Origin of the sequence: Ralstonia sp. 25C, assembly GCF_051904805.1 — a bacterium.
Taxonomy (GTDB): domain Bacteria; phylum Pseudomonadota; class Gammaproteobacteria; order Burkholderiales; family Burkholderiaceae; genus Ralstonia.
In genome coordinates this window covers 734927-791814 of sequence record NZ_CP196737.1, presented here as the reverse complement: position 1 = coordinate 791814, position 56888 = coordinate 734927, and the positions used below count along the sequence as shown (strand labels likewise).

At 64.1% G+C, this 56888-nt stretch carries 48 protein-coding genes, 1 tRNA gene and 2 pseudogenes (2 of these 51 running past the window's edge); 27 read left to right on the top strand and 24 right to left on the bottom strand.

The annotated features are described in order from the left end of the window. Both mog and yjgA read right to left on the bottom strand, forming a co-directional pair. A protein-coding gene (gene mog / locus ACS7SF_RS03660; RefSeq protein ID WP_439891725.1) for a molybdopterin adenylyltransferase crosses the window boundary here: on the bottom strand, positions 1–409 show its 5' portion. 239 nt of this gene lie to the left of the window's left edge; the window shows 409 of its 648 coding nt (coding positions 1–409); the start codon lies at positions 407–409; the stop codon falls past the left edge of the window. After that, complete coding sequence (gene yjgA, locus ACS7SF_RS03655) at positions 406–1032, bottom strand: ribosome biogenesis factor YjgA (RefSeq protein ID WP_439891724.1); 627 nt, start codon at positions 1030–1032, stop codon at positions 406–408. The genes mog and yjgA overlap by 4 nt, the downstream gene beginning before the upstream one ends. A gap of 71 nt (positions 1033–1103) precedes the next feature. Between yjgA and pmbA the strand changes: the two genes are divergently transcribed. Beyond that, the gene (gene pmbA / locus ACS7SF_RS03650; RefSeq protein WP_439891723.1) at positions 1104–2477 is read left to right on the top strand and encodes a metalloprotease PmbA; all 1374 of its coding nucleotides are present in this window, start codon (positions 1104–1106) and stop codon (positions 2475–2477) included. A gap of 63 nt (positions 2478–2540) precedes the next feature. Here pmbA and ACS7SF_RS03645 read toward each other — a convergent pair whose 3' ends face one another. Further along, positions 2541–3044 carry a dihydrofolate reductase gene (locus tag ACS7SF_RS03645; protein ID WP_426394151.1) on the bottom strand — a complete coding sequence of 168 codons (504 nt, stop codon included), beginning with the start codon at positions 3042–3044 and terminating at the stop codon, positions 2541–2543. Next, on the bottom strand, positions 3041–3835 hold the full coding sequence (locus ACS7SF_RS03640; protein WP_439891722.1) for a thymidylate synthase: 795 nt from the start codon (positions 3833–3835) through the stop codon (positions 3041–3043). The genes ACS7SF_RS03645 and ACS7SF_RS03640 overlap by 4 nt, the downstream gene beginning before the upstream one ends. A 259-nt stretch (positions 3836–4094) precedes the next feature. Here ACS7SF_RS03640 and ACS7SF_RS03635 point away from each other — a divergent pair, with 259 nt between their 5' ends. Next, entirely contained in the window at positions 4095–5093 is a 999-nt protein-coding gene (locus tag ACS7SF_RS03635) for a threonine dehydratase (RefSeq protein WP_439891721.1), read from the top strand. Here the strand turns inward: ACS7SF_RS03635 and ACS7SF_RS03630 are convergent. Then, positions 5090–5791, bottom strand: coding sequence for a TerC family protein (locus ACS7SF_RS03630; protein WP_439891720.1), 702 nt, complete (start codon positions 5789–5791; stop codon positions 5090–5092). The two genes, ACS7SF_RS03635 and ACS7SF_RS03630, sit on opposite strands and share 4 nt — an antisense overlap. A gap of 515 nt (positions 5792–6306) precedes the next feature. On the opposite strand from ACS7SF_RS03630, the gene egtD reads away from it, so the two are divergent. Together egtD and ACS7SF_RS03620 are read left to right on the top strand one after the other, a co-directional pair. Next, positions 6307–7353, top strand: a complete 1047-nt coding sequence (gene egtD, locus ACS7SF_RS03625) for an L-histidine N(alpha)-methyltransferase (protein WP_439891719.1) — start codon at positions 6307–6309, stop codon at positions 7351–7353. A gap of 75 nt (positions 7354–7428) precedes the next feature. Then, positions 7429–8736, top strand: a complete 1308-nt coding sequence (locus tag ACS7SF_RS03620) for an SUMF1/EgtB/PvdO family nonheme iron enzyme (protein ID WP_439891718.1) — start codon at positions 7429–7431, stop codon at positions 8734–8736. A gap of 73 nt (positions 8737–8809) precedes the next feature. Here ACS7SF_RS03620 and ACS7SF_RS03615 read toward each other — a convergent pair whose 3' ends face one another. Then, positions 8810–10684, bottom strand: coding sequence for a DEAD/DEAH box helicase (locus ACS7SF_RS03615; protein WP_439891717.1), 1875 nt, complete (start codon positions 10682–10684; stop codon positions 8810–8812). Between the two features lie 421 nt (positions 10685–11105). Here ACS7SF_RS03615 and ACS7SF_RS03610 point away from each other — a divergent pair, with 421 nt between their 5' ends. Further along, on the top strand, positions 11106–11294 hold the full coding sequence (locus ACS7SF_RS03610; RefSeq protein WP_009277350.1) for a hypothetical protein: 189 nt from the start codon (positions 11106–11108) through the stop codon (positions 11292–11294). Positions 11295–11414: 120 nt separating this feature from the next. On the opposite strand, the gene ACS7SF_RS03605 is transcribed toward ACS7SF_RS03610, so the two are convergent. Beyond that, positions 11415–11489: transfer RNA gene (locus tag ACS7SF_RS03605), tRNA-Arg, on the bottom strand. Positions 11490–11773: 284 nt separating this feature from the next. Here ACS7SF_RS03605 and ACS7SF_RS03600 point away from each other — a divergent pair. After that, on the top strand, positions 11774–11989 hold the full coding sequence (locus ACS7SF_RS03600; protein WP_439891716.1) for a hypothetical protein: 216 nt from the start codon (positions 11774–11776) through the stop codon (positions 11987–11989). Between the two features lie 130 nt (positions 11990–12119). Continuing rightward, positions 12120–13100, top strand: a complete 981-nt coding sequence (locus tag ACS7SF_RS03595) for a Kdo hydroxylase family protein (protein ID WP_439891715.1) — start codon at positions 12120–12122, stop codon at positions 13098–13100. Positions 13101–13158: 58 nt separating this feature from the next. Here the strand turns inward: ACS7SF_RS03595 and ACS7SF_RS03590 are convergent, their stop codons facing one another. Both ACS7SF_RS03590 and ACS7SF_RS03585 read right to left on the bottom strand, forming a co-directional pair. After that, entirely contained in the window at positions 13159–14070 is a 912-nt protein-coding gene (locus ACS7SF_RS03590) for an amino acid ABC transporter substrate-binding protein (protein ID WP_439891714.1), read from the bottom strand. A 489-nt stretch (positions 14071–14559) separates the two neighbouring features. After that, positions 14560–14766 (bottom strand): hypothetical protein, encoded by a 207-nt coding sequence (locus tag ACS7SF_RS03585; RefSeq protein WP_439891713.1) that lies wholly within the window; start codon positions 14764–14766, stop codon positions 14560–14562. Here ACS7SF_RS03585 and ACS7SF_RS03580 point away from each other — a divergent pair. From ACS7SF_RS03580 to ACS7SF_RS03545, 8 genes and pseudogenes are all read left to right on the top strand, one after another. Further along, positions 14720–15760, top strand: a pseudogene (locus ACS7SF_RS03580) (ABC-F family ATP-binding cassette domain-containing protein); the annotation flags it as partial. The gene ACS7SF_RS03585 and the pseudogene ACS7SF_RS03580 overlap by 47 nt on opposite strands. Positions 15761–15964: 204 nt before the next feature. Beyond that, positions 15965–16276, top strand: a pseudogene (locus ACS7SF_RS03575) (ATP-binding cassette domain-containing protein); the annotation flags it as partial. 33 nt (positions 16277–16309) lie between these two features. Continuing rightward, the gene (locus ACS7SF_RS03570; protein ID WP_439892685.1) at positions 16310–16840 is read left to right on the top strand and encodes a hypothetical protein; all 531 of its coding nucleotides are present in this window, start codon (positions 16310–16312) and stop codon (positions 16838–16840) included. Between the two features lie 158 nt (positions 16841–16998). After that, on the top strand, positions 16999–18984 hold the full coding sequence (locus ACS7SF_RS03565) for a DNA topoisomerase IV subunit B (RefSeq protein ID WP_439891712.1): 1986 nt from the start codon (positions 16999–17001) through the stop codon (positions 18982–18984). A gap of 14 nt (positions 18985–18998) precedes the next feature. Beyond that, the gene (locus ACS7SF_RS03560) at positions 18999–19892 is read left to right on the top strand and encodes a lytic transglycosylase domain-containing protein (RefSeq protein ID WP_439891711.1); all 894 of its coding nucleotides are present in this window, start codon (positions 18999–19001) and stop codon (positions 19890–19892) included. 49 nt (positions 19893–19941) lie between these two features. Further along, entirely contained in the window at positions 19942–22284 is a 2343-nt protein-coding gene (gene parC, locus ACS7SF_RS03555; protein ID WP_439891710.1) for a DNA topoisomerase IV subunit A, read from the top strand. A 16-nt stretch (positions 22285–22300) separates the two neighbouring features. Beyond that, the gene (locus ACS7SF_RS03550) at positions 22301–22879 is read left to right on the top strand and encodes a chromate transporter (RefSeq protein ID WP_439891709.1); all 579 of its coding nucleotides are present in this window, start codon (positions 22301–22303) and stop codon (positions 22877–22879) included. Continuing rightward, complete coding sequence (locus ACS7SF_RS03545; RefSeq protein WP_439891708.1) at positions 22879–23409, top strand: chromate transporter; 531 nt, start codon at positions 22879–22881, stop codon at positions 23407–23409. Before ACS7SF_RS03550 ends, ACS7SF_RS03545 begins: the two co-directional genes overlap by 1 nt. A 637-nt stretch (positions 23410–24046) precedes the next feature. Here ACS7SF_RS03545 and ACS7SF_RS03540 read toward each other — a convergent pair. The 3 genes from ACS7SF_RS03540 to ACS7SF_RS03530 form a co-directional block, all read right to left on the bottom strand. Continuing rightward, entirely contained in the window at positions 24047–25879 is a 1833-nt protein-coding gene (locus ACS7SF_RS03540) for an ABC transporter ATP-binding protein (protein WP_439891707.1), read from the bottom strand. A gap of 160 nt (positions 25880–26039) precedes the next feature. Beyond that, the gene (locus tag ACS7SF_RS03535; RefSeq protein WP_439891706.1) at positions 26040–27905 is read right to left on the bottom strand and encodes an HrpF/NolX family T3SS translocon protein; all 1866 of its coding nucleotides are present in this window, start codon (positions 27903–27905) and stop codon (positions 26040–26042) included. A 363-nt stretch (positions 27906–28268) separates the two neighbouring features. After that, positions 28269–29945 (bottom strand): L-lactate permease, encoded by a 1677-nt coding sequence (locus ACS7SF_RS03530; protein ID WP_439891705.1) that lies wholly within the window; start codon positions 29943–29945, stop codon positions 28269–28271. Between the two features lie 524 nt (positions 29946–30469). On the opposite strand from ACS7SF_RS03530, the gene ACS7SF_RS03525 reads away from it, so the two are divergent. The 3 genes from ACS7SF_RS03525 (at position 30470) to ACS7SF_RS03515 (ending at position 37325) form a co-directional block, all read left to right on the top strand. After that, positions 30470–32824, top strand: coding sequence for a patatin-like phospholipase family protein (locus ACS7SF_RS03525; protein WP_439891704.1), 2355 nt, complete (start codon positions 30470–30472; stop codon positions 32822–32824). Positions 32825–33003: 179 nt separating this feature from the next. Continuing rightward, positions 33004–34167: an efflux RND transporter periplasmic adaptor subunit gene (locus tag ACS7SF_RS03520; protein ID WP_439892684.1), complete on the top strand. Its 1164-nt coding sequence runs from the start codon at positions 33004–33006 to the stop codon at positions 34165–34167. A gap of 2 nt (positions 34168–34169) precedes the next feature. Then, complete coding sequence (locus ACS7SF_RS03515; RefSeq protein WP_439891703.1) at positions 34170–37325, top strand: multidrug efflux RND transporter permease subunit; 3156 nt, start codon at positions 34170–34172, stop codon at positions 37323–37325. 20 nt (positions 37326–37345) lie between these two features. Here the strand turns inward: ACS7SF_RS03515 and ACS7SF_RS03510 are convergent, their stop codons facing one another. The 8 genes from ACS7SF_RS03510 to ACS7SF_RS03475 all read right to left on the bottom strand — a co-directional run bounded on the left by ACS7SF_RS03510 (position 37346) and on the right by ACS7SF_RS03475 (position 44423). Then, positions 37346–38158, bottom strand: a complete 813-nt coding sequence (locus ACS7SF_RS03510; protein ID WP_439892683.1) for an alpha/beta hydrolase — start codon at positions 38156–38158, stop codon at positions 37346–37348. Between the two features lie 8 nt (positions 38159–38166). Then, entirely contained in the window at positions 38167–39453 is a 1287-nt protein-coding gene (locus ACS7SF_RS03505; RefSeq protein ID WP_439891702.1) for an MASE1 domain-containing protein, read from the bottom strand. A 113-nt stretch (positions 39454–39566) separates the two neighbouring features. After that, a complete protein-coding gene (locus ACS7SF_RS03500; protein ID WP_439891701.1) occupies positions 39567–40229 on the bottom strand; it encodes a phytanoyl-CoA dioxygenase family protein in 663 nt (220 codons plus the stop codon). 11 nt (positions 40230–40240) lie between these two features. Continuing rightward, on the bottom strand, positions 40241–40882 hold the full coding sequence (locus ACS7SF_RS03495; RefSeq protein ID WP_439891700.1) for a glutathione S-transferase family protein: 642 nt from the start codon (positions 40880–40882) through the stop codon (positions 40241–40243). A gap of 43 nt (positions 40883–40925) precedes the next feature. Continuing rightward, complete coding sequence (locus ACS7SF_RS03490; RefSeq protein ID WP_439891699.1) at positions 40926–42116, bottom strand: PLP-dependent aminotransferase family protein; 1191 nt, start codon at positions 42114–42116, stop codon at positions 40926–40928. A 120-nt stretch (positions 42117–42236) separates the two neighbouring features. Beyond that, a complete protein-coding gene (locus ACS7SF_RS03485; RefSeq protein WP_439891698.1) occupies positions 42237–42707 on the bottom strand; it encodes a RidA family protein in 471 nt (156 codons plus the stop codon). A 41-nt stretch (positions 42708–42748) separates the two neighbouring features. Next, entirely contained in the window at positions 42749–43690 is a 942-nt protein-coding gene (locus ACS7SF_RS03480) for a DMT family transporter (RefSeq protein ID WP_439891697.1), read from the bottom strand. 13 nt (positions 43691–43703) lie between these two features. Further along, positions 43704–44423, bottom strand: a complete 720-nt coding sequence (locus ACS7SF_RS03475) for an alanyl-tRNA editing protein (protein WP_439891696.1) — start codon at positions 44421–44423, stop codon at positions 43704–43706. Positions 44424–44477: 54 nt separating this feature from the next. On the opposite strand from ACS7SF_RS03475, the gene ACS7SF_RS03470 reads away from it, so the two are divergent. The 6 genes from ACS7SF_RS03470 (at position 44478) to ACS7SF_RS03445 (ending at position 51583) form a co-directional block, all read left to right on the top strand. Further along, the gene (locus ACS7SF_RS03470) at positions 44478–46028 is read left to right on the top strand and encodes a PLP-dependent aminotransferase family protein (protein ID WP_439891695.1); all 1551 of its coding nucleotides are present in this window, start codon (positions 44478–44480) and stop codon (positions 46026–46028) included. Positions 46029–46130: 102 nt separating this feature from the next. Beyond that, the gene (htpG, locus tag ACS7SF_RS03465) at positions 46131–48053 is read left to right on the top strand and encodes a molecular chaperone HtpG (RefSeq protein WP_439891694.1); all 1923 of its coding nucleotides are present in this window, start codon (positions 46131–46133) and stop codon (positions 48051–48053) included. A gap of 20 nt (positions 48054–48073) precedes the next feature. Next, positions 48074–48577 (top strand): DNA-deoxyinosine glycosylase, encoded by a 504-nt coding sequence (locus ACS7SF_RS03460; protein ID WP_439891693.1) that lies wholly within the window; start codon positions 48074–48076, stop codon positions 48575–48577. A gap of 748 nt (positions 48578–49325) precedes the next feature. Then, complete coding sequence (locus tag ACS7SF_RS03455; protein WP_439891692.1) at positions 49326–49835, top strand: DUF1993 domain-containing protein; 510 nt, start codon at positions 49326–49328, stop codon at positions 49833–49835. 105 nt (positions 49836–49940) lie between these two features. Continuing rightward, positions 49941–50699, top strand: coding sequence for a tetratricopeptide repeat protein (locus tag ACS7SF_RS03450; protein WP_439891691.1), 759 nt, complete (start codon positions 49941–49943; stop codon positions 50697–50699). Positions 50700–50707: 8 nt separating this feature from the next. Then, positions 50708–51583 (top strand): spermidine synthase, encoded by an 876-nt coding sequence (locus ACS7SF_RS03445; RefSeq protein ID WP_439891690.1) that lies wholly within the window; start codon positions 50708–50710, stop codon positions 51581–51583. 549 nt (positions 51584–52132) lie between these two features. On the opposite strand, the gene ACS7SF_RS03440 is transcribed toward ACS7SF_RS03445, so the two are convergent. From ACS7SF_RS03440 to ACS7SF_RS03430, 3 genes are read right to left on the bottom strand one after another with little or no spacing between them, the layout of a single operon-like run. Continuing rightward, positions 52133–53308, bottom strand: coding sequence for a vWA domain-containing protein (locus ACS7SF_RS03440; RefSeq protein ID WP_426394091.1), 1176 nt, complete (start codon positions 53306–53308; stop codon positions 52133–52135). A gap of 27 nt (positions 53309–53335) precedes the next feature. Continuing rightward, positions 53336–53944 (bottom strand): GNAT family N-acetyltransferase, encoded by a 609-nt coding sequence (locus tag ACS7SF_RS03435; RefSeq protein ID WP_439891689.1) that lies wholly within the window; start codon positions 53942–53944, stop codon positions 53336–53338. Positions 53945–53956: 12 nt separating this feature from the next. Further along, entirely contained in the window at positions 53957–54850 is an 894-nt protein-coding gene (locus ACS7SF_RS03430; protein WP_439891688.1) for an AAA family ATPase, read from the bottom strand. 321 nt (positions 54851–55171) lie between these two features. Here ACS7SF_RS03430 and ACS7SF_RS03425 point away from each other — a divergent pair, with 321 nt between their 5' ends. Beyond that, the gene (locus tag ACS7SF_RS03425) at positions 55172–55537 is read left to right on the top strand and encodes a c-type cytochrome (protein ID WP_439891687.1); all 366 of its coding nucleotides are present in this window, start codon (positions 55172–55174) and stop codon (positions 55535–55537) included. Between the two features lie 11 nt (positions 55538–55548). Beyond that, on the top strand, positions 55549–55947 hold the full coding sequence (locus ACS7SF_RS03420; protein ID WP_439891686.1) for a c-type cytochrome: 399 nt from the start codon (positions 55549–55551) through the stop codon (positions 55945–55947). 62 nt (positions 55948–56009) lie between these two features. On the opposite strand, the gene ACS7SF_RS03415 is transcribed toward ACS7SF_RS03420, so the two are convergent. Further along, positions 56010–56444, bottom strand: coding sequence for a DUF1841 family protein (locus ACS7SF_RS03415; RefSeq protein WP_439891685.1), 435 nt, complete (start codon positions 56442–56444; stop codon positions 56010–56012). A 106-nt stretch (positions 56445–56550) separates the two neighbouring features. Here ACS7SF_RS03415 and ACS7SF_RS03410 point away from each other — a divergent pair, with 106 nt between their 5' ends. Beyond that, positions 56551–56888, top strand: the beginning of a protein-coding gene (locus ACS7SF_RS03410; protein WP_439892682.1) for a DMT family transporter. Its footprint extends 598 nt past the window's final position; 338 of the gene's 936 nt are visible here — the first part of the coding sequence; it begins with the start codon at positions 56551–56553; its stop codon lies off the right edge, out of view.

Genomic DNA, 56888 nt, shown 5'->3' with positions numbered 1-56888 from the left:
TCACCGCCACCTGACGCGACAGAATCGCCGTCGGCACGAAATGCAGGCTGATCTGGCGCATTTGCTCGCCAAAGCCGGGCATTTCCTTGGTGGCGACGGCCAGCGTTGCCTCGGGCGTCACGTCACGGCGGGTTGGACCCGTGCCGCCGGTGGTCAGGACCAGGTCACACCCGGCGTGGTCGACGAGGTCGATCAGCGTTTCAGCAATCGTGGCCTGATCATCCGGAATCAGCCGTTCCACCCCCTGCCACGGGGACGACAGCGCGGCGCTAAACCAGTCCCGCAGCGCCGGAATCCCTTCATCCTGATACGTGCCGGCCGAGGCGCGGTCCGAAATGGACACGAAGCCGACGAGCAGCTCGTCGGGATGGCGGCGGGTGAGCGGGGTGGAAGTGGCGGAGGCGGTCATGCTTCGTCGCCTTCGGCTTCGGGTTGATCGGCTTCGCCGTCGTGATCGCTGTCGCGGTTGTTGCCTTCCAGGGCGTGTTTAACCATCTGGAAGATCTCGCGCGACGACTTGGGCGGCTTGGCCAGTTGTGCTTCCTTGCGCGCATTGCGCACGAGCGTGCGCAGGGCTTGCACGTCCGTATCAGGGTGCGCTGCAATGAACTCAGTGATGGCGTCGTCGCTGGCGATCAGGCGGTCGCGCCAGCGCTCCATGGCATGCAGACGCGCCGTTTCCGCCTTGGAGGCGCCAACGAAGGTAGCCAGCACGCGCCGGATAGCTTCGACTTCTTCGTCGGTCAGGGCGCGCATCAGCTTGCCGATGTACTGCATCTGGCGGCGCTTGCCCTCGTGGGCGGTGGTGCGCTTGGCCTCGCGCAGGGCGTCGACCAGCTTCTCAGGCAGCGGTACCTTGGCGAGTTTGTCCTTGGGCAGCGCTTCCAGGGCGGTGCCCAGGTCTTGCAGGGCGTTCACCTCGCGCTTGCGCTGCGATTTGCTCTTGGGCGTATCCGGATCGTCCTCGTCACCAATGTCTAGGCGCTCGACGGGTTGCAGATACGTGGGGTTGTGTCGGGATGCTCGGCTCATGGCGCGCATTGTATCTTGCTATGATGGGCGTTTCCGCCAAAAACGGCCCCAAGTTTTCCTCTTCCTTGCCTATGTCTCAAACGCTCGATTCCAAGACCGCCCCAGTGTTCGCCTACCGCCGTGAACAGCTCGAAGAGATGGCCACCGATGTGCTGCGCATTGCACGCGAACTCGGCGCCACCGATGCTGCGACGGAAATCTCCGAAGGCCAGGGCCTGTCGGTCACGGTGCGCAAGGGCGAGATCGAGACCATCGAGCAGAACCGCGACAAGATCGTCGGCGTGACTGTCATGCTGGGCAAGAAGCGCGGCAACGCCAGCACGTCGGATTTCTCGCCGGCGGCGCTGCGCTCCACGGTGGAGGCCGCGTACAACATTGCCCGCTTTACGGCCGATGACGACGCTGCCGGCCTGGCCGAAGAAGAACTGCTGGAGAAGCATCCGCGTGACATGCAGCTCTATCATCCGTGGACGATCGATGCCGAGGAGGCTGTCGAAATCGCCCGCGCTGCGGAAGCGGCCGCCTTTGCCGTGAGCCCCAAGATCCGCAACAGCGATGGCTCGAGCATTTCCGCCCAGCATTCGCACTTCGTCTTGGCGACGTCGCGCGGGTTCATGGGTGGCTATCCGTATTCGCGTCACTTCATTTCGGCCGCGCCGATTGCCGGGTCGGGCGCGCATATGCAGCGCGACGATTGGTACTCGTCCAAGCGTTCGCCCAAGGATCTGGCCGCGCCGGAAGCCATCGGCAAGTACGCTGCGGAACGCGCGCTGGCGCGTCTGTCCGCTCGCCGGCTGACCACACGCAAGTGCCCGGTGCTGTTCGAGGCGCCGCTGGCTGCGGGCCTGCTGGGTGCGTTTGTGCAGGCGGTGTCGGGTGGTGCGCTGTATCGCAAGTTGACCTTCCTGCTCGATACGCTGGGCAAGGAAGTCTTCGCGCCGCACGTGCAGATCAAGGAAGACCCGCATGTGCTCGGCGGCATGGGCAGCGCGCCGTTCGATGAAGAAGGCGTACGTACGCGGCGTCGCGATGTGGTCAAGAACGGCGTGGTCGAGGGCTATTTCCTGTCGACGTATTCCGCGCGCAAGCTTGGCATGCAGACCACCGGCAACGCTGGCGGCTCGCACAACCTGACGCTGTTCTCCGACAAGACGAAGCCTGAGGATGACTTTGCCGGCATGCTGCGCCGCATGGGCACGGGCCTGCTGGTGACCGAGCTGATGGGCCAGGGCGTGAACTACGTGACGGGCGACTACTCGCGCGGCGCCTCGGGCTACTGGGTCGAGAACGGCGTGATTCAGTACCCGGTGGAAGAGATCACGATTGCAGGCAACCTGGGCGAGATGTTCCGCCAGATCGTCGCCATCGGCGCGGACGCGCTGGTGCGCGGTACGAAGGAAACCGGCTCGATCCTGATCGAGCAGATGACGATTGCTGGCGAATAAGCTACCGCACCGAAATGAAAAACGCGCTCGAAACTGAGCGCGTTTTTTGTTGCCCTCGGAGGGTTACTGCTCGTCCGAAGGCGGGCGTTCGTACGTGACGAAGGCGTAGTCGAAATCGTTGGGCGCGGCCGCATGATGCGTCTCGCGTGCGACCTCGTGCCAGACCTTCGGGTCCAACTCCGGGAAGTGCGCATCGCCTTCGAAATCCGCATCGATCTCAGTGACGATCAAGCGATCCGCGCTGGGTAGGGCATCCGCATAGAGCTGAGCGCCACCGATCAGGAAGATCTGCTCGACGCCAACACACAGGCGCTGCGCATCTTCCAGCGAATACGCAATCTCGCAGCCCGGCAGCTCCAGCTTGGCATTGCGCGTGACGACGATGTTGCGGCGGCCCGGCAGCGGGCGACCGATCGAATCGTACGTCTTGCGGCCCATCACGATCGGCGCGCCCATGGTGGTGCGCTTGAAGTGCGCGAGGTCTTCGGGCAGGCGCCAGGGCAGCGTGTTGTCGCGGCCGATCACGCCGTTGCGGGCGCGGGCGACGATGAGCGTGAGGATGGTCATACGGCGACAGGTGCCTTAATCGCGGGATGGCTCTGATAGCCGACGATCTCGAAGTCTTCGTACTGGTAATCGAAGATGCTCTCGGGCTTGCGCTTGATGTGAAGCTTCGGGAGCGGCAGCGGTTCGCGCGCGAGTTGCGTTTCGACCTGTTCGAAGTGGTTGTTGTAGAGGTGGCAGTCGCCACCGGTCCAGACGAAGTCGCCGACGTCCAGGCCGGTCTGCTGCGCCACCATGTGCACCAGCAGCGCGTAGCTGGCAATGTTGAACGGCACGCCGAGGAAGATATCGGCGCTGCGCTGGTAGAGCTGGCACGACAGCTTGCCGTCGGCCACGTAGAACTGGAAGAACGCGTGGCAGGGCGGCAGCTTCATGCGCGGGATGTCGGCCACGTTCCAGGCCGAGACGATCAGCCGGCGCGAATCGGGGTTGCGCTTGATCTGCGCGATCAACTCGGCGATCTGGTCGATGTGCTCGCCGTTGGGCGTCGGCCACGAGCGCCATTGGGAGCCGTAGACGGGGCCCAGTTCGCCGTCGGCGTCGGCCCATTCGTCCCAGATCGTCACGCCGTTCTCTTGCAGCCAGCGCACGTTGGTCGAGCCCTGGAGGAACCACAGCAGTTCATAGACGATGGACTTGATGTGGACCTTCTTGGTGGTCACCAGCGGAAAGCCGTCCTGCAGGTTGAAGCGCATCTGGTGGCCGAACACGGAGCGCGTGCCGGTGCCGGTGCGATCGGCTTTGTCGGTGCCATGTTCGTAGACATGGCGCATCAGGTCGAGATAGGGCTGCATTGCGGCTCGGTGGACCGAAAAAATATCTAAAAAAGGATCCAAACAAGATCGAGCCGCATTGTAACGTGCCGTGTCAGAAGCAGTCGGCAGTCCGCAGAGCAGTACTTGGCGCACTCAGCTGTGCTGGTAGTGTCCGAGAACTGGCTCGGTTGAACGGGCGACACAGTTGGGCTGACAAATCGCGGAATTGTCGATGTTCCGAGGTATCGCAGGCGGGCAAGATGAGGCCATCGCTTCCCACTGTCTGCTGGAGATCGCCATGTTGTCTACCCACCCCGTTTCACTCGACCGCACTGCCGAATTGCGCCATCTGCGCGCGGCCGCTGAGGTCGTTCATGCGGTGGTGGCTCCCACACCGCAGTACTGTTGGCCACTGCTCTCGCAGGCGCTGGCCGCGTCAGTGTGGGTGAAGCACGAGAACCACACTGAAGTGGGCGCCTTCAAGGTGCGTGGCGGTCTGACCTATCTGCACGCGCTGCGTTGCCGGGAACCGCAGCTGCGCGGTGTGATTGCAGCGACACGCGGCAACCATGGTCAGTCGATTGCGTTGGCGGCACGCCGGAGCGGCATGACGGCCACGATCGTCGTGCCGCACGGCAACAGCGTGGAAAAGAACGCCGCCATGTGTGCGCTCGGCGCCGAGCTGATCGAAGCGGGCAATGATTTCCAGGCAAGCCGTGAATTGGCAGAACAGTTGGCAACCGAACGCGGCCTGCACTTCGTGCCCTCGTACCACGAGGACTTGGTTGCCGGCGTGGCGAGCTACTGGCTGGAGTTCTTTGACGCGACGCCGCTGGACGTGGTCTACGTGCCGATCGGCATGGGCTCGGGTATCAGCGCGGCCGTGCAGGTGCGCGATGCGCTGGGTCTCTCGACGCGGATTGTCGGTGTCGTTTCAGCGCACGCACGATGCTATGAATTCGCGTTTGCGAGTGGCGCCGTGGTGTCGGCGCCCGTGTCGACGCTGCTGGCCGACGGGCTGGCTTGCCGCACGCCGGATGTGAAGGCACTGGAGGTGATCCGTGCCGGCGTCGATGAGATTGTCGCGGTGACAGATGATGAGGTGGCAGAGGCCATCCGCCTGTACTTTTCGACCACGCACAACGTGGCGGAAGGCGCTGCTGCCGCAGCCCTGGCGGGTGCATGGCAGCAGCGCGGGCGGATTGCCGGCTTGCGCGTGGGTTTGCCGCTGACCGGCGGCAATATCGATCGTGCCTTGCTGGCACAAGTTCTCGCCGGTCAGCCGATTCAGGCTTAGGCCTGTTGCGCTTGCTCCTGGCGGCGGCGCTGCACGAGCCAGCCGCCGCCCAGTACGATCGCGAACACCAGGGCATACACCGCCCACCCCAGCGGGCGTTGTTCTGCAAAGAACGGCTTGAGAACGGGCTCGGCCACGATCATGTGCGCCGCCGTGTAAGCGAGCACCGCTGCACCACCGTAGATGATGACCGGGAAGCGCTCGATCAGGCGCAGCACCACGCCGCTGCCCCACACCACGACCGGTACGCTGATCAGCAGGCCCAGCACCACCAGCAGGAAGCTGCCGTGCGAGGCGCCGGCAATGGCGAGCACGTTGTCGATGCCCATGACCGCGTCGGCGATGATGATGGTTTTCATGGCGCCCATCAGCGTGGTGCTGCCGGTACCGTGTTCGCCGTCATCCTGGCCGTCGTCGGCCAGCAGCTTCCAGGCAATCCACACCAGTGCCAGGCCGCCCACCAGCATCAGGCCCGGAATCTTCAGCAGCCATACGACCGCCAGCGTCATCAGGGCACGCACGACAATCGCGCCGGCTGCGCCCCAGAGGATGGCCTTCTTCTGCAACTCGGGCGGCAGGTTGCGCGCGGCCAGCGCGATGAGGATGGCGTTATCGCCCGCCAGCACAAGGTCGATCACGATGATCGAGGCCAGCGCTGCCGCAAACTGCATGGTGAAAATGTCAGACAACCATTCCATGGTGGCTCCAGGTCAAAACAACAATAAAAACCGGTTGACCGAATTGCATGGAATGCTGGGACGAGACGCTTTGCAGACCATGAAATCCGGTTGCAAAGGTCTTGCTCGACACAAACAGGTTGGGAACCTGCTGAGCCGACACGACCGGAGGCGATTTTCTGCCTCGTCTTGACGATCGTGCCTGGGGCTGAAGAACCCCCGAGCTACTCCCCTTTGAGGAAGCCCGTATTGTAATGCAACAGATGCATGTTGCGCTGCAAAAATGCGACGTCGGCGTTGCAGGGCGATCTGCGTGCTTTTTTCACCAGCCGTGCCGATTTTTACGCTCGCCGACATGCAACGTTGCCGCGTTCTCGGGTGAAAGAACGGTGGCGCTGTCACAAGGCGGCGTCTACGCTGCAATTTTGCCGGTGCCGACCTGTGCACTGGCAGTGCGGAGCCCTTGGCACATTTCTCGCTGCCAGCGGCCTTCATGACCATGCAACACCGTGCCGTTCCACCCAAGGGGAGACACCATGCAGGCCACCAAGCCGTCCGCCGATGCCTATGCCCGCCGCGCGCTGGCCCGTCTGATCCAGCCGCAGCCGACCGTCGACGCCGTCGGCGCAGGGCTGACCTTCTACCAGCTCTTTACCGAAGATGATGCGGTGCTGCGTGCGGAGGCCGAGGCTGGCTTGCTCGCGCCCGTGGCGAGCGTGAGCCCCAAGTTTTTCTACGATGCGCTTGGCTCGCGCCTGTTTGAGGCCATCACCGATCTGCCCGAGTACTACCCGACCCGTACCGAGGCGGCCATCTTCAGCCTGCATGCCGCAGAGATTGCGCTGCGCGTCGGGCGCGGCGCCACGCTGATCGACTTGGGCGCGGGCAATTGCGAGAAGGCGGCGCGCCTGTTCCGTACGCTGGCGCCATCGCGCTATGTGGCGATCGATATCTCGGCGGATTTCCTGCGCGATACGTTGCGTGCATTGGCGCGCCAGCATCCGCAATTGCCGATGGTGGGCATTGGCGCCGACCTGTGTGCACCCCTGGTGCTGCCCGATGCGGTGGGCGATGGGCGTCGCGTTTGGTTTTACCCCGGTTCGAGCCTGGGCAATTTCACGCCGGAGGAGGCGCGCGGCTTCCTCTCGCGCCTGCACGAAGCGTCCGCGCCGGGGGATAGCGTGCTGATCGGCATTGACCTCATCAAGGACGCGCGTCGGCTCGAGGCTGCTTATGACGATCCGCTCGGCGTGACGGCGGCGTTCAACCTCAATGTGCTGCGCAACCTGAATCGCCTGCTGGGGGCGAATTTCGACGTGCGCGACTGGCGACACGTCGCGCTGTATCGCGCAGACGCCCACCGCATCGAGATGCACCTGGAAGCCCAGGGCGATGTCACGGTGCGCTGGGGCAAACAGGCTCGCGCCTTTGCCATGGGCGAGCGTCTGCACACCGAGAACTCCGTCAAATACGATCTGCCCGGTCTGCAAGCCATGTTTGCCGACGCCGGATTCGAAGACCTGCATGCCTGGACCGACGCAGGTGGCGACTTTGCCGTCTGCCACGCCAGCGTCGGCCGGTAGCGCACGAACGCAATGGCCGGAGGGCAGGGAAGCCCGGTGCGATAATGGACCGATCCCCGCCCGAGGTATGCCGCGATGGCTGAATTCTTCATGCTCCCAGATCCGACCTTCATCGGATCACTTCCTGACTGGACCGACGGCCGGCGCCTGCCACGCCAGGGCATCGCGCACAGCCTGGTCGACGCGCGCAACCGTACGTTGGCGTTGCTCGCCGCGTTTGGTGATACGCAGCGCGGTTGGCAGATCGAACGTGTGGAGCATCATGCGCCGCCGCTCTGGACGCTCGGGCAGCTTGCCTGGTTTGCGGAGTTCTGGTGCCTGCGCGAGCCGCGCCGCGTCAAGAACGAAACCATCGAAGACGGCACTGGCGCCGAGTGGGCCGTGCCGCGCTGGCAAGCGACGCTGCCCGCCGCGCTCGATGGCGCAGACAGCTTCTTCGACATGGACCGCATGCCGCCCGACGCCTGCTGGGAGCTGACGCTGCCCGGCATTGCGCTGATCAAGCAATACGCACACGACGTGCTCGACCGCGTGCTGCGCAAGCTGGCCACGCTCGGCACCGACGATGACGCTGCGCTGGAGCCGTTCCGCTGGGCCGTCTTTCACGAAGATCTGCGCGCCGAGCATCTGCACGGCTTGCTGCAGATGCTGGGTTTGCAGCCTGCGGGGCAACCGCCGCTGGCCGCTGTGGCGGTACCTGCTGCGCAGACGCTCTCGCTGCCCGGCGGCCGTTTCCAGATGGGCTGGCCGGATGCGGACGGTTTCTTCTTCGACAACGAGCGCCCGCCGTATCGCACCTACGTGCCGGCCTTCGAGATCGACGCACAGCCTGTGACGAACGGCCAATACCTCGAATTCATCGAAGACCGCGGCTACGACCACCCTCAGTGGTGGTCGCCGGCCGGCATGGAGTGGCTGATGATGCAGGAGCGCTCCGCGCCGCTGGGCTGGCAGCGCAGTCTGGATGAAGGGGCCACGCGCACCTGGCAGGCGCTGCGTTACGGCGAGCCCCGCACGCTTAACCGCGACGAACCCGTGCGCCACGTCAGCCTGTACGAGGCGCAGGCATGGTGCCGCTGGGCAGGTCGGCGCCTGCCGACCGAAGACGAATGGGAAATGGCAGCCGTGCAGGGCCGCGCTGGTTTCCATTGGGGGCAGGTTTGGGAGTGGACTGCGTCGCCGTTCGAGCCTTACCCGGATTTCACCCCGGGCGCCCCGCACGGACGCGTGGCGCGCCTGTCGGTGCCGCACTTCATGACGATGCAGACGGTGCGCGGCGCTGCCGCCCACACCCCACAACGTGCGCGGCACGTTCGCTTTCGGGGTTTTCTGCTGCCTGAGCGCGATGACGTCTTCGTCGGTTTTCGAACGTGTGCGCTTTGAGATCGCGTTTGGCGCAGACAAAAGAAAAGGTCCCCGTAGGGACCTTTCTTATTGGGGCGATGCGCTCAGCTGATCAACGATCGAAATCGCGCGAACGGCCCTTGCTGCCGTAGCTGTCGCGGTTACCGTCGCGATTGCCATAGCTGCTGTTGCTTCGGCGGGCAGCGCCATTGCCGTTGTCGTTGCCAAAGCGGCTGCCGCCGTTGTTGTCGCCGAAGCGACGCGGTGCGCCTTCGCGGTTGCCGTAGCCCTCGCGATTGCCGTCACGGTTGCCATAGCCGCCGCCATTGCTGTTGCCGTAACCGCGGTTGCCGTCTTGCGTACGGGCCGGGCGCTGTTGCCAGTCGCCACGGTTTTGCTGGCCTTGGCCGTACGACTGACGCGGGGCGCGGTCGTCACGGTTCCATTCGCGTTGGCCACCTTGGTAGCCGCCGTTGCCGTTGCGATCATCACGACGCGGGGCAAAGCCTTCGCGATCGCCGCCGAAGCTGCGCTGGAAGCGGCCTTCGCTGTTGCCGCCATTGCCACCGTTGCCGCCTTGGCGTGCGCCGTAGCCTTCGCGCTGGCCGCGGTAGCCGCCGCCACCGTTGTTACCGCGATAACCACCACGGTCACCGCCGGCACGCGGGCCGCCGGTGCGCGGCTTGGGCGAGCGCTTCGGCTCCAGGCCTTCCACCACCGAGGCGTCGATGCGGCGATCCACGAAGCGCTCGATGCGGCGCCATTGGAACGTGTCGTTGTGGTTCACCAGGTTGATGGCGATACCGCTACGGCCGGCACGGCCCGTACGGCCGATACGGTGCACATAGTCTTCGGCTTGCTTGGGCAGGTCGAAGTTGACCACGTGCGTGATGTCCGGCACGTCGATACCGCGGGCCGCCACATCGGTGGCCACCAGCACGCGCAGCTGGCCGCGGCGCAGAGCCGTCAGCGTACGGTTGCGCGCGCCTTGGTGCATGTCGCCGTGCAGGGCGCCGGCGGAGAAGCCGTGCTCGGTCAGGCGGTCAGCCAGCGAGTCGGCGTCACGCTTGGTCGCGGTGAAGACGATCGCTTGTTTGAGCGACGCATCGCGCAGCAGGTGGTCGAGCAGTTGCTGCTTGTGCGAGACGTCGTCGGTGAAGTGCAGGCGCTCTTCGATGTTGCTCTGGTCAATCTTGGCGGCAGCGATTTCGATACGCTGCGGGTCGCGCATCATGCGCTCGGCCAGTTGTTCGATCCGGCGGTCCATGGTGGCCGAGAACATCAGCATCTGACGCGTTGCGGGCGTGGCACCGACGATGGCTTCGATGTCATCGGCAAAGCCCATGTCGAGCATGCGGTCGGCTTCATCGAACACCAGCATGTTCAGCGCCGACAGGTCGATGCGGCCCGAATCGATGTGGTCGAGCAGACGGCCCGGCGTGGCGATGATGATGTCCGGCATGCGTGCGAGCATGTCGAGCTGCTTCGGGTAGGGCATGCCGCCCAGGATGCTCGCGCAGACGATGCGGCGCATGTGGCGGCCGTACTGCGACGCGGCGGTCGTCACCTGCAGGGCGAGTTCACGCGTGGGCGTGAGCACCAGCAGCGACGGCTTCGCCGGGGCCGGGCGAGGGCGGCGGCCCTTCATGCGTTGCGGCGGGCCGTCCATGCGCGGGCGCTGCGGCTCAGGCTGCTCGCTGATGCGCTGGATGGCCGGCAGCATGAATGCGGCGGTCTTGCCCGAACCGGTCTGGCTCGTGACCAGCAGGTCGCTGCCTGCCAGGGCGGCCGGAATGGCTTGCGCCTGCACCGGCGTCGGGGTGGTGTAGTTCACTTCACCCAGCGCACGAACGATGCGTTCGTCCAGGCCCAGCTCAGCAAAAGCGCTGGCACGAGTCGCGGCGTCGGCGATGAGATTGTCGGAATTCGGGGTAATCGTGGTTTCAGCGTGCGCAATAGCGCCGCTGCCGTCTTGAGGCTGCGTCATGTCGAATAGCTTTTAAGTAAGGCTGCCGCGCCAACCGCATCAATGGATGCGAACGGCGGAAATGGGATACGGCGACCGGTTAATCACGGGCGTCGGCGCCAATCGGATAAGGCCGGTTCGACAGACGGGCTGCAGAACGGACAGGCGGGGGAGTGGGCCGGCCTCAAGCTGAATGTGAGTCACATGGATCAGCGAGGTGGGGCGGCGGTCCCTTCGGCGTGATGTGAATCCACGCGGGAGATCGGAGACGATGCCAAGCACAGTGGCAATCGGCTGCGCATGCACTCAGGGCAGTAAGCAGCCAAGTTGTGGACTATAGCACGATTTTTTGCAGTGCGTCAAAGAAATATTGCGGCGGTTGCCGGATCGGATGCGCGGCCTATACTCGAAACACCGGCCACATGCGGCCGCTAAGGGGCGGATGATGGAATTCCCGATGGCCTTCTCCAACCTGTACCTGTTGCTCGCCGTCTGCGTGGCGGGCGTGATCGGACTGGCGTCTGCGCCACTGGTGATCCGAGGCGCGCGGGTAGGGATCCGCGTGCTGCTGACGATCATCGGGGTGCTGATCGGGCTGCTCTTGCTCGAAGCGCTGCCGGTGTTGACCTAGGGTTGACCCAGACTGGCCCGGGGCCATCCGCAACCATAGGCCCGCCCGCTGGTGGCGGGCCTCGTCGTTTCTACGGCCGAAGAACAAAAGCCAGGCGGTTTGCCTGGCTTTGCGGTGTGCTGGTCCCGCCGACAGGAATCGAACCTGTATCTCACGCTTAGGAGGCGCGTGCACTATCCATTGTGCTACGGCGAGTGACCTGCCCGAGTGAGCGCAAGGCCGCCCGAGCGAGCGGCGATTCTACGCAATTTGCGCGACCAAGACCAGACGACCCCGGGGTACCTTCCTTCCACGAAACGGCGATGACGCCCCGGCTTCTGTGGGCAATGGCCCACGCTCCACCCCGGCTTTCACCGGCGCAAACGCTAAATAAAACGAACGATCGGTGAAGGAAACAGATTTAAGTATTACGAACTTTGCGCAAATGTTCACCGACGTTATGCTTCTCCACCCAATCCAGACATCCCTATGCGACCAACATGCTGACATCCGAAGAGCGGGACGATCCGTGGACGGTGGAGCCGTCGTTGGAGGGCATGCTCCCTAGGCAGCGGCACGGCACGCTTGCCCGACCCATCTACTTTCGGCACACCGACACGCCGGATGGCCACGTCATCAAACAATTCCCCGATGGCTCGCGCCAGCTCGTGCGCTTTGTCGGTTTGGAAGAGCAGGTCGTTAAGCACTTCCTGTAATCCGGCGCATACGGGCCGCTCATTGCCGTGATGGCATGTCTGTCACTGCAATGTTGTGTCTTTCAGCGATGCACTGAGATGGTGAACGCACTATCATTCGCCATTATTTAAGTAAGTGCGTGATTTGTGTATGAGCAGTCTGCAACCGGGGTTAGTGCCCGCCCAACCTGTACCGCTTGAGCCGTTTGCGGCAGATGAAGCCGCGCCTGTGACAGCGCCCACCATTGATATGGTCGTGCCGTGGCCGGTGCATGAGTGGGCGCCTGCCGTGACGCTCAACGAAGCCACTGCGATGCGCACTGCGCTGGAGCGCGGCAACGTGCTGCACTTTCCTGCGCTGGACTTTCCGCTGAATACCCGTGAACAGCGCTTTCTCGATGCGCGCTGGTCTGATGGCAAAACGAAGAACATCAACCTGCGCGCGAACGACGCCACGGTGCGCGGGGCAGTTGGCTCGCCCGCCGACCTGCGTGACCTGACGGCCCTGATCCGCCGTTACGCCGATGCTGCGGAGCGTCTGGTGCTGAACCTGTTCCCGGATTACGGTCCATACCTCAAACGCGCCGGCACATCGCTGCGGCCCGCGGAGATTGCGGGGCGGCCCGTGAGTTGGCGCAAGGACGATACGCGCTTACATGTCGATGCGTTTCCGTCGAATCCGTTGCATGGTCAGCGGCTCCTGCGCGTATTCCACAACGTCGATCCGGACGCTGCGCGCGTCTGGCGCATCGGCGAGCCGTTCGCGGACTTTGCGCAGCGCTTTGTGCCCAAGACGCGCGCCATGCTGCCCGGTCAGTCCTGGCTGATGCACAAGCTGCGCGTTACCAAGCGCCCGCGCTCGGAATATGACCACCGCATGCTGCAACTGCATGATCTGGCCAAGGCGGACCTGCACTATCAGCAAAGCGCCCCGCAGCAGACGTTCGAGTTTGCACCTGGCGCAACGTGGGTGGTCTTCAGCGACCAGGCATTGCACGCAGCCATGCATGGCCGCGCGATGATGGAGCAGACCTTCTATCTGGACCCGGTGGCGATTGCCGATCGCACGCATTCGCCCGAAGCGGTGCTGTCGCGCATGCTCGGCAAGCCGATGCTGCCGTCGCAGCGTTGATCGTGCACCCATAAAAAACGCCGCCTGGTATGGCGGCGTGGATGGCTCACGGCTTCGTTCAGTCTGCGACCTTGTCGCTCGGATACTTGAATGAATCGCGCAGCAGGAAGCTCATCGGAATATCGAGCTTCGCGCCCTTGGGCGGAATCGGTTGCTGGAACCACTTCTTGTAGAGCTTATCGGCTTCGTAGTCGAGGATAACGTTTGTCATCGCGCGATCGACAAGTCGCTTGAACTCCGTGTCGTCCTTGCTGAGCATGATCGCGTAGGGTTCGACGGTCAGCAGATCGCCTACCACGGCAAAGTCGGCGGGGTTCTTGGTGTTGGCGCGAAAACCGTAGAGCAGCACATCGTCCATTGCAAAGGCGTCGGCCTTGCCGGACTCGACCATGGCAAACGCTTCCGCGTGTTCCTTGGCTTCAAGGATTGTCATGCCTAGCACGCGCGCGTCATTCACCTTGCGCAGTTCAGTGATGTTGGTGGTGCCTTTGGTGGACACTACGGTCTTGCCACGCAAGTCGTCCCACTTGTGGATACCCGAAGACGTTTTCACGATCATCCGGCTGCCGGCGATGTAGTGCGGGATGGTGAATGCCACTTTTTCGCGGCGCTCGCGGGTGTTGGTGGTCGAGCCGCATTCGAGCTCGGCCTTGCCCTCGGCGATGGTCGGAATCCGCGAAGACGACGTGACCATGACGTACTGCACTTTGAGGTCCGGCCGCTTCAATTCCGTGCGCAGCTTGTCGACCACGCGTAGGCACAGGTCGACGGCATAGCCGATGGGTTTTTTGTCGGCATCGTAGAACGAGAAGGGCACGGAGCTTTCGCGATGCGCGATGCGGATGACGCCCGTGTCGCGGATGCGGTCGAGCACCGGTGTGGAAGACGCCAGCGCTGCGCCGGGCGAAAGAATGGACAGCGAGATGGAAAGCAGCGCGGCGCAAGGCAGCGTGCGCTTGAAGTACAGCATGGTTGTATCCCCCGGAAAGAAAAATGGCGGCCCGCCTTATCGTTATGCCCGGCTCATGGCCGGAGGGCCTGCCGCATGATAAGACGCGATGGCGCAACGTGCTGGCCCGGCTTTTGTAGTGTTGTAAGCAGGCAGCAAGGCCGATTGAACCCTCTAGAAGCCGAGCTTGAGACGGTCGCCCCGTTATGGTGCGCAGCGCGCACCTCGTGTGTAAAAACCGCTCGCCAGCGGGGATGCTCGACACGGTCCCGGTGCGGCATGCGCATGCTTGACGCGGCATGCGTTGTTGCGGTGCAAACCCGCATAGTGCTTGGCGTTGCGGAAAGAAACCGGCGTTTTTCCCTACCGGGTTTGTCCTGACTGCCCGAGAGCGAAAAGGGGCGCTATGCTGCGCCCATGTCTTGTTCGCAAGGCATCGAGGAGAGACTCTTCCGGCCCGCCGAAAGCGGGCCGTTTTCTTTGGTGCGACCTCTTTGGCGCGATCGCGTTCTAGCGCTGATCGGGCAGCACGCCCGCTGGTTGGGACGATTGCCGGGGCCAACTCGAAAACGCGAAGATCCACAGCGCGATCAAATTCACCAGCGGCACAACCACCAGCAGCGTCCACCATTGAGAGAAACCGGTGCGCAGCAAGATTTGCCGCACCGGGATGCCTGCCACGATCAGAATGATCAACAGCCCGAACAGTCCGCGCATGGGTGCCCCCTGGCTTGATGTGGATGGGCGCCGCGCAAAAAGGGCACGCGGCGGCACAAGCGTTATAGCACCCGCGCAGGCAAGCGCAATGGCGGCGGCCGTACAATACGCGCCTTCCGGCCCTCTCCGGCCTTATCTGGCCCGCACCCTTTTTCACTCCAGCATGGCCCTGTTTTCCATTACCGATGCGCAACTGGCGTTCGGCCACGTGGCGCTGCTCGACCACACCGATTTCTCGTTGGAGGCCGGCGAGCGCGTTGGCCTGATCGGCCGCAACGGCACCGGCAAGTCGTCGCTGCTCAAGATCGTGGCGGGCACGACCGCCCCCGACGACGGCCTGATCGCCCGCCAGAGCGGCGTCACCTCGGCTTATGTGCCGCAAGAGCCGGTGTTCGATCCTGACCAGACCGTGGCTGAAGCCGTGGCGCTGGGCGTGCCGCACGCCGCCGGCCTGCTGGCGGAATACGAAGCGCTCGTCGCATCGATGGGGGAATCCCACGATGAAGAGGCGCTGCACAAGCTGCATGCACTGCAGGCGCAACTCGACGCCGCCGACGCCTGGCAATTGCACACGCGCGTGGAAACGACCATCGCGCAGCTTGGCCTGCAGCCGGGTGCGCGCATCGGTTCGCTCTCTGGCGGCTTGACCAAGCGCGTAGCGCTGGCGCAGGCGCTGGTGGGCGCGCCGGACATCCTGCTGCTGGACGAGCCGACCAACCACCTCGACTACGACTCCATCCGCTGGCTCGAAGACCTGCTCCTGGCCTTCCGCGGCAGCGTGCTGTTCATCACGCACGATCGCGCGTTCCTCGACCGCGTCGCTACGCGCATCATCGAGTTGGATCGCGGCATGCTGCGTTCGTACCCGGGCAATTTCACCGCGTATCAGGAACGCAAGGCGCAGCAGCTCGAAGCCGAAGCGCTGGAAAACGCCCGCTTCGACAAGCTGCTCGCGCAGGAAGAAGTGTGGATCCGCAAGGGCGTCGAAGCCCGCCGCACGCGCAGCGTCGGCCGCGTCGCGCGGCTGGAGCAGATGCGTGTGGACCGCCAGGCGCGCCGCGAGGTGCAGGGCAACGTCAAGCTCGAAGTCTCGCAGGGCGACCGCTCCGGCAAGATCGTTGCCGAGTTGACCGACGTGACCAAGCGCTATGGCGACAAAACCGTCGTCGACACCTTTACCGCCACCATCATGCGCGGCGACAAGGTCGGTATTCTCGGCGCCAACGGTGTCGGCAAGACCACACTGCTCAAGCTGATCCTCGGCGAACTCGCGCCCGATTCAGGCACGGTGCGCAACGGCACGAATTTGCAGGTCGCGTACTTCGACCAGATGCGCGCGCAGTTGGACCTGAATCGGTCGCTGGCCGACACCATCAGCCCCGGCAGCGACTGGATTGAAGTCAACGGCCAGCGCAAGCACGTGATGAGCTACCTGGGCGACTTCCTCTTCGCGCCCGAGCGTGCGCGCTCGCCGGTGGCGTCGCTGTCGGGCGGCGAGCGCAACCGGCTGCTGCTGGCGCGCTTGTTTGCGCGCCCGGCCAACGTGCTGGTGCTCGATGAGCCGACCAACGATCTGGACATCGACACGCTGGAACTGCTGGAAGAGCTGCTGCAGGAATACAGCGGCACGGTGTTCCTGGTCTCGCACGATCGCGCCTTTGTCGACAACGTCGTCACCTCGGTGATCGCGGCCGAAGGCGAGGGCCGCTGGCGCGAATACGTGGGCGGGTTCTCGGATTGGCAGACGCAGTCGGCCCGTTCCGCGCAGATCGCCCAGGCCGCCAAGCCCGTCGCCGAAGAAAAGAAGCCTGAAGCCGCCAAGCCGCGCGAGCGTGCCACGGTCAAGCTCAGCTATAAGGAACAGCGCGAGCTGGACGCGTTGCCCGCCACCATCGAGGCGTTGGAAACCGAGCAGAAACAGGTCAACGCCGAACTGGCGGACGGCACGATCTACGGGCGGGACCCCGAGCGCGCCCAGAAGCTGGCCGAGCGCCACGAAGCCATCGAGCTGGAACTGCTCGAGGCGCTTGAGCGCTGGGAAGCCCTCGAAGGCAAGCGCGCCGGCACCGCGTAAAGCACCTACATGTCAGCGGGATGTTGACCGAATGTCGGTTAAAGGTCGCATCCCAACGCTGACAATCCCTGCGCATTGTTCAAGACAGCTTCCTTTACAATGCGCGCTGCATTCCGGCGCTCAGGGCAGACCCTGAGCCCGCCAGCTTTCCGCCTTCCATGAGCAAAACCTCCCAATACAGCGAATCGTCGATCAAGGTCCTCAAGGGCCTGGAACCGGTCAAGCAACGGCCGGGTATGTACACGCGCACCGACAACCCGCTGCACATCGTGCAGGAAGTGATCGACAACGCCGCCGACGAGGCGTTGGGCGGCTTCGGCAAGCTGATTGCCGTGACGCTGCACAAAGATGGCAGCGTGAGCGTGGAAGACGAGGCGCGCGGCATTCCCGTCGGCATCCACCCGGAAGAGGGTGTGTCGGTGGTCGAGATCGTCTACACGCGCCTGCACGCGGGCGGCAAGTTCGACAAGGGCAGTGGCGGCGCGTATGCGTTCTCCGGCGGTTTGCACGGCGTGGGCGTGTCGGTCACGAACGCGTTGTCGACGCGGCTGGAAGTGACGGTGTGGCGCGACGGCAATGTGTCGACGCTCGCGTTCTCTGGCGGCGACGTCATCGAGCCGCTAGCCACCCGCAAGGCCGAACGCGGCGAGAAGAAGAGCGGCACCCGCGTACGTGCCTGGCCCGACGCCAAGTACTTCGATTCCGAGAACATTCCGCAGGCCGAACTGCAGCGTTTGCTGCGCAGCAAGGCCGTGCTGCTGCCGGGCGTGAAGGTCACGCTCACGCTGGAAAAAACCGGTGAGACGCTCGAATGGCAATACGCCGAGGGTCTGCGCGGCTATCTGGTGGAAGCGCTCGCGCAGGGCAGCGGCGCCGAGCCGGTAATCCCCCTGTTCGAGGGCGAGCATTTTGCCGACCCGGACAAGCCCGGCGAAGAAGGCTTTGCCTACGGCGAAGGTGCCTCGTGGGTGGTGGCCTGGACGGAAGAGGGCTCGCCGGTGCGCGAGTCCTACGTCAACCTGATCCCGACGCCCGCGGGTGGCACGCACGAATCCGGTTTGCGCGAAGGCCTGTTCCAGGCTGTGAAGAGCTTTGTCGAGATGCACGCGCTGCTGCCCAAGGGCGTCAAGCTGATGCCCGAGGACGTGTTTGCGCGCGCCTCGTTCGTGCTGTCGGCCAAGGTGCTGGACCCGCAGTTCCAGGGCCAGATCAAGGAACGCCTGAACAGCCGCGATGCCGTGCGGCTGGTGTCCACCTTCAGCCGCCCGGCGCTGGAGCTGTGGCTGAACCAGCACGTCGACCACGGCAAGAAGCTGGCCGAACTCGTCATCAAGCAGGCGCAGGCCCGCACGCGCGCGGCGCAGAAGGTCGAGAAGAAGAAGGGCTCCGGCGTGGCCGTGCTGCCCGGCAAGCTGACCGATTGCGAATCCGACGACATCACCCGCAACGAACTCTTCCTGGTAGAGGGTGACTCCGCCGGTGGTTCGGCCAAGATGGGCCGCGACAAGGAATACCAGGCCATCCTGCCGTTGCGCGGCAAGGTGCTGAACACGTGGGAAACCGAGCGCGACCGCCTGTTCGCCAACAACGAAGTGCACGACATTGCGGTCGCCATTGGCGTGGATCCGCATGGGCCGAACGATACGGTGGACCTCTCCGGCCTGCGCTACGGCAAGATCTGCATCCTGTCCGATGCGGACGTGGACGGCGCGCACATCCAGGTGCTGCTGCTCACGTTGTTCTTCAAGCACTTCCCGCAGTTGATCGCGCGCGGGAATGTATGCGTGGCGCGCCCGCCGCTGTATCGTGTCGATGCGCCGGCGCGCGGCAAGAAGCCCGCGCAGAAGCTCTACGCGCTGGATGACGGCGAGCTGGAAGCCATTGAAGACAAGCTGCGCAAGGACGGCGTCAAGGAAGGCGCCTGGCAGATCTCCCGCTTCAAGGGCCTGGGCGAAATGAGCGCCGAGCAGCTCTGGGAAACCACCATGAACCCCGACACCCGCCGCCTGCTGCCCATCAAATTGGGCGAGCTGGGCGAAGAGCAGACCATCGGCGTGATGAACATGCTGATGGGCAAGGGCGAAGCCGGCGCACGCCGCACGTGGCTGGAAGCGCGCGGTAACGACGTCGAAGCCGATATTTGATCGCTGACCGAACGATGAAGCTGTTCCGACCGCTGTTTCAATACAGCGCATTCGCATTGACGGCGCTGGCCCTAGTGGCCAGCATGCCGGCGCGTGCGGACGTCTACGGCTACATCGACGAAAACGGTCTGGCGCATTTCGCGTCCGAGCGCTTGGATGACCGCTACGTGCTGTTCATGAAGGGCGCGGCGGTGGCCAGCAAGGCCGACGACAAAGGCGACAGCGCCATCGCTCTGCCGGTCGGTGAACTGCCCGACGCCGACACCTACCTCAACGCCACCAAGCGCGATGCGCTCGACAACGCCGGCATGCGTCAACGCCTCGTGCGCGCGGTGCTGCAGCACCCGAACGTGCCGACGGTCGAACCGCTGATCCGCCAGGCCGCGAGCAAGCACGGCATCGACCCTGCGCTGGTGAAAGCCGTGATTGCCGCTGAATCTGGCTTCAACCCGCAAGCCGTGTCGCCCAAGGGTGCGATCGGGCTGATGCAGGTGATTCCGGACACGGGCGCGCGCTACGGCGTGACCGGCGACGCGCGCCGCACGGCTGCGCAGAAGCTGGCCGACCCGAAGACCAACATCACTACCGGCGTGCGCTATTTGAGCGATCTGCTGCGCATGTTCTCGGGCAACCTCGAACTGGTGCTGGCCGCCTACAACGCCGGTGAAGGCGCAGTGCAGAAGCACGGCAACGACATTCCCCCGTACGCCGAGACGCAGAATTACGTGAAGACGGTGCTGCAGTTCTATCGCTACTACAACCCGGTTGCCGCTGTGCCAGGGCTGATGAACGTGAGCGCCAACGGTGTCATGGCCACGCGCAAGCCTGGCCGCACCGGCCGCCCGACCCGCATCGAACTCGTATTGGACCCGGCCACCGGCGTGGCCACCAACATCCCCCAACATTGATCCTGGCGGCGCCGCACCTTTGAAGCGCGCCGCTTTCGCTTGAGCCTCCATGGAACAACAAGACATCCTCTTCGACCCCAGCGAGCCGGCCGAAGCGCTCACGCTTGGCGCCTATGCCGAGCGCGCCTACCTCGACTACGCCATCAGCGTGGTCAAGGGCCGTGCGCTGCCCGAGGTAGCCGACGGCCAGAAGCCGGTGCAGCGCCGCATCCTGTTTGCGATGCACGAGATGGGCCTGCGCTCTGATGCCAAGCCGGTGAAATCGGCGCGCGTGGTGGGCGACGTGCTCGGTAAATACCACCCGCACGGCGATCAATCCGCCTACGACGCACTGGTGCGTCTGGCGCAGGATTTCTCGCTGCGTTACCCGCTGATCGACGGCCAGGGCAACTTCGGCTCGCGCGATGGCGACGGCGCTGCCGCGATGCGGTATACCGAAGCCCGCCTGACGCCGATCTCGCGCCTGCTGCTCGAAGAGCTGGACCAGGGCACCGTCGATTTCGTCCCGAACTACGACGGTTCGATGGACGAGCCGAAGCTGCTGCCGGCGCGCCTGCCGTTCGTGCTGCTCAACGGCGCATCGGGCATTGCGGTGGGCATGGCCACGGAAATCCCGTCGCACAACCTGCGCGAAGTGGCGAACGCCGCCGTGGCGCTGATCCGCGACGACAAGCTCACCAGCGCCGACCTGATGCAGCACATGCCCGGGCCGGACTTCCCGGGGGGTGGGCAGATCATCTCGTCGGCTGCCGATATTGCGCAGGTGTACGAGACCGGCCGCGGCAGCCTGAAGGTGCGCGCGCGCTGGAAGATCGAAGAACTCGCACGCGGCCAGTGGCAACTGGTGGTGAACGAGCTGCCGCCCAACACCTCGTCGCAGAAGGTGCTGGAAGAGATTGAAGAGTTGACCAATCCGAAGGTGCGCACGGGCAAGAAGTCGCTGTCGCCGGATCAGCTCACCATGAAGCAGACCATGCTCGGCCTGCTCGATGCGGTGCGCGATGAGTCGGGCAAGGATGCGCCGGTGCGTCTGGTGTTCGAGCCCAAGAGCAAGAACATCGACCAGCAGGAATTTGCCAACGCGCTGCTGGCACATACGTCGCTGGAATCGGGCGCGGCCATCAACCTGGTGATGATCGGCACGGATGGCCGGCCGCGTCAGAAGGGCTTGCGCGACATCCTCGTTGAATGGATTCAGTACCGCTTCGCCACGGTCACGCGCCGTACGCGCCATCGCCTGGGCAAGGTGGAAGACCGTATCCACATCCTCGAAGGCCGGCAGATGGTGCTGCTGCGCATCGAGGACGTGATCCGCATCATCCGCGAGAGCGACGAGCCGAAGGCGGCGCTGATCCAGGTCTTCAACCTGAGCGACCGCCAGGCGGAAGACATCCTGGAAATCCGCCTGCGCCAACTCGCGCGCCTGGAAGCCATCAAGATCGAGCAGGAGCTGAAGAACCTGCGCGAAGAGCAGTCCGACCTCGATGTGCTGCTGAAGTCCGAGACCATGATGCGCCGCCGCATCATCAAGGAGATCGAGACCGACGCGAAGCAATACGGCGACGACCGCCGCACGTTCATCCAGGAAGAACGCCGCGCCGCCGCCGAGGTGAAGGTCATCGACGAACCCGTTACGGTGATCGTCTCGCAGAAGGGTTGGGTGCGTACGCGTCAGGGCCACGGCCACGACGCCACGCAGTTCGGCTTCAAGGCAGGCGACACGCTGTACGACACGTTTGAATGCCGTACCACCGATGCGCTGCTGATCTTCGGCACGCGCGACGACAAGGGCACCGGCCGCGTCTACTCGGTCGCCGTGGCCAACCTGCCGGGCGGTCGTGGCGACGGCGTGCCGCTGACCACGCTGATCGAACTCGCGCCGGGCACGCATATCGCCCACACGTTCGCCGGCCATGCCGAGCAGAACCTGGTGATCTCCACGCGCGGCGGTAACGGCTTCCTGGCCAAGGTGGGCGACATGGTCGGCCGCCAGAAGGCCGGCAAGGCGTTCCTCACGCTGGATGAGGGGGACCAACCGAACAAGCCCGCACCGGTGCCGGCCGATGCCTACGGCGTGGCCTGTCTGTCGGAAGGCGGGCGCATGCTGCTGTTCCAGATCAGCGAGCTGAAGACGCTCGCCAGCGGTGGCCGCGGCGTGATCCTGATGGAGCTGGAGAAGAACGAAACGCTGCTCCAGGCGATTGCATTTGGCGCAGCAGGCTTCGTGCTGTCGGGCACCGGCCCGCGTGGCGGCAAGGCGGTCGAGCAGACCATGACGACCCGTGCGCAAGAGGCCTACGCGAGCAAGCGCGCACGCAAGGGCAAGACGCTGGAGCCCAAGCTGCGCGATCCGAAGCTCTCGCTGCCCAAGCCCGCACCCGAAGTCGCCTGATTCACCGCCTGATCCGATGAGCAACCCGCACGCCGAGCCTGAAGCCGTTGCAGACGCAAAGGCCAATGTTCCATCGTGCCGCACCCTCTTCACCGAGTTTGCGCGCATGGGCCTGTCGGGCTTTGGCGGCGTGTTGCCATTCGCGCGTGCCGGCATTGTCGACCGCAACGGGTGGCTGTCCAACGCCGAGTTTGCTGAACTGCTGAGCCTTGGGCAGGTGCTGCCCGGCCCGAACGTCGTCAATCTCTCGGTGATGCTCGGCTACCGCTACCACGGGGTGCGCGGCGCGGCAGCAGCGCTGGGTGGCCTGGTGATGGTGCCGGCCGTGCTGCTGTTGCTGATCGTGCTGGTGTACGACCATTTCAGCGCATTGGCTTTTACGCAGAACCTGCTCAAGGGCATGGCGGCCGTGGCGGCGGGGCTGGTGCTTTCCACCGCGGTCAAACTGGCGCAGGGGCAGTCGCGCACGTGGCGCGCTGTCGGCATCGGCTTGGCCGTGTTCATCACGATTGGTGTGCTGCAGTGGCCGTTGCTGCCGGTCATGCTGGTGCTGATTCCGCTCGCGCTGGTGCTGGAGTGGAGGGCCACGCGGTGATGGCCTATCTCACCACCGTCTTCGATCTCTTCTGGCACTTCCTGGTGCTGTCGTTTCTGGCCATTGGCGGAGCCAGCTCGACGTTGCCGGACATGCACCGTTTCCTGGTCGACACGCGTCACTACATGACGAGCGAGCAGTTGAGCGCCATGTACGCCATCTCGCAGGCGGCTCCCGGGCCGAACGTGCTCTTCGTTGAGTTGTTTGGCTGGCAGGCAGCCGGGCTGGGTGGGGCGATTGCCTCGCTGGTGGGTATCTGCGGGCCGTCGTGCGTGATTGCCGCGGTGATCGCGCGGGTGATGGATCGCAAGCCCGATGCGCGATGGATTGCGTTGGTGCGGCGTGGGTTGGCGCCGCTGACGATCGGGTTGATGTTTTCTACTGGGTGGGTGCTGACGCGTGGGGCTGATAACAGTGTTGGCACGATTGCGCTGACGGTGGCGACCGTCATCGCTTGTACTTTTACGCGGGTGCATCCGCTGGTGCTGGTGGGGATTGGGGCGTTGGTGGGGGGGATGGGGTGGGTTTGATTTGCTCTGATTAAGGTTTTTGCCTTGGTGGTCCATCCCTTGTTTCATTCCCTGCCAGGACGGGGCTTGGTGGTCCATCTTCGTTTCACCCCCTGCCGGGGGCGACTCACTTTCTTTGTCTTGCCAAAGAAAGTAAGCAAAGAAAGGCGCGCCCGATGCGGCGAAAGACTCCTTGAATTTATGCCGCAAGGAGGGGAAGGGAAAAACTCGCTTCGCTCAAACAGTTTCCCTTCCTTTTTCCTCCTTGCAACAGAAATTCAAGGCGCCGCATAGGGCAGGGGAAAAGCAAACCATCGATTGCCAGCGTGCCACTTCGTTGCCACCCGGGGCGGCGCTATGCGTACCCCTTTCGCCTTGGCGCTCGCACGAGTGTCCGTCGGTTTGGCCTTTGACGTTCCTGCCCTTGATGGCGCCTTGAATTTTCGTAAGCGGGCGGAAAAAAGGCCGGGAACTGTCTGAGCGAAGCGAGTTTTCCCGGCCTCCGCCCGGTTACGGAAATTCAAGGGATGGGTCGCCATCTCGGGCGCGCCTTTCTTTGCTTACTTTCTTTGGCAAGACAAAGAAAGTGAGTCAGCCCCGGCAGGGGATGAAACAAGGGATGGACCACCAAGGCCAAAACAAAAACCCAACCCCCCCCTCAATCCACCCCCACAAACCCCCCCGTCTGATGCGCCCACAACCGCGCATACAACCCCCCCTGCGCGAGCAGCTCAGCATGCGTGCCGCTCTCAACAATCCGCCCGCCATCCAGCACCACCAGCCGATCCATCCGAGCAATGGTCGATAGCCGATGCGCAATCGCAATCACCGTCTTGCCCTGCATCAGCGTTTCCAGGCTTTCCTGAATCGCGGCTTCGACTTCTGAGTCGAGCGCTGAGGTGGCTTCGTCCAGAATGAGGATCGGCGCATCCTTGAGCAGCACCCGCGCAATGGCAATGCGCTGGCGCTGACCACCCGAGAGCTTCACGCCGCGCTCGCCCACCAGCGCATCAAAGCCGTGCCGGCCCTGCGCGTCCGATAGGTGTGGGATAAACCCATCCGCCCGCGCACGGCGCACGGCTTCCATCAGTTCGGCCTCGGTGCTGTCGGGCTTGCCGTAGCGCAGGTTGTCGCGAATCGAGCGGTGCAGCAGCGACGTATCCTGCGTGACCATGCCGATCTGCTCGCGCAGGCTTTCTTGCGTGACGGCGGCAATGTCATGGCCGTCCACCAGAATCCGGCCGCGCTCGACGTCGTACAGGCGCAGCAGCAAGTTGACCAGCGTCGATTTGCCCGCCCCCGACGGGCCGACCAGGCCGATGCGCTCGCCGGGGCGGACCACGAGGTCCAACCCTTCGATGACACCGCCGCCCTTGCCGTAGTGAAAACCAACTTGCTCGAAGCGCACTTCGCCTTGCGTGATGTGCAGGGGCTTGGCATCGGGCCGGTCGGTCACGGTACGCGGCACGGCAATCGTCTGCATGCCGTCCTGCACCTGGCCAACGTTTTCAAAGATGCCGTTGACCACCCACATGATCCAGCTCGACATGTTGTTGATGCGGATCACCAGGCCCGTGGTCAGCGCGATGGTGCCGGCGCTGACGCGGCCCTCGCTCCATAGCCACAGGGCCAGGCCGGTGGTGCCCGCAATCAGGAGCCCGTTCATGGCGGTGATGGTGAAATCCATGCCGCTGATCATGCGGCCGGATTGGCGCACCTTGTCGGTGTGCTCGGCCATGGCGTCACGCGCATAGGTTTCTTCATGCTGCGTGTGGGAAAACAGCTTGAGCGTGGTGATGTTGGTGTAGCCGTTGACAATGCGGCCCATCAGCTTGGAGCGCGATTCGGTGGCGATGACCGAGCGCGCCTTCACACGCGGAACGAAGTAGGCGAGGGCGATGCTGTAGCAGCCGATCCACAGCAGCAGCGGCAGCATCAGCCGCCAGTCCGCCTGCGCAAACAGCACCAGGGCGCTCAAGGCATAGATCACCACGTGCCACAGCGCATCCACCGTTTGCACCGCAGAGTCGCGCAACGAGAAGCCGGTTTGCATGATGCGCTGGGCGATGCGGCCGGCAAAGTCGTTCTGGAAAAACGATAGGCTTTGTTTGAGCACGTACCGGTGGTTTTGCCAGCGGATCAGATTGGCGACGTTGGGGTTGATGACCTGGTGCACCAGCACATCATGCAGCCCGGAAATGACCGGCCGCGCAACTAGAGCGACAAACGCCATCCACAGCAGTGTGTTGCGATGGCGGGTGAAGAACGCTGCGCCCGGCGTCGCCTGGATCATGTCGAGGATGCGGCCGAGGAAGTCGAACAGGGCAACCTCGATCAGCGCGCCGACCAACCCCACCACCAGCAGCAACACGAAGGCGCCACGCACCTCGCGCAGGAAGTGGGCGTAGAAGCGCCAGACTTGGCTTGGCGGTTGGCTGTCAGGCAGGGGGCGGAACGGGTCGATGAGCTTTTCGAGGCGGCGCAGCAGCATGGCGGGTCAGGCGGGGCGGTGCCCCGGAGCGGGACGCGCGAAGGCGGGGAGGGAGGCATGATACGCGCCCGCTGCCACCCTTGCCTGACACAGGGTTGCAGTCAGGCCGACCCGATGGGCCGCCGGCTTGGCACCGGCGAGCCCTTCATGGCAAAGGCTGTTACACCACGTCGCCGTCGTCGTCGTCCGTCTTTTGCTGCGGCACCTGCGGGCTGTTGGCTGCCAACATGGAAGGGGTCTCGCTGTCTTCCTGCGTCGGGTCTTGCCCGGCAGGAGATTGCGCGGGGTCTTCCAATCGGCTCTTCAGGCCGGCGAGATAGTTTTCCGCATAGCCTTGTGCCTGCGATACCGCCATGTCCATGCCGGCATTGATGGCCTTCTCGGCGATGATCTTGGTGATGCCTTCCTTCATCGCCAGCCGAACCTCGGGGCCGCCGATGTTGCCGATGGCGGCAGCGGCCAGATTGAGGCCCGCTTCCTCCAGCGCCTTCTTCACGTTGCCGCCGCTGACCATCGTATGCAGGATGTTGCAGCCCTGAGACTCGGCTTCTAGCGCCGTGGATGCAGCGTCCGCGAGTTCGCCCACGCCGGGAATGAAACTCAGCGCCCCAACCGCCATCGACGCCCAATCCAGCAGCTTGCCTTCGACCTTGAGCGCTTCATCGATCGCGTGCATCAGGAAACCGCCGTTGTGCTTGGGCGTCTTGATCTCGGGCTGGTCGGCAGTGCCCATCAGCATGCAGGCGACCGCATTTTTGTCGGCGTCGGTTTTGGGCGTGTGGGTCTGCGGCTTCTGAACCGTCAGGTTGGCTTGCGACAGGTTGCCGTAGAACTTCTGGAAGTCGCGGCCCGCGATATTGCCGGAGTCGACCGTATGGCCACCGCCGAAATCGAAGAAGCCGTGGTGCGTCTTGTAACCCGTGATGGCGTTATTCAGCAGGCTGAACAACACCGGATCTTGTAGCAGATGGGTCGCTGCCTGGCGGACATTCGGGTCGAGCTGCTTGTTGTTGGCCATGCTGGCCAGCTTGTCTCGCGTGAGGTCGCCATCGCCAAAGAACGCAGCCTGGTTGTCGTTCATCGTCTTGAGCGTATTCAGCTCGCTCTGCGTGAGGCTCATCGACGAGGACGCCGCTTGCAGGAAGTCGGCCTTGTTGACTTCGCCGCCGCCGGTCAAGCGGTTCCAGGCGTCCTGATGGTCGAGGAAGTACTGCGCAGCGGCAATGACCTGCGGTGGCGTCTTGCCGGTCTTGGCGTCGCCATCCACGATCTGCTGGAACTCGTCCTGGCCGAGCTTTTTGGTCAGGTTGTCGGAATACTTGTAGAGCTCGCGCAGGGCATCGCTTTCCGTCATGACGGAAGGCTGGCCATTCGCGTTGCCGTCCGAAGGGATGTAGTTCTGCTCGAAACTCTTGGCCTGCTGCTCGTTGAACGCGCTGACCTGCGCGTGCTCGGCAGTGAAGGCATCCAGGTCATTGGCTTTGATCTTGCCGCCGCAACGGCCGTCGCCTTGCGATCCGATAGCGATGAACAGACGCTGGTCTTGCGCCAGCCCCTGCAGCGCCGCTTTCAAGTCGGGCGGCGTGGACGGATCGTTGATCTTGTCCTGAAGGCCATCCCAGCTGAGCGGGCACTGGTCTTTATGCCGATCCAGCACCGACACGATCTGCACCTCCGTCTGGCTCAGCGTGCCGCCGTTCCACGTCACCGTGGATTGCGGCGACTGAGCTTGCTGCGGCGCTGCCGAGCTTGGCGGCGTCGCTACATGCCGGTTGCCGCTGTTTTGCGTGACGTCGTCGTCGTCATCGTCGTCATCGTTCTCGGCACTGAGCGATGCGGTCAGCTTCGCGCTGATGCCTTGGTAGAGGCTCAACTGTGTCTGGTCGGACGGGCCTTGTGGGTTAGGGGTACCTCCAATGCCGGCAAAGGACGCCGCGGTGTCCAGTGCAGCATTGGCGTAGTCGCCTAGCGAGGCGTGCTTCGCTTCGCGGCTGGCGGTATTGGATGAGGGCATATGAACTGACATACCTGCTCCTGTTTGAAGGGTGGGCGAATGGTTCAAGGGCGTGCTGGCTACGCAAAACAGCCCGAAGAGCGGGGATGCAGTCGATCCGGCTAAGCAGCCACCGGGATGCGGCCGCAACCCAGGGCAGCGCTCGGACTGGGGCGTGAGCGTGCTCGGCGTCCGGCAGCGTCAGCCTCGGTCGGGCCGCATCACGGTGTTATCCAAAAGCCGCCAGAGTGCGAGCCTAGTGGTGCCCTGCCGGACGCGATGGAGGCTGAAGCGAAAACGTGTCGAGGCTGGCGAACCGGCCGCTCCACATATCCATCGCACCATGAAAAAAGCCGCTCGGTGGAGCGGCTTGTTCGTGCGTTGAAGCGTTGGAGGTCAGTGCACCACCATCCGCGTGAATGGCTCCACGTAGGCCTGCAGCGTGATCATCAGCCCCACCAGGAAGGCCAGCGCGATCGAGTGGAAGAACACGTAGCGCAGGATGTCGCCCTCGTGGCCGTACCACTTGGTGGCGGTGGAGGCCACCACGATGGACTGTGCGTCGATCATCTTGCCCATCACGCCGCCCGAGCTGTTGGCCGCGGACATCAGGATCGGCGACAGGCCAAGTTGCTCGGCCGTGGTCTTCTGCAGGCCGCCGAACAGCACGTTCGATGCGGTGTCCGACCCGGTGAGCGCCACGCCCAGCCAGCCGAGCATGGTGCCGAACAGCGGGTACAGCACGCCGGTGTGCGCAAAGGCGAGGCCCAGTGTGGCATCGAGCCCCGAGTAGCGGGTCAGGTAACCGATGCCGAACATCGCGCAGATGGTCAGCAGCGAATAGCGCGTGAGCTTGATGGTGTTCCAGTATTCCTTCGCCATGCGCGGCAGCGAGTAGCCCATCAGCAGGCCACCCACGATGGCCGACACCAGAATGCCCGTGCCCGCCATCGACAGCACGTTGAAGTTGAACACCGCGCCTTCGGCAATCACCTTGGGCACCACCGGCGGGCCCTTGAGCACCATCTTGTCCAGCCCGGGGATGGCGAACTTGAACGCCCACACGCCGTCGGCAAAGGCCTTGAACTGCGGTACGCCCCAGATGAACACGAACACGGTCAAAATCACCCACGGCAGCCAGGCTTGCACGCGGCTGATCTTGCCGTCGGTGCCGGTGGTGGCTTGGCGCGCTTCCTCGGCAGCTTCGGGGTCGACGCGGGAGTTGTCTTCGCGGTTGCGCAGGGCGGTGGACGTCCAGATCGTCTTGGGCTTCCACACCTTCAGGAACAGCGTGAGCGAACCCATCGACACCAGCGCGGCAATCACGTCTACCAGCCAGGGGCCGTGGAAGTTCGACACCAGGAACTGTGGAATGGCGAACGACACGCCGGCCACCAGGATCGCCGGCCAGATCTGCAGCATGCCGCGGAAGCCCGCAAACGCCCAGATCAGCCAGAACGGCACCAGCACCGAGAAGAACGGCAACTGGCGGCCGACCATGGCCGAGAGCTGCAGCAAGTCCAGCCCCGTCACCGAGGCCAGCCCGATGAGCGGCGCACCCAGCGCACCATAGGCCACCGGCGCGGTGTTGGCGATCAGCGCCAGGCCCGATGCCGCCAGCGGTGAAAAGCCCAGCCCGATTAGGATGGCGCCCGTCACCGCCACCGGCGTGCCGAAACCCGCCGCGCCTTCAAAAAACGCGCCAAAGCTGAACGCCACCAGCAGCAGTTGCAGGCGGCGGTCTTCGGTAATGCCGGAAATGGAACTCTGCAAGACCTTGAATGAGCCGTTCAAGGTGGTGAGCCGGTGCAGGAAGATGATGTTGAGAACAATCCAGCCGATCGGGAACAGGCCCGAGACAATGCCCAGCCCCGCCGCCTTGCCCGCCATCGCAGCCGGCATGCCGAAGATGAAGGCGGCGATGCCTACCCCGACAATCAACGCGAGGCCCGCTGCCAAGTGGGCCTGCATATGAAAGAACGCCAGCGAACACAGCAGCACGGCCACCGGTACCCCGGCCGCAATGGTTGACCACACGGCACTGCCGAGCGGGTCATAGACTTGATTCCACATCTTGGTCTCCTCCTGTTTGGGCGTTTCAGTTCTTAGAGCCTGTTTGGCAATGAATCGGGAGATGCGTTTGTCCCAAAACGGTTTGCGTGGTAGGCGCAGACCGCTGCCCTTGGCATTCCAAGGGCAAGGGCTGCAACACCCCACGCGAGCCGTTTTGGGGCAAACCCTTCGGGAAGCCCTTCAAAAAGCCACATGGCCGCGTTGTGGCTCGCTTATGTGGCTCGCCACACCGCACTCGCCACGCCTCGCCCTGCGACTTTTTGAAGGGCTTCGCACTCCCGATTCATTGCCAAACAGGCTCTGCTACCGAACGTCTTCTGTCGCCCCTTTCTTTAAGAGGCAACCGCGGATTGTAGGAACAAGCGTGTCCGGGTCCGGCAATATTCTGTCACTTTCGCCCTGAAAAGTATTCATCTGCGCCCGGGCCTGCTGCGATGCGGCGCAGGCAATTGCACCGGGTAAATCCGGGTTGTGGAATCATTGCGCCTGCAACTTCGCCCCTAACCAGAATCGTCCTTCACGCCATGGCTTTCCAGACGGCTTCTTTGATTCGCCGCCACGGGTCTCGGCTGGTCGCCGCCGTGCTCCTGCTTGCCGCCCTGTCGCCCGTCCATGGTCAGCGTGTGGCGCCCAACCAACCGGGGGCGGACCCGGCACGGCCGCGCATCGGCCTGGTGCTGTCGGGTGGCGGGGCGCGCGGCTATGCGCATATCGGCGTGTTGAAGATGCTGGAGCGCATGCGCATTCCGGTGGATGTGATTGCCGCCACCAGCATGGGCGCGGTGGTGGGCGGGCTGTACGCCAGCGGCCTGCGTGCGGATGAGCTCGAGCAGAAGCTTTCGCAGGTGGACTTGAGCGATATCGCGTTTGACCGCAACGAGCGCGCCAAGCTGCCGCAATCGCTGCGCGAGGACGATTTCCAGTATCCGATCGGGCTGTCCGCCGGCTATGGCGATGGCAAGTTCAAGCTGCCCACGGGGCTGGTGCAGGGCAACCGGCTGCTGGCACTGCTCAAGAACTGGACCGCGCGCTGGCCCGACAACACCGATTTCGCGCGGCTGCCGATTCCGTTCAAGGCCATGGCCACAGACCTGGCGACGGGCGATGGGGTGATCCTCGACCATGGCTCGCTGCCATTGGCGATGCGCGCCAGCATGGCGGTGCCCGGTCTGTTCGCGCCCATCGAGGTGGATGGACGCACGCTGGTGGATGGCGGGCTGGTGAGCAACCTGCCGGTGCAATTGGCGCGGGACATGGGCGCGGACATCGTCATCGCGGTCAACATCGGCACGGACTTGCAGCGGCCGGAGGACCTGGCCTCGCCGGCGGCGGTGACGCAGCAGATGATCACCATCCTCGTCGGTCAGAACGTGCGTGCACAGAAGGCGCTGCTGCATGGCCGCGACGTGTTGATCGAGCCCGAGTTGAAGGATTTGTCGCTCACCGACTTTGCCAAGGGCGCGCAGGGCGTGCTGGAAGGCGAGCGCGCCGCGCGGGGCGTGGAGGCCAAGCTGGCGGGGCTGTCGCTCTCGCCGCAGGCCTATGCCGCTTATGTCTCGGATCGGGCCACGCAGGCGTCGCAGGGCGTGCTGGCCCAGGGGACCCGCATCGACGCCATTGACGTGACCACTAGCGGCCGCGTGCCCGTGGCGCGCGTGCGCCAGTTGCTGAACGTGCGCGAGGGCGACGCATACGACGTCGAGGCGCTCAACCGTGACCTGTCTGCCCTGGCCACCACCGGCGACTTTGAGACCGTCACGCAGCGGCTCGTCGACGAGAACGGCGTGCACACGCTCAAGATCGACGCGCATGAAAAATCGTGGGGCAACCAGTTCTTCCTGTTCGGGCTGGGGATGTCGACCAACTTTGACGGGCGTGGCGCGTTCAACGTCAACCTGGGACACCGGTATCCGTGGCTCACGCAGAGCGGGCTGGAGTGGCGCAACGACATCGTGCTGGGCAGCAACCGGGCCAGCCTCCACACCGAACTGCGCCAGCCGCTGTGGCAGGCACGCGGTTTCTATGTCGCGCCGTATGCCGAATATTCGCGCCGCCGCTCGGATCTGTACTTCGACGACGAAGCCCCCACCCGCGACGCCAAGCCGTTCAATGCCGTGACCATCGAGACCGCACGGGCGGGTGTGGATCTGGGCGTTCCCCTGGGCCGCAAGGGTGAACTGCGCCTGGGCGTGAACTACGTGAGCAAGACCGCCTCGTTCAACTACCTGTCGTTGCAGACGGATGCGTCGGGTACCCCATCCGGGGCGTTTGACTTGCCGACCCTGCGCGCGCAGCAGCCTGCCTTCCGCGCGCAACTGACGGTGGACCAGCTTGACGATGCGCTCTTCCCACGCCGGGGCTACTACCTCTTCAGCAGCGTGGAGACAGGCTTCGGCTCGCTGGAGAAGAAGTACAACACCGCACAGGCCAAGGGCCTGTGGGCGACCAGCTACGGGCGCCATACCTTCAATGTGGCGCTGGAGGGTGCAGGGCAGTTTGGTGCCAACAGCCCGACACGGGAGAACGGCGGCAACAGCGGCAGCGGCGCCAACGAGGGGTTCTTTCTGGGCGGATTCCAGCATCTGTCGGCGTATGCGCAAGACCAGTTCAACGGGCAGTACCTGCTGTACGGTCGGCTCACGTATCTCTACGACTTGCGCGTCGACGATCTGCTCGGCCTGCGCGCGCCGGTATTCGGCGCCAGCGCGGAGGCGGGCAATGTCTGGCAGTTGCGCAACAACTTCGGCAGTGGCGGCTATCTGAAGAGCGGCAGCCTGTTCGTGGGCGGCAACAGCCCGATCGGGCCGCTGTACTTCGGCTTTGCGGTGGCGCCGCAGGGTGTCTGGAACGTCTATCTGCAGTTGGGGCGGGTGTTCTGAGAGAACGCCGCCACGTGGTCTTACGGGCGGGGATGACGGGGTTGCATCGCCCCTTGGGGCGATCGTAAGGCCTTGATCAGATTGGGAAATCGATCGGTCAGGTTGCGGCGGACCTGCATGCTAGCCTTGCGCTCCGTTTGTTCAAGACCTCGGGCGCGGTCGCGCCCAGCCTCTTTCCCATGATGTTCTCGCTGTTGTCCCGCCGTCTTCGTTCGTCCCGATGGCTGCTGTGCGCGTGCGCGCTGGCGGCATTGCAAGCCTGCGGCAAGTCGTCGGACCATGCCGCCAAGCCCGATGGCCCGCCGGAAGTGGAATTTGCCGTGGCGCAGCGTTCCGACGCGCCGCTGGTGACGGAACTGCCCGGCCGCATCGAGCCGTATCGCACGGCGGAAGTGCGTGCGCGCGTGGATGGCATCGTGCTCAAGCGCGCTTACGAAGAAGGGCAGACGGTCAAGGCGGGGCAGGTGCTGTTCCGCATCGATCCGGCACCGCTCAAGGCACAGGTGGATGCGGCACAAGGCGCGCTGGCGCGTGCGCAGGCCCAGACCGCCATCGCACATGACAAAGCCGCCCGCTACAAAGGCTTGGCCGCCACGCGCGCCGTGAGCGAACTCGAATACGCCGAAGCGCAAGCCATGGAGCGACAGGCCGCGGCCGATGTCGTTTCCGCCCGCGCTGCGCTGGAGACCGCGCAACTGCGCCTCGGTTACGCCACGGTCACGGCGCCCATCGCCGGCCGCTCGCGCCGTGCACAGGTCACCGAAGGCGCGTTGGTCAAGGAAGACGCCGCCACGCCGCTCACCACTGTTGAACAGATCGATCCCATCTACGTCGACTTCGCACAACCGGCCGCTGAAGTGCTCGCCCTGCAGCGTGCGCTGAAGACGGGGCAGGCGTCTGCGCTGTCCGGCCAAGACATCGGCGTGCAGGTGATCCTGAGCGACGGCGTGGCCTACGAACGCCCGGGCCGGCTGCTGTTCTCCGACCTGGTGGTCGATCGAGCGACAGACAACGTGTCCATGCGCGCTGTGCTGCCCAACCCGGATGGCCTGCTGCTGCCCGGCATGTACGTGCGTGTGAAGCTGTCCCACGCCGTGCAGCAGGGCGCGGTGACGATCCCAAAGGGCGCGTTGCAGCGGGATCGCCATGGAGCATCGGTGTTCGTGGTGAAGGCGGACAACACGCTCGCCGTTCAGCCCGTGACTGCGCAAACGTTGGCCGGCGATCAATGGCGGGTGACGAGCGGCCTGGCCGGCGGTGAACGTGTCGCCATCCCCGGCATGCAGACGCTGGAGGCGGGCATCGCTATCAAGCCCATCGAAGCGAAGCCAAGCAAGGGTTGACCATGGCACGTTTCTTTATCGACCGCCCGGTGTTTGCCTGGGTGATTGCGCTGGTCATCATCCTGGCGGGCCTGCTTGCGCTGCCGCGCCTGCCGGTGGCGCAGTACCCGACCATCGCGCCGCCCAACGTCAGCATTTCGGCCAACTATCCGGGCGCTTCCGCACGCACGGTGCAGAGCGCCGTCACGGCCATCATCGAGCGCGAGATGAACGGCGCGCCGGGGCTGCTGTACATGTCGTCGTCATCCGATGCAGCGGGCAACGTGTCGATCAACCTCGCGTTCAAACAAGGCACGAGCCCCGACCTTGCAGCGGTGGAGGTGCAGAACCGCCTGAAGATCGTCGAAGAGCGCCTGCCCGAAGTGGTCCGACGCAATGGCATCCGCATCGAAAAGGCTGCCGAGGACTACATGATGTACCTGTCGTTGGCGGCTGATAGCGGCCGCTTCGATGGTATTGACCTGGGCGACTTGGCATCGTCCGACCTCATTCCGCAACTGCGCCGCGTGCCCGGCGTTGGCACCGCGCAATTGTTCGACGCCGAATACGCCATGCGCATCTGGCCCGATGCGGACAAGCTCACCGCGCTCGGCCTCACGCCCGGTGACCTGAGCGACGCCGTGCGCCGCTACAACGCGCGCATCACCGTGGGCGAGATCGGCAGCGGGGCAGTGCCCGGCAGCGCGGCCATCAATGCGAGCGTGACCGGTGACGATGGGCTGACCACGCCCGATGCGTTCGGGCAGATTCCGCTACGCGCGGACGCACAAGGCCGCATGGTGCTGCTGCGCGACGTGGCGCGCGTGGAGTTGGGCGGCAGCGATTACCTCTACCTGTCGCGCATGAACGGCAAGCCGGCGACGACCATCGGCATCAAGCTCGCGCCGGGCGCCAACGCTGTCGGCGTGGCCAAGCGTGTGCGCGCGGTGTTGGATGCGGCGCAGGCGCATTTCCCGCCGGGCGTGCGCTACGAGGTGGCATACGACAGCTCGCGCTTTGTCGGCATCGCCATCGAGCAGGTGGTCAAGACGCTGCTCGAAGCTGTGGTGCTGGTGTTCCTCGTGATGATGTTGTTCATGCAGAACCTGCGTGCGACGCTCATCCCCACGCTGGTGGTGCCGATTGCATTGCTGGGCACGTTTGCGGTGATGCTGCCGATGGGCTTTTCGATCAACGTGCTGACGTTGTTCGGCCTCGTGCTCGCCATCGGCATCCTCGTCGACGACGCCATCGTGGTGGTGGAGAACGTTGAACGCGTGATGCACGACGAAGGGCTGTCGCCGCGCGAGGCGACGGCGAAAGCCATGCGCCAGATCAGCGGAGCGATTGTCGGCATCTCGCTGGTGCTGACGGCGGTGTTCGTGCCGATGGCCTTCTTTGGCGGTGCTGTGGGCAATATCTACCGGCAGTTTTCCTTGTCGCTGGCGGTGTCGATGGTGTTCTCGGCGTTTCTGGCGCTGACGTTGACGCCGGCCTTGTGCGCCACGTTGCTCAAGCCTGTTCAGCCGGGCCACGGCACGGAGCGCAAGGGGTTTTTCGGCGCGTTCAACCGGGGTTTTGGGCGCCTGACGACGCGCTACCAAGGCGGCGTGGCCCGGCTGCTGAATCGCACTGGCCGCGCGCTTGTCGCATACGGGGCGGTCATCGGCGTGGTGGTGTTGCTGTTCACGCAATTGCCCACCGCCTTTCTGCCGGAAGAGGACACGGGCCAGTTCATGACCATCGTGCAGTTGCCCGCCGGCGCCACGCAGGCGCAAACGCTGGACATCGTGCGTCAGGCCGAGCAGTACTACATGACGAAGGAACCCGCCGTGGCTTCCACGCTCGCCATTACGGGCTTCAGCCTATACGGCAACGGGCAGAACGCAGCCATGCTGTTCCTCACGCTCCAGGACTGGACGCAACGTAAGAGCGGTGACCAGCATGTCGATGCCGTGGTGGGGCGCGCCAATGCCGCGTTCAGCAAGATCAAGGACGCCACGGTCATGGCGATGAACTCGCCCGCGCTGCCCGAACTCGGCAGTAAGCCCGGATTTGACCTACGCCTGCAAGACCGCGGCAGCGCCGGCTACGAGCGCTTGGCGCAGGCGCGTGACCACATGCTGGCTGAGGCGGCCAAGCATCCGGCGCTGTCGGAGGTCACGTTTGCCGGCCAGGGCGATGCGCCGCAGATCCTGATCGACGTGGATCGCAAAAAGGCGCTGTCGATGGGCGTGGCCATTGACGACATCAACCGCACGCTGGCCGTGATGTTCGGCTCCGACTACGCGGGGGACTTTGTCTACCGCAATCAGGTGCGCCGCGTGATCGTGCAGGCTGACGGCAAGCAGCGCGTGTCGGTCGAGCAGCTTGGCCGCATGCACGTGCGGAATGCTGCGGGCAGCATGGTGCCGCTCTCCGCCTTTACCACCGCAACGTGGACCGTCGGGCCGCTCAAGCTGGACCGCTACAACGGCTTTCCGAGCATGACGATCACCGGTTCGCCCGCGCCCGGCCGCAGTTCAGGCGAAGCCATGGCCGCGATGGAATCGATCGCACGCGGGCTGCCTGACGGCTTCGGCTACGAGTGGACCGGCCAGTCATTTGAAGAACGCTTGTCAGGGGCGCAGGCGCCCGCGCTGTTTGCGCTGTCGATCCTGGTGGTGTTCCTGTGCCTGGCGGCGCTGTACGAGAGCTGGTCGATTCCGTTGGCCGTGCTGCTGGTGGTGCCGCTGGGCGTGTTCGGGGCGCTGCTGGGCGCCACGCTGCGCTTTTTGCCGAACGACATCTACTTCAAGGTCGGCCTGATTGCGACGATCGGCCTGTCGGCCAAGAACGCGATCCTGATCATCGAAGTTGCCAAGGACTTGCATGCGCAGGGCATGGGGTTGATCGACGCCACGCTGGAAGCCGCGCGCCTGCGCTTCCGGCCAATCGTGATGACGTCGTTGGCGTTTGCCTTTGGGGTGGTGCCGCTGGCCGTGGCGAGTGGCGCGGCGTCGGCTAGCCAGCGCGCGATCGGCACGGGTGTGCTGGGCGGCATCACTACCGCGACGGTGCTGGCGGTGTTCCTGGTGCCGGTGTTCTTTGTGGTGGTGCGGCGCGTGTTCAAGGCCAGCGAGCGGCAGCGCAAGCTGGATGCCGCGCATGAGCACGAGGCGGCGGGGCCTGCTGCCTGATCTGCCGCTTGATCTGCCGATCAATCGGCAATGGCGGGGCTCTTGCGCTTGACCGTTGCCGGCTCGAATCCGAAGAAACCCAGCACCTCGGCCGCGACCTGCTCGCGGTCGTTGTCCACGCAGATCATGTGGTAGCTGTTTTCCAGCACCACGGTACGCGCGTTCGGTAGGGTGGCTTGCAGTGTGTCGGCCGAACGCAGGCTGGTGAGCTCGTCTTCGCGGGCGTGGATCACCAGCGTGGGGCAATGCGTTTGCGGCGCGGCGGCGTGCGCCCACACGCGCAGCCGATCCACTTCGCGAATGCACGTGAGCGGTACCCACGGATAGTGGAAGCTGTCGCCGCGGGCAAGCTTGGCCTTGATGATCCGGCGTAACAGCGGGTTCTTGATGCCGAACGGCTCGTCTTCTTCCACGCGCATGCGCGCAGCCATGCCGGGGACGCGATACACCACGTGACGCAGCGCTCGATACCAGGGTGTTGACCAGCCGTCGACGTACATGGGTGTGGCCAGCAGTGCTAGCTTGCCGGGCACATGGTCTACGCCGTGCCGCACGCGCTGCGCCAGCACCAGCGCCAACAGTGAACCCATGCACATGCCGGCGATATGCACGGTGTCGTGCTCGGCAAAGAGCTGGTGATACGTTTGCGCGAGCGTTTCAAGCCAAGCCTCGGCAGGCGTGCCGATCAAGTCTTCCGGTTGCGTGCCGTGGCCGGGCAGGGTAGGCGCGTACGTGACGGCGCCGGCATTGCGCAGCGCCTTTTGCAGCACGCCCAGGTCATAAGCCGTGCCGCCCAGGCCGTGGATCAGCAGCACGGCGGTGCTGCCGTGCAGAGTGGATGTCACAGCGCCGTCTCGACCGACCACGTCCCGGCGACCAACGCCGTGTTGCCCAGGGCATCGGTGAGCGGCCCGCCCGTATCGACGACGGTGTGCAACGTGCCGTCACGCGCGGTGATGCGCAGCGTCTGGCGACGCGCGCGGGTCGGGGCCTCGTCGTCGAGCGACGTGCCCCCCAGCCAGCGGGCCCGCAGCGCGTCGTGGTCATCGGGGTGCACGAGCTGCAGCACGGTCGATACGGAGGCCATGCTCTCTGGCGCATGCCCGAAGGCCAGGCCCACATCGCCGCCCCACTCGATACGGCCACTGGCCGGGTCAATGGTGTACACGAGCTGGCTCGATGCCGCGAGCGCCAATTCCACACGGTTCTGCCATTGCGCGCTTTGCGCGTGCAGCTGCTCGCGCGTGGTTTTGAGCGCGCTCACCAGCAGCACCAGCAGCGCGGCAATGCCCAGGTACAACTGCGCTTCCAGCAGCGACTGGCCGTAGTGGCGATCGAGCACGGCGAACGGCCCGTCGCCCTCGGCGGTTTGCGTGAGCGCCACCAGCGTCAGCAGCAAGACCGCCATCGAGCCACCGCGGCCACCCCACAGCAGCGCGACCACCACGGCAAAGAACAGGGGCACGTAGGTCAGCGCAAAGCCGACGCCACTGCCGAATTTGGTGACGCTGTTGCCGTCGAAGATCGCGTACGCCGACAGCGCCAGCGCAACGAACGCTGCCAACCCGAGCAGGAAATCGGCGCGGTCCGTGCCACCCGAGCGAAACGCGCGAAAGCGCGACCATGCCGCCAGCACCGGCGTGACGATCAGCACGCCAAGGAAGTCCGAAGCGCCCCAGATGCGGAACACGTGCCCAAAGGCGCCGCCCTGTGACCACGCAAACCAAGCTGCCCCAAACAGTGCTCCAGAGACCGCGCTGATGGCGCCGGCCACCAACATCGCCCGCACGAAGTACAAGCCTTCGAGCGGCACCCGTGCCAACCGCACCAGGGCCACGGCCAGCGCCGCGCTGCCTGCCTCGTCGAGCACGAACAGCATGGCGTGCGCCGGGTTGGTGCGCTCAATAGCGGCCAGCGCCAGTTGCGCCACGGCAAACGCAGCGCCCAGCCCCGCCCATTCCCGGTAGGACCGCAGCATGAACGCGGCCATGGCCACGCCCGCCGGCAGCCAGACATACCCCGTCATGTCGACAGGCCCGTTCAGGCGGTGCGACACGATGGCGGCAAGCAGGTAGAGCGCACCCCACAGCAGGGTGGAGACGGTGGTGGAAGCTTTCTGGAATGGCATTCGAGTTTTCCTCGATCAAAACAAAAAACCGCGCCGGTGGTGTGCACCGTGCGCGGTTGAGGATGCTACCGCAGGTGGGTTGGGCAGCGCTTAGTCTTTGCGACGCTCAGGGCCTACGCCGTACGCGCCCAGCGCAGACCCAGCGGCAAGACGCGAGGGCCGTACACGAAATGCAGTACGCGGCGGGGTCGTTCACCGGTCGACTTGGAAGACGCGTGCAGCAGCAATGGGCGCATGAGGAGCGCATCGCCGCGCTGGGCCAGGCAGACAACTTCGCCATGGGTGCTGCGCGCCTCGTGCATGGCCGTCTCGCACATGCGGCCTTGCTGATGCGAGCGCGGTACGACGCGCAGCGGACCCTCGTTCGGGCCGCAATCGTCCAGATGCAGTCGGACGGCAATCATGTCTTCCAACACGCCGCACGGCGGTTGCACATAGAGTTGCCCCTCTTTTTCTGCCCATCCCTGCAAGGACGAATTGTCCACGCGCGCCGCGACCGGAATGCTGAGATCCTGGTGAATCGGCACGAGCCAGTTCTGCGCGGCCGATTTGTCGAACCCCGTGCATTGCACGGCGACATGCGTGGCGGGAATCTGCGCTGCCAGGGCGGGGTGTCGGTGGAGTTGCGCCGCGAGCGCAGCGCACCACGGTTGTGACAATAGCTCGCGGGTGCCTGCGCTGTCCGGGCGCAAGTGGTCGGTCAGGCGTTCACAAATTGCATCCGGCAGCACGTTCCGGACAAGGGTGAAGCCTTCCGTCAGAAAGGTGCCCGACATCGACGCCAGGCTTACACCACCGGCAACGCCAGCACTTCCTGCGCTGCCCGGCGATCCCGCAGTTGGGTCATCCAGCGTTCAAGGTTGGGGCGTGCGGGGCGATCGATCGGCAGACCCAGCCAGCGGTGCGTGGCGCAGCCGCAGGCGATGTCGGCCATGGTGAAGCGCTGGCCGGCGACGTAGGGTTGCTTGGCCAACACCGCATCGAGGATGGCGGTGGTACGTTCCGCTGCCTTGCGCGAGCGCTCGATTTGCGCCGCGTCGCGCTGGTCTTCGGGCGTGCGCACGAGCTGCAGGAATGCATCCACCATCGACGGGCTGTACGTCGTGGTTTGCCAATCCATCCAGCGGTCGGCGTCGGCGCGTTCATGCAGTTCGAGCGGGTAGAGATTGCCCGGGCCATAGCGTGCTGACAGATACCGCACGATGGCGTTGGATTCCCACAGCACGAAGCGTGTATCGCCTGAATCGTTCAGGCCGTCTTCGATGACGGGGATCATGCCGTTCGGGTTCATCGTCAGGAATTCCGGCGTGTTGACACCCCCGAAGGCGCCGCCGACGTCGATGCGCTCGTGGTCCAGCGATAGCTCACGCGCGCACCAGACCACTTTCTGCACGTTGACCGAAGAGAGTCTTCCCCAGATCCGCAACATCGACGACGGCTCCTTTCTTGATTGAGTGACGTACTGACTTGATTTAGGCAGCCTTGGGCGTGAGCGCTGCAATTTCCGCGCCCAACAGTTCGCCCAGCACGGTGATGCCTTGTTCGATGCGCTCCGGTGGCACGGTCACAAAGGCCAGGCGCAGCGTATTGCGGCGCGGCGCATTGGCGTAGAACGGCGCGCCCGGCACGAATGCCACGTTGCACGCGACAGCCTTTTCCAGCAGCGCCATCGTGTCGATGCCTTCCGGCACTTCCACCCAGATGAACATGCCGCCTTCCGGACGGTTCCAGTGCACGCCGGCCGGCATGTGGCGCTTGAGCGAATCGAGCATCGCTTCGCACTGCTTGCCGTACAGGTCTCGGATGGTCGGGATGTGCGTGTCGAGCAGGCCCGTCTTCAGTACCTCATACGCCACGCGCTGCGTGAAGCTGGGCGTGTGGAGGTCGGCCGCTTGTTTGGCCTGCACGAGTTTGAAGTGGATAGGCTCAGGCGCAATGATGTAGCCCAGACGCATGCCCGGTGCCAGGATCTTCGAGAACGAACCCATGTAGATCACACCGTCCGGATTGAGCGAGCGCAGCGAGGGCAGTTGGTCGCCGGTATAGCTCAGTTCGCCATACGGATCGTCTTCCACCAGCAGCACGCCGAGTTCCTTTGCGCGGGCCACCAGGGCCTGGCGGCGGTCCAGCGGCAGGCGGCGGCCGGTCGGGTTCTGGAAGTTCGGGATGGTGTAGAAGAAGCGCGCGCCGGCGGTCAACTCGGGCGTGAGCGCTTCGGGTAGCAGGCCTTTGTCGTCGCTGGGCACCGATGCGTAGGCCGGCTCGAACAGCGAGAACGATTGCAGCGCACCGAGGTAGCTGGGCGTTTCGACCATCACCTTGCTTTGCGGGTCGATGAAGATCTTGCCCAGCAGGTCCAGGCCCTGTTGCGAGCCCGTCGTGATCAGCACGCGCGACGCCGTGGTGCCATGGCGCTGTGCGATCCATTCACGCAGGCCCGACAGTCCTTCGGTCGGGCCGTACTGCAAGGCCGCCTGCGGGTTGTCCGCAAACATGCGGGCGCACGCCGCCTGAATCGCCTCGACCGGGAAGGTGACTGGCGACGGCAGGCCGCCGGCAAACGAAATCACCTCGGGGCGTTCGGTGATCTTGAGGATTTCCCGGATCGCCGAGCTGGTCAGCTTTTGCGCACGGCTGGAGAAGGTACAGGCGGTGTGGTCCATGGTGTGGTCCTAGTGTTGCGCGGCGCCCACCTCGTGAGCGGGCGCCACAGGTGGGCAAAACGAAAAGAATAGCAGGGGATGCCCCGGCGTTGCACGGCCGGCCAGCAGCAAATGCGAGTTTTAAGCGACTTCCGCAATCAGCTCGATCTCGACGCAGGCGCCCAGCGGAACCTGCGCGACGCCGAAGGCGCTACGGGCGTGCTTGCCGGCGTCGCCAAACACTTCGGCCAGCAGTTCCGACGCGCCGTTGGTCACCAGGTGCTGCTCGGTGAACTCCTGCGTGGAATTGACCAGGCTCATGACCTTGACGATGCGCTTGACGCGGCTGAGGTCGCCAGCCAGGTGGGTGTTCAGCGTGGCCATCAGGTCGATGGCGATGCTGCGTGCGGCCGCCTTGCCTTCTTCGGTGGTCATGTCGGCGCCGAGCTTGCCGACCCACGGCTTGCCGTCTTTCTTGGCAATGTGGCCCGACAGGAAAACCAGGTTGCCGGTCTGTGCGGCCATGACGTAGGCAGCGGCGGGCGCGCCGGCGGCGGGCAGTTCGATGCCGAGTTGCTTGAGCTTGGCCTGGGCGTCGTGCGAAGCGGTCATGAAGACTCCTTGGTGTGTTGGGATGAGACGGAGAGATGACGCTAGCGGCGCACCGAAGTCCGCCGGCCGATGCCGACCACGGCAATCACTGCCAGCGCAAACAGCACGGTGGCCACGTCGAGCGATTCGCCCAGCAGCAGCCAGCCGCCGATCAGCGTCATAAAAGGTTGCAGCAATTGTATCTGGCCGACCCGTGCCACACCGCCTGCGGCCAGGCCCGAATACCAGAACAGGAAGCCGATGAACATCGAGAAGGCTGACACGTAAGCCATTCCGATCCAGGCGCGGCCCGACGCCTGCGCCAATGCTTCGGCCTGATGCGTCGAGGGCAGCCACGCCAGCGCGCCAACCATCGGCAGCAGCACCGGCAGCGAGACGACCAGCGCCCAGGCAATCGTCTGCGTGCCGCCCAGTTCGCGCGCGAGCCGGCCGCCGGTCGCATAGCCGAGGGCGCCCGTCACCATGGCGGCGAACAATAGCCAGTCGGCCCGGTGCAGCATGCCCGCGCCTTGCAGCAACGCAAACGAGACGACCAGCACGCTGCCCGCCACCGCGCACAGCCAGAACCCCGTCGATGGCCGCTCGCGCCCGAACCACGCGGCAAAGATGGCGGTCGCCAGCGGCAGCAGGCCGGTGATGATGGCGCCATGCGCGGCCGGCACATCGCGCATCGCCAGCGATGAAAACAGCGGAAAGCCGACCACCACGCCTATCGCCGTCACCGCGAGCCTCCACCATTGGGCGCCGCGCGGTCGCTTGGCGGCGGAGAACGCGCCGGTGGCCGTCAGAAGACCCAGCGCCAGCACACTCGCCAATACCGCCCGTGCCAGTGCGACGAAGGTGGCATCCAGCTCGGCGACAGCCATGCGCGTGAACGGCAGCGTCTGGCTAAAGATGGCCACGCCGATGAAGCCGAGCAGCAAGCCGCGGCGTTCAGCGTGGTCGGGTGTGTGGTGCAGGGGCAGGGTGGCGGACTTGGTCATGGTGGGCGTCCATTCAGTCCGCAAATGCCACCGCCACGCGGCGGTTCTGGCGGCTCTTCTTTTCGATTTTGGTGACGACCACGCGGCCGATTTCGCCGGTCGCACGCACATGGGTGCCGCCGCAGGGTTGGCGGTCGATGCCGTCGATATGGATGATGCGGATGGCCGACGCGCCCACCGGTGGCGCCGCGCCGATGGTGCGAACCAGTTCCGGCTGCGCGGCGAGTTCTTCCGGCGAGATCAGGTCGATCCGCACCGGCGTGTTGCGGTTGATGAGTGCGTTCAGCTGCGTGGTGAGGGTGTCGCGGTCGAGCGTCAACTCCGGCAGGTCGAAATCGATGCGGCCCGAATCCGGCGAGATGCCGCAGCCCGTAACCGGCACCGGGATCAGCGAGCCCAGCAGATGCAGACATGTATGCAGCCGCATCAGGCGGTGGCGGCGCTCCCAGTCGATGGCGGCGGTGACGGGCGTGCCGGGGATGAGCCGGCTCAGGTCCGCGCCCTCGGCCGGCACGTGCAGCACGGTCAGCCGATCGGGGCTGTAGACGGTGTCGGCAATTGCCACGGTTTGCCCATCACCCAGCGTGAGGGTGCCGATGTCACCGGCCTGGCCGCCGCTGCGTGCGTAGAACACCGTGGCGTCCAGTTCGATGCCCTCCGGGTGTACGGCAACGACGGTGGCGTCGCAGGTGGTGCGGTAGGCGTCTTCGTCAAAGCGCTTGAGCGTTGGCATGGCGGGGGCTCCGATTCGCGGGATGCGGATTTCTGACCTTGATCCTACCGAAGTGTGTCTGTACAGTACCTGTACACTTTGTCGTGGTGCTTTCTGTACAGTTTTGGCCCCTCTTTTGCCCACCTGGTCATGACCGCTTCCTCCCAAATCGTCAGTCTGGATGCCCGGCGTGCGGCTGCCCGCCCGGCGGCGGAGCAGTTGCCTGACCCCATTCCATCTGCGCAGATGACGCTGGTGGATCAGCTGACCGAGTGGGCGCGCATGCGCATCGACGAGCGCGTCTTTCGTGCCGGCATGCGCATGCCGTCGATCCGGCAACTGGCGCAGGAGAAGAGCATTTCGCGCTTCACGGTGGTCGAGGCGTACGAACGGCTGGTGGCGCAGGGCTATCTGGAATCGCGCCGGGGCTCGGGCTTCTATGTGAAGGAGCGCCATACGGCGTTGCCCGAAGAGCCCGTCGCCCCGCTGGCGGTTGGGCGCAAGGTGGATGTGGCCTGGCTGCTGCGCAACATGTTTCTTTCGGCCGAGCCACGCAAGTCGCCCGGGACGGGTTTTTTGCCCAACGGCTGGCTGGATGGCGAGTTGATTGCCAACGCATTACGCACACTGGGCCGCCAGAACGGCAGCCAGTTTCTGGCGCCGGGCTTGCCGCAGGGCTTCTTGCCGCTGCGCCAGCAGTTGCAGACGCGCCTGGCGGAGTTGGAGATCGGCGCACGGCCCGACCAGATTGTCATGACGTCGGGCATCACCTCATCGCTTGATCTCATTGCACGTCAATACGTGCAGCCAGGCGATACGGTGCTGGTGGCCGATCCGGCGTGGTTCCTGATGTTTGGCCGCTTTGCCGCGCAGGGCGCCCAGGTGATCGGCGTGCCGTACACCACCGAGGGGCCGGACCTGGTGGCACTGGAAGGTCTGGTGCAGGTGCGCCGGCCCAAGCTGCTGATCATCAACTCGATCCTGCACAACCCGACGGGCACGTCGCTCTCGGCGGCCAAGGCGTTCCAGCTGTTGCGGCTGGCCGAGCAATACGGCTTCCTGATTGTCGAAGACGATATCTACGGGGACCTCGCGCCGCCCGGACACCAAGGCACGCGCCTGGCAAGCCTCGACCAGTTGCGCCGCGTGATCTACCTGAGCAGTTTCTCCAAGACGCTGGCGATCAACTTGCGCGTGGGCTTCATCGCGTGCCATCCGGAGTTGGCCAAGAACCTGACCGATAGCAAGCTGCTGGCGGGTCTGACCACCCCCGAGATCAACGAGCGGGTGTTGTACAAGATCCTAACCGAAGGCCAGTACCGCAAGCATGTTGACCGGGTACGGGGCCGCCTCGACCGGGCCCGCGACGGCGTGCAGCGCAACCTAGAGCGCATGGGCCTGAAGCTGTTTGCCCAGCAGGGCGCGGGCATGTTCCTCTGGGCCGATACCGGGCAGGACACCAACGCCATCGCCCGTGCGGGCCACGAGCAGGGCTATGTGTTTGCGCCGGGGAGCCTGTTTTCGCCATCGCAGATGCCCTCCACGTGGATGCGCTTCAACATCGCCACCAGCGCTGATCCGGACATGCTCCGCTTCCTGGCCGAGCAGCTCGATCGCGGGGCTTGAAAACCGGCTCATCCGCCTTATCTAGCCTCACAAATTCATGCGGGCGCACGCGCAAGGTGTAGCCCGCTTCTCTTTCCACTTTTCTGACCTTTTACGCACACCATGAGCGCACCGCACGAGAAGATGGCTTTCCAGGCAGAAGTAAAACAGCTTCTGCATTTGATGATCCACTCGCTGTACAGCAACAAGGAAATCTTCCTGCGGGAGTTGGTTTCCAATGCGTCGGATGCGGTGGACAAGCTGCGCTTCGAAGGCATCGCCAATCCGTCGCTGCTCGAAGGCGGCGGTGAGCTGGGTATCCGTATCGGCTTTGACGCCGCGGCACGCACCATCACCATTGCCGACAACGGCATCGGCATGAGCCGCGACGAAGCCATCCGCAACCTCGGCACCATCGCCCGCTCGGGCACGCGCGAGTTCTTCAGCCAGCTCTCCGGCGACCAGCAGAAGGACGCTGCCCTCATCGGCCAGTTTGGCGTGGGCTTCTACTCGGCCTTCATCGTGGCCGACCGCGTGACCGTGGAATCGCGCCGCGCCGGCGTGGCCGCCAATGAAGGCGTGCGCTGGGAAAGCACCGGCGATGGCGAATTCACCGTCGACACCATCGAGCGCGCCGAGCGCGGCTCCACCATCACGCTGCACCTGCGCGAGGGCGAGGACGATTTCCTCAACGCCTGGCGTGTGAAGTCGGTCGTGCAGAAGTATTCGGACCACATCTCCCTGCCGATCCAGATGCGCAAGGAAACGTGGGACGAAGAGAAGAAAACGATGGTCGCCCAGGACGAATGGGAAACCATCAACCAGGGCAGCGCCCTGTGGGCCCGCCCGCGCGCCGACGTGACGGACGAGCAGTACATCGCCTTCTATCAGCACATCGCGCACGAAAACGGTAAGCCGCTCGCCTGGACGCACAACCGCGTGGAAGGTCGCAGCGAATACACGCAGCTGCTGTACCTCCCGACCAACGCGCCGTTCGACCTGTGGGACCGCGAGCGCCGCAGCGGCCTGAAGCTGTACGTCAAGCGCGTGTTCATCATGGACGACGCCGAGCAACTGCTGCCGGGCTACCTGCGCTTCGTGAAGGGCGTGATCGATTCGGCCGATCTGCCGCTGAACGTCTCGCGCGAAATCTTGCAGGAAAGCCGCGACGTGAAGGCCATCCGCGAGGGCTCGACCAAGCGCGTGCTGGGCATGCTCGAATCGATGGCCGAGTCGGATGATGCGGCCGAGAAGGACAAGTACGCCACGTTCTGGCAGCACTTCGGCCAGGTGCTCAAGGAAGGCATTGGCGAAGACCACGCCAACAAGGACCGCATCGCCAAGCTGCTGCGCTTTGCTTCCACGCACAACGAAGACAGTGCCCAGACCGTCTCGCTGGCCGACTACCTCAGCCGCATGAAGGAAGGCCAGGACAAGATCTACTACGTGACCGCCGAGAACTGGACGGCCGCCAAGTCGAGCCCGCATCTGGAAATCTTCCGCAAGAAGGGCGTGGAAGTGCTGCTGCTGACCGACCGCGTGGACGAGTGGATGCTCTCGTTCCTGCACGACTTCGAAGAGAAGGAACTGGTGTCGGTGGCGCGTGGTGATCTCGACCTGGGCGCCATGGAAGACGAAGCCGAGAAGGCAGAGCATGCCAAGGTGGAAGGCGAGTTCAAGGCACTGGTCGAGCGCGCCAAGGCGGTGCTGGGCGACAAGGCCAAGGACGTGCGCATCACGCACCGTCTGACCGATTCGCCGTCGTGCCTGGTGGCGGACGAGGGCGACATCAGCGGCACGCTGGCACGCCTGCTCAAGCAGGCCGGTCAGCAAGCGCCTGACAGCAAGCCGGTGCTGGAGCTGAACCCGACGCATCCGCTGGTGCGCAAGCTCGCGCTGCTGGAAACCGTCACGGGCAATGAAGCCGACCGCGCGGCGTTTGAAGATCGCCTGCACGTGCTGTTCGATCAGGCATTGCTGGCCGAAGGCGGCTCGCTGACGGATCCGGCGGCCTACGTGCAGCGCGTGAACCGTCTGCTGGCCTGATCAGCGATTCGTTCACTGCAGTGACGCTCAAGCGATGCTTTCCGCCCGTGGTCGATGCGCACACGCGCGTGCTGATCCTGGGCAGCCTGCCCGGCGAAGCATCGCTTGCGCAAGCGCAGTACTACGCCTACAAGCACAACAAGTTCTGGGAGCTTGTTGGCGACGTCATCGGCGAGGACCTGCGCGGTATGCAATATGCCGCGCGGCTGCAAACGCTGCTGGCGCATCACGTGGGACTGTGGGACGTGGTGGCCGAAGCCAAGCGCGAAGGCAGTCTTGACAGCAGGATCAAAGACCACGCCGGCAATGATTTGGTGGGCTTAATCGAATCGCTACCGAAGCTGGCTGTGATTGCTTTCAATGGTGGGACTGCTGAACGCATGGGTTTGAGGGCGCTTGGGCGGCATGGTGATCGGCATCACATCCTGCGGCTTCCCTCCAGTAGCCCCGCGTATACGGTTCCGTACTCCGAAAAGCTGCACGTTTGGCGGCAACTGCGGTCATGGCTGGATATGCCTGACTGACAGCGTCTGGGCGAATACAGCCAAGGCAGCAAGCCCAGCGCGGCGGCGGCTTCTCGTTCTTGTCGTCCGACTGCGGACTGCGCCCGCGTCTTTTCCATCTCGTACCCGATCAGCTTGGTGCGCGACTGCACTGCATGTGCCATCGGTATGTCTTGCTCTCGATGTTTGCCCCTTCACTCGAAGAATGTGGACGCGTTGGAACAGCGTTTGCTCCTGGGTCATAGCAGTCCCCCTAGGAACTCACCTGAGTGCCCTGGGAAGACTGATCACCCAAAAGATGGAGGACCACATGAGGAAGACAACTTCAATCAGTGCACTTGCATTTGTCATCGCCAGCGCTCTGGCCGGCTGTACTGCCGCCGGTAGCGGAACGGGTTCGGCTGCAGGCTCCGGGAGCGTGACGCCTGGGGGCTCGATGTCTCAACCGGGATATGGGACCGGCACAAGCTCAAGCGGCAGCGCGAGCGGAGCAGCCACTGGGTCCAGCAGTACGGCGCCGCGCTAAGCGAAACCGACGTTTGCACAACTGTCCATCGACGGGCCACCACGTACTTGTAAAGCGGGGCCCGTTTTTTTTTGCGGGCATAGCCGACATGTGAGCCGCGGCTGACGCTTCGTGCCCTTACTCGGCTGTGGATGCATCGAGCGGCGATCCGATCGTCCGCCTACACTGTGCACCGCGCGCCAATGCGCGACGCCGGACAAATACCGGTTACACAGCCTGATCCATCCAAGGAGCGCTTTTCACATGACCACCCCGTCGATGTACGAATTTCTTGTGCCCACCGTCAACCGCATGCTCGGCAACCTGACCGCGCTGCTCGACAAGGCCGCCGCGCATGCCGAAGCCAAGAAATTCGACCCGGCCAATCTGCTGAACGCGCGCCTAGCGCCGGACATGCACTCGTTCACACGCCAGGTGCAGATTGCGTGCGATATGGCCAAGGGTGGCGCCGCACGCCTGTCGGGCACCGAGGTGCCGTCGTATGCTGACAACGAGACATCCATTGACGAGCTGAAGGCGCGCATTGCGAAGACGCTGGCGTTCGTTAACAGCATCGACGCGGCGGCGTTTGCTGGCAGCGAAGATCGTCAGGTCACGCTCAAGAGCCCCACGCGCGAACTGCAGTTCAATGGACTCGACTACCTGCGCGGCTTCGTGCTGCCGAACTTCTATTTCCACATCACCACGGCCTATGCGCTGCTGCGGCATAACGGCGTGGAGATCGGCAAGTTCGACTATCTCGGTCGCGCCTGAAGGGCAGGGCACGGTTCGCGCGAGCCCTTGGGGGCTCGCGCGTGTCACAATCGCGCCCGTGGCCGGCACGGGGGGTGTCGGCGCTGTCTGTTATCGGGCCTTAACATGCCGTTTCTTGGAATCGGGTTTCACGTCATCGTTGCGCTGTTCTTTGCCGTGCACGTCGTGCGCAGTAACCAGAACATGTACTGGTTGTTCATCCTCTTTGCCTTCCCGCTGTTTGGCAGCGTGGTGTATTTCTTCGCGATCTACCTGCCGGAGATGCGCCACTCGCGTGGCGCCCGCGTTGCCAGCCGCGCCGTCACGCAACTGATCGACCCCAAGCGTGCCGTGCGAGAAGCGCGCAACGACTTCGACCGTGCGCCGACCGTACAACACCGCCTTCGCCTGGGCGAAGCATTGCTGGAAGCCGGCGATGCCAAGGAAGCGCGCGAGCATTTCGAACAGGCCGCGACCGGCCCATTTGCCGGCGACCCTGCCGTGCTGTTGGGACTCGCCCGCGCGCAGTTCGCCACCGGCGATGCGGCACTCACCAAGAGCACGCTCGATACCCTGTTCGAAGCGCACCGCGTCACGCGCCAGCAGCCCGATCCGACATTGCTGTACGCCCGCGCGTTGGCCGCGACGAACGCACCCAACACCCGCGAGGCCTTCGAGCAGGCCCTGACGTGCGCCAACGATGCCGCTGCCCGCTGCCTGTTCGGCGAATGGCTGCTCGCCCAGAACAACGACGCCGACAAGCAGCGTGCCCAGGCCCTATTTGAAGAGATCCTGCGCGACGCCAAACACTGGACGCGCTACGCCAAAGACCACAACCGCGAATGGCTGCAACGTGCGGCCGCCGCTCAGTCTTCTTCCCGTTGATCCGCTTTATGACGCTGTTGAAACGTAAATCCATCGAGGCCGTCGCCTCGCGCCGCCCGGCTCGCGCCAAGCGCGAAGATCGCCTTGGCCATGACGATGAACCCAAACGCATGGCCCCGCGCTTTGCACCGGTCACGTTCTCCGAGTTGTCTGGCGTGCGTTACCTGCACTTCGGCACCGAGTGGGTGCAGGGCGCCATGCGGCTGTCCAAGCCCGATGCAATCGAGCTGGAATATGCTCAGCAGATGATGGCGTGGCTGCTGTTTCTGGATCCGGCTTCGCGGCCGGATTTCCATGTCGTGCAACTGGGCCTGGGTGCGGCAGCGCTGACCAAGTTCTGCCACCGCCAGCTCGCGCCTGCGCAGGTGACAGCGGTGGAGTTGAACCCCTCGGTCATCGTTGCGGCGCACAGCATGTTCAACATGCCGTTCAACGACACGCGCCTGAACGTGCTCGAACAGGATGCCTACGACTGGGTGATGGACGCCAACCACCACGGCACCGTCGATGCATTGCAGATCGACCTGTACGACGCCACGGCGCGTGGGCCGGTGCTGGATACGCCCGCGTTCTACAAGGCCTGCCGGCAGGTGCTGCGCTCACCCGGCGTGATGACCATCAACCTGTTTGGCGACCACACCAGCTTTCCGCGCAATATCGAACGGATTTGCGATGCGTTTGACAACCGCGTGCTCGTCTTCCCCGAAGTGCATGACGGGAATGTGATTGCGCTGGCGTTCAATGGACCGCCGTTGCGGGTGAGCTGGGATGCAGTGAAGGAGCGGGCTGCTGCGCTGCAGGCTTCGCTTAAGTTGCCGACTAAGGGGTGGGTTGAGGGGTTGCGCGGCGCCAATGCCGGCCAGGAAGAGCTGCTGGCGATTTGATTGTTTGTTGGTGGTCCATCTCCGTTTCACCCCCTGCCGGGGGCGACTCACTTTCTTTGTCTTGCCAAAGAAAGTAAGCAAAGAAAGGCGCGCCCGAGATGGCGAAAGATTCCTTGAATTTGCGTAACCGTGCGGAGGCCGGGAAAACTCGCTTCGCTCAGACAGTTTCCAGCCTTTTTTCCGCCCGCTTACGAAAATTCAAGGCGCCATCAAGGGCTCAACGTCAAAAGAAAAAGGCCAACCCATCGTGAGGTTGGCCTTGTCGTTTGGGCCGGTGCACCAGTGGTTTGGCTTTTGTCCTTTGACTTTCCTGCCCTATGCGGCGCCTTGAATTTCTGTTGCAAGGAGGAAAAAGAGGGGAGGCCTGTCTGAGCGAAGCGAGTTTGCCTCCCCTCCCTCCTTGCGACAGAAATTCAAGGAGGTTGTCGCCGCATCGGGCGCGCCTTTCTTTGCTTACTTTCTTTGGCAAGACAAAGAAAGTGAGTCAGCCCCGGCAGGGGATGAAACAAGGGATGGACCACCAAGGCCCAAACCCCAAATCACAGCCCATCACTTCGACAACAACCGCATCGCCGATTCCAACCCAGCAATCGTCACCGGATACATCCGCGTCTTCACGATCTGATTGATCACCGAAATCGACTGCCGGTATTCCCACAAGCCCTCCGGCTCCGGATTCAGCCAGACGAACTTCGGGAACTGCTCAATCAGCCGCTTAAGCCACACCGCACCGGCCTCAGCGTTGTTGTATTCCACCGAGCCCCCAGCCTGCAGGATTTCGTACGGGCTCATGGTCGCGTCGCCCACGAAGATCAGCTTGTAGTCGGGCGGGTACTTGCGAATGACGTCCCACGTGGAGAAACGCTCCGCATGGCGGCGCCGGTTGTTCTTCCACAGATGCTCGTACACGCAGTTGTGGAAGTAGTAGTACTCCAGGTGCTTGAACTCGGTCTTGGCGGCGGAGAACAGCTCTTCCACGCGCTTGATGTGGTCGTCCATCGAGCCGCCCACATCCATCAGCATCAGCACCTTGACGTTGTTGTGCCGCTCGGGGCGCATCTTGATGTCGAGCAGGCCCGCATTGGCGGCGGTGGAGTGGATGGTGTCGTCGAGATCCAGTTCGATGTCGGCACCATCCCGCGCGAACTTGCGCAGGCGGCGCAGCGCGACCTTGATGTTGCGCGTGCCGAGTTCGACGGTGTCGTCGTAGTCCTTGTACGCACGTGCTTCCCACACCTTGACCGCCGTGCGGTTGCCCTTCGACGGCCCGCCGATGCGGATACCTTCCGGGTTGTAGCCGCCATGCCCGAACGGCGAGGTGCCACCCGTGCCGATCCACTTGTTGCCGCCTTCGTGGCGCTCGTGCTGTTCGTTCAGCAGTTCCTTCAGGCGCTCCATCAGCTTGTCGAGGCCGCCCATGGCTTCGATCTTCGCTTTCTCTTCCGGCGACAGTTCGCGCTCGAGCTTCTTGGTGAGCCAGTCCAACGGAATGTCCGCACGCCAGTCGACCGCGCCTTCCACGCCCTTGAAGTACGCGCCGAAGGCCTGGTCGAATTTGTCGAAGTGCTTCTCGTCCTTCACCAGCGTCATGCGCGCCAGGAAGTAGAACTCGTCGAGCGAGGGTGCGATGACCTGCTGCTTGAGCCCTTCAAGCAGCGTCAGGTATTCCTTGACCGAGACCGGCAGCTTGGCGTGCCGCAGCGTGAAGAAGAAATCGATGAGCATGGGGATCCTCCCTGGCGGGCCACTGCGTCAGCCGCGCGGCTGCTCCAGCTTGTATTGCAGATGGCGTTTCACTGTGAGCCATTCCGATTCGATGATCGAGAACACCACCGTGTCGCGGAAGCTGCCGTCTGGCATGCGCTGGTGATTGCGCAGCACGCCGTCCTGCTTGGCGCCCAGGCGGGCGATGGCGGCGCGGCTCTGGTGGTTCATCCAATGTGTGCGGAATTCCACCGCAATGCAGCGCAGCGTTTCGAACGCGTGCGTGAGCAACAGCAGCTTGCATTCGGTGTTGATGGCCGTGCGCTGTACCGACTTGGCGTACCACGTGTGGCCGATTTCCAGCCGGCGGTTGGCCTCATCCACGTTGAAGAACCGCGTGGCGCCGACCACCTTGCCAGGTTGGCCGTCGCGCATCTCGCGCACCACAAACGGCATGGCGCCGAGCCGGTCGCGCATGTCCAGCGCAATGGCCAGCCAATCGCCGACTTTCTCCGGCGCGGGCACAGAGGTGTACCAGAGCTTCCACAAGTCACCATCGGCAACTGCAGCGCGGATTTCATCCACGTGTTCAGGGCCGAGCGGCTCCAGCCAGGCGTGCTGGCCGGAGAGGGTGACGGGTTCGATCAGGCGCGGCATCGTGCAGCCTGCTCAGCGGTTGGCGCGGTTCATGAAGACCAGGCGCTCGAACAGATGCACGTCCTGCTCATTCTTGAGCAGCGCGCCGTGCAGCGGCGGAATCGCGGCGTTCTTGTCCTGGCTGCGCAGCGATTCGGGCGGAATGTCCTCGGCCAGCAGCAGCTTGAGCCAGTCGATCAGTTCCGACGTTGACGGTTTCTTCTTCAGCCCCGGCAGGTTGCGCATCTCGTAGAACGCGTCCAGCGCGGCCTTGACCAGCGCGGGCTTGATGCCCGGGTAGTGCACGTTGACGATGGCCTGCATCGTCTCCGCATCCGGAAACTTGATGTAGTGGAAGAAGCAGCGGCGCAGGAAGGCGTCGGGCAGCTCCTTCTCGTTGTTCGACGTGATGATGACGAGCGGGCGGTGCTTGGCGCGGATGGTCTCGCGCGTCTCGTACACGTAGAACTCCATGCGATCCAGCTCGCGCAGCAGGTCGTTCGGGAATTCGATGTCGGCCTTGTCGATCTCGTCGATCAGCAGCACGACGGGCTGGTCCGCCTCAAACGCCTGCCACAGCACGCCCTTGACGATGTAGTTGCGGATGTCGTGGACCCGGTTGCTACTTTCCTTGTCGCCCAGTTGCGAATCGCGCAGGCGCGAGACGGCGTCGTATTCGTACAGGCCTTGCTGCGCCTTGGTGGTGGATTTGACGTGCCATTGCAGCAGCGGCATGCCCAGCGCGGCGGCCACTTCCTCAGCCAGCATGGTCTTGCCCGTGCCCGGCTCGCCTTTGATGAGCAGCGGGCGCTGCAGCGTCATCGATGCGTTGACGGCAAGCTTGAGGTCATCGGTGGCGACGTACTGGTCGGAGCCTTCAAAACGCGCACGCTGATCGGATGCGGCAGGCGAGGTGGTGGTGTTCATCGTGCAAGCCTACTGAGCGGTAAAAGATTGGGAAACGGCCAGTATAAGAGCATTTGGCCGTTTGCCGCCGGGCGCTTAGGAGACGCTGATGGGGCATGCCAGGCGTGCCATTCCCCGCTGTCAAGTCACGGGTCCCCTAACTGGACTGCGAAAAAAACCGTGCGTTACAATGCGCCGGTTTGACGCACCTCAAACGACCGTCTCATGGCTAGAGTCAGCAGACTGCGGCCAGCAGCCGGTGAAGGCGCCCAAAGAGACAGCCGGCAGACAGTGAGGCAGGCAGGGCGGGCAGGATTCTGAAACTCCACGCTTAAGAACGAGATGAAAAAGATCCTCACCATGGTGGCCGCATTGGGCACATTAGGCGCGCTGACCACCGCCAGCACCGCCGCCGCAGCCGAAGTTCAAGGCAACGCGGCCGCCGCCGAAAACAAGGTCGCCATGTGCATCGGCTGCCATGCCATTCCGGACTACAAGACGTCGTTCCCCGAGGTGTATCGCGTGCCCTATCTGGGCGGTCAGAGCGCCAAGTACATCGAAAGCGCGCTGCATGCGTATCAGAAGGGTGATCGCAAGCACCCGACCATGCGCGCCATCGCAGGCTCGTTGAACGATCAGGACATCGCCAACCTCGCTACGTACTACTCGCAGCAGACGGCCGCTACCCAGAACAACCCCCAGAAGTGACGAGGACGAATATGAAGACGATCTCGCTTGCAATCTCGTCCGGTCTGGGCGCGTTGATGCTGGGTGCTGCTGTCTCCGCGCATGCCGCTGATCTGGAAAAGGGCAAGCAACTGGTGGAGAAGGGCGGCTGCGTGGCTTGCCATGGTGCCGGTCTGAACGCCCCCATCTCGCCGGACTATCCGAAGCTCGCCGGCCAGCATGGTGATTACATCTACCACGCGCTGCTGGCCTATCAGACCAGCAACAACCCACTGATGGGTCGCAGCAACGCCATCATGGCGGGTCAAGTGAATGCCAATCCTTCCAAGAACGACAAAGACGGCAAGCCGCACCCGTTCACGCAGGCAGAGTTGAAGGACATGGCTGCCTACATCGAATCGCTGCCGGGCTCGCTCGTGCTCAAGAAGTAAGTTGCTGCACGGGCAAAGAAAAACCGCTCTTCGGAGCGGTTTTTTATTGGCGGATGCGGTGGCTATCGGGCGGTGGCGCGCTTGCGCACGCATTCGATGTACGCCTCGCCGTCCGGCGGCAGGCGGGTGCGCTGCGCCGTCCAGAGCATCTGGCCGAGGCATTCCATCACCTGATGCTGCGCCTCGTGCGGCGAGTCCAACCGCTGGGCCAGCGCTTCATACGCGGCACGGATGCCGCGCGGCTGGTCCACCGACACCTGCTCGCTGATCGACAGATGCATCGACAGGTGCAGGAACGGGTTGCTCTGGCCGCTTTCGGGCGTGTAATCACGGGCGAGGGCTTCGTCGCCGGCTTCCAGGGTGTCGTGGTATTCGGGATGCTGCTGCATCCAGTCGACTGCCATGGCTTCGAGCGGCGTGAGGATTTCAGCCTGACGGTGCTTGCGCCAGGCGCCGCAAAAGAATTGGCGAACTTCGTCGCGGGAGGGATTGAACATGATCCCGCTATTGTACTGGCGTGCCCTGCTGCGTGCCGGTGCGACGCCAACGCTACAATGGCCGCCCACACCGCAGACGGCGCGCCCACAGCCAACGCCGCACACCATGAGACAAAACGCCGATTCCCCCCTCGCTGCACGCGCGGCCGACAAGCTGCTTGGCGTGCTGCTGATTGCCGTGTCCGCTGCGTCATTTGGCGCGATGGCCATCTTCACGCACTACGCCTATGCCAGCGGCGCCAACGTGGTGGGCCTGCTGATGGTGCGTTTCGTCATCGCAGCCCTCGCGCTGATGGTGGTGATGCGAGTGCGGCGCATCGGTATCCCGCCGTGGTCGCGTGTGGCGGGGCTAGCGGCGATGGGCGGCATTGGCTACGCGGGGCAGTCGTTCACGTTTTTCTCCGCGTTGAACTATGCGCCGGCCAGCCTGGTGGCGCTGCTGCT

Bases quoted from the DNA above. Each gene is read 5' to 3' on its own strand.
- yjgA (WP_439891724.1), bottom strand. From the start codon at position 1,032: ATGAGCCGAGCATCCCGACACAACCCCACGTATCTGCAACCCGTCGAG.
- pmbA (WP_439891723.1), top strand. From the start codon at position 1,104: ATGTCTCAAACGCTCGATTCCAAGACCGCCCCAGTGTTCGCCTACCGC.
- ACS7SF_RS03645 (WP_426394151.1), bottom strand. From the start codon at position 3,044: ATGACCATCCTCACGCTCATCGTCGCCCGCGCCCGCAACGGCGTGATC.
- ACS7SF_RS03640 (WP_439891722.1), bottom strand. From the start codon at position 3,835: ATGCAGCCCTATCTCGACCTGATGCGCCATGTCTACGAACATGGCACC.
- ACS7SF_RS03635 (WP_439891721.1), top strand. From the start codon at position 4,095: ATGTTGTCTACCCACCCCGTTTCACTCGACCGCACTGCCGAATTGCGC.
- ACS7SF_RS03630 (WP_439891720.1), bottom strand. From the start codon at position 5,791: ATGGAATGGTTGTCTGACATTTTCACCATGCAGTTTGCGGCAGCGCTG.
- egtD (WP_439891719.1), top strand. From the start codon at position 6,307: ATGCAGGCCACCAAGCCGTCCGCCGATGCCTATGCCCGCCGCGCGCTG.
- ACS7SF_RS03620 (WP_439891718.1), top strand. From the start codon at position 7,429: ATGGCTGAATTCTTCATGCTCCCAGATCCGACCTTCATCGGATCACTT.
- ACS7SF_RS03615 (WP_439891717.1), bottom strand. From the start codon at position 10,684: ATGACGCAGCCTCAAGACGGCAGCGGCGCTATTGCGCACGCTGAAACC.
- ACS7SF_RS03610 (WP_009277350.1), top strand. From the start codon at position 11,106: ATGATGGAATTCCCGATGGCCTTCTCCAACCTGTACCTGTTGCTCGCC.
- ACS7SF_RS03600 (WP_439891716.1), top strand. From the start codon at position 11,774: ATGCTGACATCCGAAGAGCGGGACGATCCGTGGACGGTGGAGCCGTCG.
- ACS7SF_RS03595 (WP_439891715.1), top strand. From the start codon at position 12,120: ATGAGCAGTCTGCAACCGGGGTTAGTGCCCGCCCAACCTGTACCGCTT.
- ACS7SF_RS03590 (WP_439891714.1), bottom strand. From the start codon at position 14,070: ATGCTGTACTTCAAGCGCACGCTGCCTTGCGCCGCGCTGCTTTCCATC.
- ACS7SF_RS03585 (WP_439891713.1), bottom strand. From the start codon at position 14,766: ATGCGCGGACTGTTCGGGCTGTTGATCATTCTGATCGTGGCAGGCATC.
- ACS7SF_RS03565 (WP_439891712.1), top strand. From the start codon at position 16,999: ATGAGCAAAACCTCCCAATACAGCGAATCGTCGATCAAGGTCCTCAAG.
- ACS7SF_RS03560 (WP_439891711.1), top strand. From the start codon at position 18,999: ATGAAGCTGTTCCGACCGCTGTTTCAATACAGCGCATTCGCATTGACG.
- parC (WP_439891710.1), top strand. From the start codon at position 19,942: ATGGAACAACAAGACATCCTCTTCGACCCCAGCGAGCCGGCCGAAGCG.
- ACS7SF_RS03550 (WP_439891709.1), top strand. From the start codon at position 22,301: ATGAGCAACCCGCACGCCGAGCCTGAAGCCGTTGCAGACGCAAAGGCC.
- ACS7SF_RS03545 (WP_439891708.1), top strand. From the start codon at position 22,879: ATGGCCTATCTCACCACCGTCTTCGATCTCTTCTGGCACTTCCTGGTG.
- ACS7SF_RS03540 (WP_439891707.1), bottom strand. From the start codon at position 25,879: ATGCTGCTGCGCCGCCTCGAAAAGCTCATCGACCCGTTCCGCCCCCTG.
- ACS7SF_RS03535 (WP_439891706.1), bottom strand. From the start codon at position 27,905: ATGTCAGTTCATATGCCCTCATCCAATACCGCCAGCCGCGAAGCGAAG.
- ACS7SF_RS03530 (WP_439891705.1), bottom strand. From the start codon at position 29,945: ATGTGGAATCAAGTCTATGACCCGCTCGGCAGTGCCGTGTGGTCAACC.
- ACS7SF_RS03525 (WP_439891704.1), top strand. From the start codon at position 30,470: ATGGCTTTCCAGACGGCTTCTTTGATTCGCCGCCACGGGTCTCGGCTG.
- ACS7SF_RS03520 (WP_439892684.1), top strand. From the start codon at position 33,004: ATGATGTTCTCGCTGTTGTCCCGCCGTCTTCGTTCGTCCCGATGGCTG.
- ACS7SF_RS03515 (WP_439891703.1), top strand. From the start codon at position 34,170: ATGGCACGTTTCTTTATCGACCGCCCGGTGTTTGCCTGGGTGATTGCG.
- ACS7SF_RS03505 (WP_439891702.1), bottom strand. From the start codon at position 39,453: ATGCCATTCCAGAAAGCTTCCACCACCGTCTCCACCCTGCTGTGGGGT.
- ACS7SF_RS03500 (WP_439891701.1), bottom strand. From the start codon at position 40,229: ATGTCGGGCACCTTTCTGACGGAAGGCTTCACCCTTGTCCGGAACGTG.
- ACS7SF_RS03495 (WP_439891700.1), bottom strand. From the start codon at position 40,882: ATGTTGCGGATCTGGGGAAGACTCTCTTCGGTCAACGTGCAGAAAGTG.
- ACS7SF_RS03490 (WP_439891699.1), bottom strand. From the start codon at position 42,116: ATGGACCACACCGCCTGTACCTTCTCCAGCCGTGCGCAAAAGCTGACC.
- ACS7SF_RS03485 (WP_439891698.1), bottom strand. From the start codon at position 42,707: ATGACCGCTTCGCACGACGCCCAGGCCAAGCTCAAGCAACTCGGCATC.
- ACS7SF_RS03480 (WP_439891697.1), bottom strand. From the start codon at position 43,690: ATGACCAAGTCCGCCACCCTGCCCCTGCACCACACACCCGACCACGCT.
- ACS7SF_RS03475 (WP_439891696.1), bottom strand. From the start codon at position 44,423: ATGCCAACGCTCAAGCGCTTTGACGAAGACGCCTACCGCACCACCTGC.
- htpG (WP_439891694.1), top strand. From the start codon at position 46,131: ATGAGCGCACCGCACGAGAAGATGGCTTTCCAGGCAGAAGTAAAACAG.
- ACS7SF_RS03455 (WP_439891692.1), top strand. From the start codon at position 49,326: ATGACCACCCCGTCGATGTACGAATTTCTTGTGCCCACCGTCAACCGC.
- ACS7SF_RS03450 (WP_439891691.1), top strand. From the start codon at position 49,941: ATGCCGTTTCTTGGAATCGGGTTTCACGTCATCGTTGCGCTGTTCTTT.
- ACS7SF_RS03445 (WP_439891690.1), top strand. From the start codon at position 50,708: ATGACGCTGTTGAAACGTAAATCCATCGAGGCCGTCGCCTCGCGCCGC.
- ACS7SF_RS03440 (WP_426394091.1), bottom strand. From the start codon at position 53,308: ATGCTCATCGATTTCTTCTTCACGCTGCGGCACGCCAAGCTGCCGGTC.
- ACS7SF_RS03435 (WP_439891689.1), bottom strand. From the start codon at position 53,944: ATGCCGCGCCTGATCGAACCCGTCACCCTCTCCGGCCAGCACGCCTGG.
- ACS7SF_RS03430 (WP_439891688.1), bottom strand. From the start codon at position 54,850: ATGAACACCACCACCTCGCCTGCCGCATCCGATCAGCGTGCGCGTTTT.
- ACS7SF_RS03425 (WP_439891687.1), top strand. From the start codon at position 55,172: ATGAAAAAGATCCTCACCATGGTGGCCGCATTGGGCACATTAGGCGCG.
- ACS7SF_RS03420 (WP_439891686.1), top strand. From the start codon at position 55,549: ATGAAGACGATCTCGCTTGCAATCTCGTCCGGTCTGGGCGCGTTGATG.
- ACS7SF_RS03415 (WP_439891685.1), bottom strand. From the start codon at position 56,444: ATGTTCAATCCCTCCCGCGACGAAGTTCGCCAATTCTTTTGCGGCGCC.